Annotated in this window: 59 protein-coding genes and 1 pseudogene (2 of these 60 cut by a window edge); 52 read left to right on the forward strand and 8 right to left on the reverse strand. The window is 62.4% G+C overall.

Annotated elements, in window-relative coordinates:
- From E3O42_RS16770 to E3O42_RS16845, 15 genes are all read left to right on the forward strand, one after another.
- Positions 1–380, forward strand: the 3' portion of a protein-coding gene (locus E3O42_RS16770; RefSeq protein ID WP_134455175.1) for a PilW family protein. 187 nt of this gene lie to the left of the window's left edge; 380 of the gene's 567 nt are visible here — the last part of the coding sequence; its start codon lies beyond the left edge, outside the window; it ends in the stop codon at positions 378–380.
- 65 nt (positions 381–445) lie between these two features.
- Entirely contained in the window at positions 446–1,807 is a 1,362-nt protein-coding gene (locus E3O42_RS16775; RefSeq protein WP_134455177.1) for a hypothetical protein, read from the forward strand.
- A 14-nt stretch (positions 1,808–1,821) separates the two neighbouring features.
- A complete protein-coding gene (locus E3O42_RS16780; RefSeq protein ID WP_134455179.1) occupies positions 1,822–2,622 on the forward strand; it encodes a prepilin peptidase in 801 nt (266 codons plus the stop codon).
- A 25-nt stretch (positions 2,623–2,647) separates the two neighbouring features.
- Positions 2,648–3,694: a type IV pilus assembly protein PilM gene (gene pilM / locus E3O42_RS16785; RefSeq protein ID WP_134455181.1), complete on the forward strand. Its 1,047-nt coding sequence runs from the start codon at positions 2,648–2,650 to the stop codon at positions 3,692–3,694.
- A gap of 20 nt (positions 3,695–3,714) precedes the next feature.
- On the forward strand, positions 3,715–4,356 hold the full coding sequence (locus E3O42_RS16790; protein ID WP_206751231.1) for a hypothetical protein: 642 nt from the start codon (positions 3,715–3,717) through the stop codon (positions 4,354–4,356).
- A gap of 2 nt (positions 4,357–4,358) precedes the next feature.
- A complete protein-coding gene (locus E3O42_RS16795) occupies positions 4,359–5,138 on the forward strand; it encodes a hypothetical protein (protein ID WP_134455185.1) in 780 nt (259 codons plus the stop codon).
- A gap of 742 nt (positions 5,139–5,880) precedes the next feature.
- Positions 5,881–6,873: a ribonuclease E domain-containing protein gene (locus E3O42_RS16805; RefSeq protein WP_134455187.1), complete on the forward strand. Its 993-nt coding sequence runs from the start codon at positions 5,881–5,883 to the stop codon at positions 6,871–6,873.
- 25 nt (positions 6,874–6,898) lie between these two features.
- Positions 6,899–7,387 (forward strand): DUF6121 family protein, encoded by a 489-nt coding sequence (locus tag E3O42_RS16810; RefSeq protein ID WP_134455189.1) that lies wholly within the window; start codon positions 6,899–6,901, stop codon positions 7,385–7,387.
- Between the two features lie 142 nt (positions 7,388–7,529).
- Positions 7,530–8,171, forward strand: coding sequence for a YitT family protein (locus tag E3O42_RS16815; RefSeq protein WP_134455191.1), 642 nt, complete (start codon positions 7,530–7,532; stop codon positions 8,169–8,171).
- A gap of 111 nt (positions 8,172–8,282) precedes the next feature.
- Complete coding sequence (locus E3O42_RS16820; protein WP_134455193.1) at positions 8,283–8,924, forward strand: spermidine/putrescine ABC transporter substrate-binding protein; 642 nt, start codon at positions 8,283–8,285, stop codon at positions 8,922–8,924.
- Positions 8,925–9,313: 389 nt separating this feature from the next.
- Entirely contained in the window at positions 9,314–9,688 is a 375-nt protein-coding gene (gene rpsL / locus E3O42_RS16825; protein WP_055811472.1) for a 30S ribosomal protein S12, read from the forward strand.
- Complete coding sequence (gene rpsG, locus E3O42_RS16830) at positions 9,688–10,158, forward strand: 30S ribosomal protein S7 (RefSeq protein ID WP_066597688.1); 471 nt, start codon at positions 9,688–9,690, stop codon at positions 10,156–10,158. Before rpsL ends, rpsG begins: the two co-directional genes overlap by 1 nt.
- A gap of 120 nt (positions 10,159–10,278) precedes the next feature.
- On the forward strand, positions 10,279–12,393 hold the full coding sequence (gene fusA / locus E3O42_RS16835) for an elongation factor G (protein WP_134455195.1): 2,115 nt from the start codon (positions 10,279–10,281) through the stop codon (positions 12,391–12,393).
- A gap of 126 nt (positions 12,394–12,519) precedes the next feature.
- Positions 12,520–13,713 (forward strand): elongation factor Tu, encoded by a 1,194-nt coding sequence (gene tuf / locus E3O42_RS16840; protein ID WP_134455197.1) that lies wholly within the window; start codon positions 12,520–12,522, stop codon positions 13,711–13,713.
- Positions 13,714–13,850: 137 nt separating this feature from the next.
- Complete coding sequence (locus E3O42_RS16845) at positions 13,851–14,072, forward strand: antitoxin (protein ID WP_134455199.1); 222 nt, start codon at positions 13,851–13,853, stop codon at positions 14,070–14,072.
- 25 nt (positions 14,073–14,097) lie between these two features.
- On the opposite strand, the gene E3O42_RS16850 is transcribed toward E3O42_RS16845, so the two are convergent.
- On the reverse strand, positions 14,098–15,246 hold the full coding sequence (locus tag E3O42_RS16850) for an alginate O-acetyltransferase AlgX-related protein (RefSeq protein ID WP_166788030.1): 1,149 nt from the start codon (positions 15,244–15,246) through the stop codon (positions 14,098–14,100).
- Between the two features lie 8 nt (positions 15,247–15,254).
- Positions 15,255–16,784: pseudogene (locus E3O42_RS18655) on the reverse strand (MBOAT family O-acyltransferase).
- A gap of 859 nt (positions 16,785–17,643) precedes the next feature.
- Between E3O42_RS18655 and E3O42_RS16865 the strand changes: the two are divergent.
- The 5 genes from E3O42_RS16865 (at position 17,644) to E3O42_RS16885 (ending at position 24,898) form a co-directional block, all read left to right on the forward strand.
- A complete protein-coding gene (locus E3O42_RS16865; protein WP_134455206.1) occupies positions 17,644–19,797 on the forward strand; it encodes a hypothetical protein in 2,154 nt (717 codons plus the stop codon).
- A gap of 74 nt (positions 19,798–19,871) precedes the next feature.
- Positions 19,872–21,131, forward strand: a complete 1,260-nt coding sequence (locus tag E3O42_RS16870; RefSeq protein WP_134455208.1) for an acyltransferase family protein — start codon at positions 19,872–19,874, stop codon at positions 21,129–21,131.
- A gap of 167 nt (positions 21,132–21,298) precedes the next feature.
- Positions 21,299–22,519 (forward strand): lipopolysaccharide biosynthesis protein, encoded by a 1,221-nt coding sequence (locus E3O42_RS16875; protein ID WP_134455210.1) that lies wholly within the window; start codon positions 21,299–21,301, stop codon positions 22,517–22,519.
- A complete protein-coding gene (locus E3O42_RS16880) occupies positions 22,516–23,556 on the forward strand; it encodes a polysaccharide pyruvyl transferase family protein (protein WP_134455212.1) in 1,041 nt (346 codons plus the stop codon). The genes E3O42_RS16875 and E3O42_RS16880 overlap by 4 nt, the downstream gene beginning before the upstream one ends.
- A 268-nt stretch (positions 23,557–23,824) precedes the next feature.
- Positions 23,825–24,898, forward strand: coding sequence for a glycosyltransferase (locus E3O42_RS16885; protein WP_134455214.1), 1,074 nt, complete (start codon positions 23,825–23,827; stop codon positions 24,896–24,898).
- Here the strand turns inward: E3O42_RS16885 and E3O42_RS16890 are convergent.
- From E3O42_RS16890 to E3O42_RS16905, 4 genes are all read right to left on the reverse strand, one after another.
- Entirely contained in the window at positions 24,867–26,090 is a 1,224-nt protein-coding gene (locus E3O42_RS16890) for a lipopolysaccharide biosynthesis protein (RefSeq protein WP_134455216.1), read from the reverse strand. The genes E3O42_RS16885 and E3O42_RS16890 overlap by 32 nt on opposite strands.
- Positions 26,077–27,552, reverse strand: a complete 1,476-nt coding sequence (locus E3O42_RS16895) for a hypothetical protein (protein ID WP_134455218.1) — start codon at positions 27,550–27,552, stop codon at positions 26,077–26,079. The genes E3O42_RS16890 and E3O42_RS16895 overlap by 14 nt, the downstream gene beginning before the upstream one ends.
- A 78-nt stretch (positions 27,553–27,630) precedes the next feature.
- Positions 27,631–28,308 carry an acyltransferase gene (locus E3O42_RS16900; protein WP_134455220.1) on the reverse strand — a complete coding sequence of 226 codons (678 nt, stop codon included), beginning with the start codon at positions 28,306–28,308 and terminating at the stop codon, positions 27,631–27,633.
- A 95-nt stretch (positions 28,309–28,403) separates the two neighbouring features.
- Positions 28,404–29,405, reverse strand: coding sequence for a WaaS/CpsH family glycosyltransferase (locus E3O42_RS16905; protein WP_134455222.1), 1,002 nt, complete (start codon positions 29,403–29,405; stop codon positions 28,404–28,406).
- A gap of 249 nt (positions 29,406–29,654) precedes the next feature.
- Here E3O42_RS16905 and E3O42_RS16910 point away from each other — a divergent pair, with 249 nt between their 5' ends.
- Both E3O42_RS16910 and E3O42_RS16915 read left to right on the forward strand, forming a co-directional pair.
- Positions 29,655–30,737, forward strand: coding sequence for an NAD-dependent epimerase/dehydratase family protein (locus E3O42_RS16910; RefSeq protein ID WP_134455223.1), 1,083 nt, complete (start codon positions 29,655–29,657; stop codon positions 30,735–30,737).
- Between the two features lie 191 nt (positions 30,738–30,928).
- Entirely contained in the window at positions 30,929–31,333 is a 405-nt protein-coding gene (locus E3O42_RS16915; protein ID WP_241984899.1) for a VanZ family protein, read from the forward strand.
- Between the two features lie 96 nt (positions 31,334–31,429).
- Here the strand turns inward: E3O42_RS16915 and E3O42_RS16920 are convergent, their stop codons facing one another.
- Positions 31,430–33,271 carry a DUF4012 domain-containing protein gene (locus tag E3O42_RS16920; RefSeq protein ID WP_134455227.1) on the reverse strand — a complete coding sequence of 614 codons (1,842 nt, stop codon included), beginning with the start codon at positions 33,269–33,271 and terminating at the stop codon, positions 31,430–31,432.
- Positions 33,272–33,447: 176 nt separating this feature from the next.
- Here E3O42_RS16920 and E3O42_RS16925 point away from each other — a divergent pair, with 176 nt between their 5' ends.
- From E3O42_RS16925 to map, 25 genes are all read left to right on the forward strand, one after another.
- On the forward strand, positions 33,448–34,914 hold the full coding sequence (locus tag E3O42_RS16925; protein ID WP_134455229.1) for a sugar transferase: 1,467 nt from the start codon (positions 33,448–33,450) through the stop codon (positions 34,912–34,914).
- A gap of 139 nt (positions 34,915–35,053) precedes the next feature.
- Complete coding sequence (locus E3O42_RS16930; RefSeq protein ID WP_134455231.1) at positions 35,054–37,132, forward strand: acyltransferase family protein; 2,079 nt, start codon at positions 35,054–35,056, stop codon at positions 37,130–37,132.
- Between the two features lie 533 nt (positions 37,133–37,665).
- Positions 37,666–37,974, forward strand: a complete 309-nt coding sequence (rpsJ, locus tag E3O42_RS16935; RefSeq protein WP_035834607.1) for a 30S ribosomal protein S10 — start codon at positions 37,666–37,668, stop codon at positions 37,972–37,974.
- Between the two features lie 8 nt (positions 37,975–37,982).
- Positions 37,983–38,642: a 50S ribosomal protein L3 gene (gene rplC / locus E3O42_RS16940; protein ID WP_088457178.1), complete on the forward strand. Its 660-nt coding sequence runs from the start codon at positions 37,983–37,985 to the stop codon at positions 38,640–38,642.
- Between the two features lie 5 nt (positions 38,643–38,647).
- Entirely contained in the window at positions 38,648–39,298 is a 651-nt protein-coding gene (rplD, locus tag E3O42_RS16945) for a 50S ribosomal protein L4 (RefSeq protein ID WP_134455233.1), read from the forward strand.
- Positions 39,298–39,600, forward strand: coding sequence for a 50S ribosomal protein L23 (gene rplW / locus E3O42_RS16950; protein WP_088457176.1), 303 nt, complete (start codon positions 39,298–39,300; stop codon positions 39,598–39,600). Before rplD ends, rplW begins: the two co-directional genes overlap by 1 nt.
- Positions 39,601–39,625: 25 nt before the next feature.
- A complete protein-coding gene (gene rplB, locus E3O42_RS16955; protein WP_110128309.1) occupies positions 39,626–40,465 on the forward strand; it encodes a 50S ribosomal protein L2 in 840 nt (279 codons plus the stop codon).
- Positions 40,466–40,474: 9 nt separating this feature from the next.
- Positions 40,475–40,756, forward strand: coding sequence for a 30S ribosomal protein S19 (gene rpsS, locus E3O42_RS16960; protein ID WP_066597628.1), 282 nt, complete (start codon positions 40,475–40,477; stop codon positions 40,754–40,756).
- A 23-nt stretch (positions 40,757–40,779) separates the two neighbouring features.
- Positions 40,780–41,145, forward strand: coding sequence for a 50S ribosomal protein L22 (gene rplV / locus E3O42_RS16965; RefSeq protein WP_134455235.1), 366 nt, complete (start codon positions 40,780–40,782; stop codon positions 41,143–41,145).
- A complete protein-coding gene (gene rpsC, locus E3O42_RS16970; protein WP_066597624.1) occupies positions 41,145–41,909 on the forward strand; it encodes a 30S ribosomal protein S3 in 765 nt (254 codons plus the stop codon). The genes rplV and rpsC overlap by 1 nt, the downstream gene beginning before the upstream one ends.
- Positions 41,909–42,328: a 50S ribosomal protein L16 gene (rplP, locus tag E3O42_RS16975; protein WP_066597622.1), complete on the forward strand. Its 420-nt coding sequence runs from the start codon at positions 41,909–41,911 to the stop codon at positions 42,326–42,328. Before rpsC ends, rplP begins: the two co-directional genes overlap by 1 nt.
- Positions 42,328–42,666 carry a 50S ribosomal protein L29 gene (gene rpmC, locus E3O42_RS18785; protein WP_066597620.1) on the forward strand — a complete coding sequence of 113 codons (339 nt, stop codon included), beginning with the start codon at positions 42,328–42,330 and terminating at the stop codon, positions 42,664–42,666. Before rplP ends, rpmC begins: the two co-directional genes overlap by 1 nt.
- Positions 42,667–42,668: 2 nt before the next feature.
- Positions 42,669–42,962: a 30S ribosomal protein S17 gene (gene rpsQ, locus E3O42_RS16985; protein ID WP_134455236.1), complete on the forward strand. Its 294-nt coding sequence runs from the start codon at positions 42,669–42,671 to the stop codon at positions 42,960–42,962.
- A 33-nt stretch (positions 42,963–42,995) separates the two neighbouring features.
- Entirely contained in the window at positions 42,996–43,364 is a 369-nt protein-coding gene (rplN, locus tag E3O42_RS16990; RefSeq protein WP_066597616.1) for a 50S ribosomal protein L14, read from the forward strand.
- A 3-nt stretch (positions 43,365–43,367) separates the two neighbouring features.
- The gene (rplX, locus tag E3O42_RS16995; protein ID WP_134455237.1) at positions 43,368–43,727 is read left to right on the forward strand and encodes a 50S ribosomal protein L24; all 360 of its coding nucleotides are present in this window, start codon (positions 43,368–43,370) and stop codon (positions 43,725–43,727) included.
- Complete coding sequence (rplE, locus tag E3O42_RS17000) at positions 43,727–44,317, forward strand: 50S ribosomal protein L5 (protein ID WP_088457173.1); 591 nt, start codon at positions 43,727–43,729, stop codon at positions 44,315–44,317. The genes rplX and rplE overlap by 1 nt, the downstream gene beginning before the upstream one ends.
- A 104-nt stretch (positions 44,318–44,421) precedes the next feature.
- On the forward strand, positions 44,422–44,820 hold the full coding sequence (rpsH, locus tag E3O42_RS17005; RefSeq protein WP_066597609.1) for a 30S ribosomal protein S8: 399 nt from the start codon (positions 44,422–44,424) through the stop codon (positions 44,818–44,820).
- 6 nt (positions 44,821–44,826) lie between these two features.
- Positions 44,827–45,363 (forward strand): 50S ribosomal protein L6, encoded by a 537-nt coding sequence (gene rplF, locus E3O42_RS17010; protein WP_134455238.1) that lies wholly within the window; start codon positions 44,827–44,829, stop codon positions 45,361–45,363.
- 2 nt (positions 45,364–45,365) lie between these two features.
- Complete coding sequence (gene rplR / locus E3O42_RS17015) at positions 45,366–45,737, forward strand: 50S ribosomal protein L18 (RefSeq protein WP_088457171.1); 372 nt, start codon at positions 45,366–45,368, stop codon at positions 45,735–45,737.
- A complete protein-coding gene (gene rpsE / locus E3O42_RS17020) occupies positions 45,734–46,447 on the forward strand; it encodes a 30S ribosomal protein S5 (RefSeq protein ID WP_134455240.1) in 714 nt (237 codons plus the stop codon). The genes rplR and rpsE overlap by 4 nt, the downstream gene beginning before the upstream one ends.
- On the forward strand, positions 46,447–46,629 hold the full coding sequence (gene rpmD / locus E3O42_RS17025; RefSeq protein WP_066597599.1) for a 50S ribosomal protein L30: 183 nt from the start codon (positions 46,447–46,449) through the stop codon (positions 46,627–46,629). The genes rpsE and rpmD overlap by 1 nt, the downstream gene beginning before the upstream one ends.
- The gene (gene rplO, locus E3O42_RS17030; RefSeq protein ID WP_134455242.1) at positions 46,629–47,231 is read left to right on the forward strand and encodes a 50S ribosomal protein L15; all 603 of its coding nucleotides are present in this window, start codon (positions 46,629–46,631) and stop codon (positions 47,229–47,231) included. The genes rpmD and rplO overlap by 1 nt, the downstream gene beginning before the upstream one ends.
- A 102-nt stretch (positions 47,232–47,333) precedes the next feature.
- Entirely contained in the window at positions 47,334–48,656 is a 1,323-nt protein-coding gene (secY, locus tag E3O42_RS17035) for a preprotein translocase subunit SecY (protein ID WP_134455244.1), read from the forward strand.
- Positions 48,653–49,267, forward strand: coding sequence for an adenylate kinase (locus E3O42_RS17040; protein ID WP_134455246.1), 615 nt, complete (start codon positions 48,653–48,655; stop codon positions 49,265–49,267). The genes secY and E3O42_RS17040 overlap by 4 nt, the downstream gene beginning before the upstream one ends.
- Positions 49,268–49,365: 98 nt before the next feature.
- A complete protein-coding gene (gene map / locus E3O42_RS17045; protein WP_241984896.1) occupies positions 49,366–50,202 on the forward strand; it encodes a type I methionyl aminopeptidase in 837 nt (278 codons plus the stop codon).
- 132 nt (positions 50,203–50,334) lie between these two features.
- Here the strand turns inward: map and E3O42_RS17050 are convergent, their stop codons facing one another.
- Positions 50,335–52,266 (reverse strand): BglG family transcription antiterminator, encoded by a 1,932-nt coding sequence (locus E3O42_RS17050; RefSeq protein WP_134455248.1) that lies wholly within the window; start codon positions 52,264–52,266, stop codon positions 50,335–50,337.
- A 165-nt stretch (positions 52,267–52,431) separates the two neighbouring features.
- On the opposite strand from E3O42_RS17050, the gene E3O42_RS17055 reads away from it, so the two are divergent.
- The 5 genes from E3O42_RS17055 to E3O42_RS17075 all read left to right on the forward strand — a co-directional run.
- Entirely contained in the window at positions 52,432–52,749 is a 318-nt protein-coding gene (locus tag E3O42_RS17055; RefSeq protein ID WP_134455250.1) for a PTS sugar transporter subunit IIB, read from the forward strand.
- Between the two features lie 127 nt (positions 52,750–52,876).
- Entirely contained in the window at positions 52,877–53,143 is a 267-nt protein-coding gene (locus E3O42_RS17060; protein WP_134455252.1) for an HPr family phosphocarrier protein, read from the forward strand.
- Between the two features lie 12 nt (positions 53,144–53,155).
- On the forward strand, positions 53,156–54,880 hold the full coding sequence (gene ptsP / locus E3O42_RS17065; protein WP_134455254.1) for a phosphoenolpyruvate--protein phosphotransferase: 1,725 nt from the start codon (positions 53,156–53,158) through the stop codon (positions 54,878–54,880).
- A complete protein-coding gene (locus E3O42_RS17070; RefSeq protein ID WP_134455256.1) occupies positions 54,877–56,334 on the forward strand; it encodes a PTS mannitol transporter subunit IIBC in 1,458 nt (485 codons plus the stop codon). The genes ptsP and E3O42_RS17070 overlap by 4 nt, the downstream gene beginning before the upstream one ends.
- Positions 56,334–56,655, forward strand: partial view of a PTS mannitol transporter subunit IIA gene (locus E3O42_RS17075; protein WP_134455258.1) — the 5' portion only. 119 nt of this gene lie beyond the right edge of the window; 322 of the gene's 441 nt are visible here — the first part of the coding sequence; the start codon lies at positions 56,334–56,336; its stop codon lies off the right edge, out of view. The genes E3O42_RS17070 and E3O42_RS17075 overlap by 1 nt, the downstream gene beginning before the upstream one ends.

Genomic DNA, 56,655 nt, shown 5'->3' on the forward strand with positions numbered 1-56,655 from the left:
AAACGAATATTCGCAACGCCTCGGATTTCCGCCTCACCGTGCCCACGGGTACCGACCAATTTCTGGTAGCGCGAACCGCCCAACGTGGGGCCACTTTGACTTGGAGTTGCATCGCCTGGTACTACTCGGCTGCAGGAGCTGGCCGCATTTTCTTCAAGCAATCTGATCTCGCGATCCTTGCTCCGACAGCGAGCGAGCTTGGCTCTTGGGTGCTGCTGAACGACGGTGTGCGTCCGATAAGCGGTACGACCATCTTCAGCTCGGCGGGGCAGCGATTGACTGTGAACTTCAAGGGACTCGCGGGTGACCACCCGCCTGTTGTAATCACAAGTTCGGCTACCAGCCGAGCGGGAGCATCGGGGAGTCTGGCATGCTACTGAATCGACGTTGCCCACGCCGCTTCACAGACGATCGGGGTTCAGCTCTGGCTGCCGTACTGGGCGTCATGGCCGTCGGCCTCATCCTCATGTCGCTCATCATGACATCCATAGTCGGGGCCTACGGCTCGAGCTCGGGAACCCGGGCTGGTGTGCAGTCTCAGGCATCAGCAGACGCCGGGATCGCCGCAGCTTATACCGGTCTGTTCACGGCGGGCAATTGTGCGGCGCAATCGACGCCAGGCACGTACTCATCTGGCTCGGCACCGGCGTATGCGGCGTTGGTGCAATATGACGCGGGCAGCGGCTGGATAGGCGGATGCCCCACCGCGACCGCCACGCGCGTCAAGATCGTGTCGACCGGTCTAGCTCAAGCGAACGGGGTGAACGGAGCGTCCTCGGGAAACTCAAGCAAAGTCGAGGCAGTCTTCGCATACCTGACCCCCGGGGTCGACGCCAGCGGAGTGGGTATGTACCTGTATGGCGGTGGAACCGTTGAATCCAATTCAACGCTTGACCTGTCAGAGGCCAGCGGCGCGGGATTGATGATCAAGAACGGCTCCCTCGACTGTTCCAAGAACAACACCGTAATCAACGGTAGCGTCCTCATCAATGGAAATCTGACCTTTACGGGCAACTGCACCGTCAATGGGAGCGCGTGGGTAGCCGGAGCGGCAACTCTGGGTTCCGGATCGGTCCGAGACAACCTGACGGCCGCCAGAGTCAGTCCCAATCCTCCAGGGTCCCATGTGGGCGGCACCTACACTCAGAGTGCCGTCGTGCCGGCCGTGCCGGGTTGGGCTGAAATTGGCTATACCCCGGCCAACTGGATTGACGCGGCTGGAATACCCTATGAGGTCCGCACAGTGACCACGGCCGCAGCGTGCAAGCTGCCCGACGGCAGCCTCGGCGGAACCATCGCTGGCAAACCTGTCATCATCAATGCGTTGGGGTGCCCAGGGGGCCCGACTGCCAGCAATAACACCACAGTCAGGCTCACCAGCGACGTTGTGATATTTGCGCAAAGCTTCGACTTCTCGTCCGTCAACCAGCTGAAGTTCGATTCGTCGAGCAGCGCAGCGCATCGGGTCTGGTTCGTCACCCCCGACTATGTCGGAACAGACGGGTTGCCGACCTGTCGGAGATCTCCTGCCATCGAGAATCAAGGAAACTTCGCCGTCAAGAACGGCTTCACCATCGATGATCCCATTTCGGCGATGCTCTACACACCCTGCGCATTCGATGGAAACAACGGTTTTGAGTGGCGGGGGCAGGTTTACTCAGGTCAGTACAGTAGCGTCAAGAACAATCCAGTCTTCACCTTTGTGCAGGTCGGAATTGCGGGTTCGGATCTGGACATCGGCGCCGCCACTCCACCGATCACACGTGCACAACCTGGCGCGGTTGTATCCAGACGGGACCTCGGGTGACGGTGCTGCCAGTCATGTTCGTCGGTATCTTTGGGCTACTCATCGGGTCGTTCCTCAACGTCGTGATTTTTCGAGTTCCCGCTGGCCGATCGATTGTCTTCCCCGCAAGCTCCTGCGGAGCGTGCGGAGCCACCATCCGTCCTTGGGACAATATTCCGGTGCTCTCCTGGCTCTTGCTGCGCGGCCGGTGTCGAATGTGTCGAACTTGGATATCAGCTCGGTATCCGCTCGTCGAGTTCGGCACGGCAGCGTTTTTCGCGATTGTTGCGTGGTGGACGGTCACCGCTTCCCCCTCGAAGGGTGTTTTCGCCGAAACGCTCCTTATCATCACGCCGTTCTTGTTTCTGGCGGCGGTCAGTGTTGCCCTTGCGATGATCGACCTGGACACCCATACACTTCCGAATCGCATCGTTCTACCCGCCTATCTCGTGGCCGCGCTTCTGTTGACTGCCGCCGGGCTCTTCATCGGCGAACCTGGGCGTTTGTTGGCAGCAGCGATCGGCGGCATGAGCCTCTTCACCGCCTACTTGCTGATGGCACTGTGCTATCCATCAGGAATGGGGCTCGGTGACGTCAAGCTGGCCGGCCTGCTTGGACTGTACTTGGGGTGGCTCGGATGGGCACCGCTCATCGTTGGCGCGTTCGCGGCTTTCCTCCTTGGCGGAATATTTGCACTCCTGTTACTTGTGACCGGCAGAGCCGACCGTAAGAGTGGTATACCGTTCGGCCCCTGGATGTTGGTCGGCGCGTGGCTCGGAATCTTCTACGGTGAACAGGTGGCCACTGGCTACTTGTCGCTTTTCGGTTTGGCATGATGGTTCGGCCCCAGGAGGAGAAGCAATGACGGCATCAGTCGTAGGAATCGACATCGGAACGGCCGGTCTGCGAGCCGTAGAGGTGAGCGATGCGGGAAGGAACAATCCGACTCTCGTCCGCTATCACGAGGTGCAGCTTCCCGATGGCGCCGTCATCCGCGGCGAAGTGGTCGAGCCGAACACTGTCGCCGCCGCACTCAAGAGTCTGTGGGCAGGCGGGGGTTTCAAGAGCAAGAAGGTAGTGCTCGGAATGGGCAACCACCGTGTGCTCGCGCGAGATTTGACGGTGCCCAAAATGTCGATTGAGCGGATTCGAGAGTCCCTCCCCTTCCAAGCGCAGGACATGCTTTCTGTACCAGTTGCCGATGCGCTGCTCGACTTTTACCCGATTTCTGAGTCCGATGGTGAAAATGGGCCAGAAATATATGGACTGTTGATCGCAGCAGTCAAGGAGGCGGTGCTGGGGAACATTATGGCGGTTCAAATAGCCGGATTGACACCAGTTGAAGTAGACCTCATCCCCTTCGCTCTGAGTAGGGTCATCAACCGAAGCTCGAAATCGGACGGCGCTGTCGTGCAAATCGATGTCGGCGTCGCAACGACCACGGTCGCAGTCACCTTGGACGGCGTTCCCCAGTTCCTTCGTCTCATCCCAGCTGGTGGCGGTGACCTCACTCAGGCCCTGGCGCTGCGCCTTGACGTCACCCCTGATGTTGCAGAGGCCCTCAAGCGTTCGCTTGGACTCGGAAAAGCAAGTAACCCGCAACAGCAGGGCGCTGCGACTGTCATTTCCGAGGTGACGAACGAATTGTTAAGTAGTCTTCGGAACACGGTCAACTATTTTATTAACACAAGGAACCACATGGCAGTGACCCGGATCGTCCTAACCGGAGGTGGCGCGCAGCTCGGCGGTTTCTCCAATGCACTCAGTGAACTCACTCGGCTCCCAGTCTTTACTGCTGACCTGGCGGCTGCGGTCGTGCTCGGAAACGGCGTCGATGCAGACGCCCTTCAGCAGACCCAAGGGGCGTATTCAGTTGCATTGGGACTCGCGCTGGGGAGTAAGAAATGAGGCAGTCAAACGTATCGGACATGCTGATCCTGGGCGGAGAGCCTCGGGTCGATCTGCTGCCACCAGAGGTCAGGTCTCGGAAAAAGACCGCGGAGAGGAGGCGTCTCCTGCTGGGTGCCTGCATCGGCGCTGTTGTGCTTGTGGCGGGCGGCGTTGCCGCTGCATCCTGGCAAGCAACTCAGAGCCAAACCAAACTTACTGCCGCCCAGGACCGCACGACAGAGCTCCTCCTGGACCAGTCCCAGTATTCAGAGGTCAATCAGGTGCAGGCCGCTGTCGACACAACGATCGCCGCGCGCCAGTTCGGAGCATCAACTGAAGTGGATTGGAAGGCATACCTGACGGCGGTTCGCGAAGTGCTTCCATCCGACGTGAGCATCGACACTGTGACCGTCGACTCTGCCTCTCCGCTCATCGGATTCGATCAGGCAACCGCTCCTCTTCAGTCGGCCAGAGTGGCAACCCTCACACTCGGGCTAACTAGCCCGACTCTCCCAGAGGTGCCGCTCTGGCTCGAAGCAATGGAGGGACTACCCGGTTTCGCAGATGGCAATCCAGGGTCAATTGCTCTGGCCGCGACTGGTGCCTATACCGTTGACGTAACCCTTCACATAAACGACGGCGCGTTTTCAAACCGGTTCGCCGACGCTGAAGGGAAATAGACATGGACAAGAACAGAATCTGGGCGTTTGGGGCTGCACTCGCCATCGCCGCGACGGCGATTCTTGGTTGGACACTCGGCATTTCGCCCAAGCTCAATGAAGCGAAAGCTGCGGAGATTCAGCGAGCCGTCGTCGAAACGCAAAATATCGACTACGAAAGCCAACTAGCTACGCTTCAGAAACAATTCGACAACATTGGGGATCTGAAGAGTGACTTGGCTGCTTTGCAGCTGGCCGTACCGAACGCGGCTGAAATTCCCGCCTTCGTGACCCAACTCGACACCATCGGCCGTCAACGTGACGTGACGCTGACCGGCATCATCGTTAACGATGCGCAGTCCTACGTTCCCGTAGTAGTTGCTCCGCCCGCCGCCGCCGCCGCGCCCGCCGCGGAAGTGGAGAGCACCGAAACGACAGGTGCTGGTGTCAGCGCTACGGAGGCAGTGACCGTACCACCGACGCCAGCGGAATTAGCCGCGTCGCTGGCCCCGAGCCCGAGCCCACTGGTCACCGCCGCGAACTTTGTGTCGGTGCCAATCACTGTCAATGTCGAGGGTAGCTACGGAGACGTGCTCGAATTTATCGACGGGTTGCAGAAGGGCACTCGCCTGGCGCTGGTCACGACGTTCTCCACGAAGGCGGCGGCACCGGTGGCCATTGCACCCAATCCAGAGGTTACGGTCGACGACATCGCTCCCATCGCGCCAGAGAGGGTGGCTGCGCAGATATCCGCCCTCATCTACGTACTTATTGATCCCGCAGACCCAATCGCCGCGGGTTAGCCGCCCTGCGCGTAGTGGATACAAGGTATCCGCACGCCAGATTGCTGCGGAGGCAGCACAGAGCTACGGTCGCGAGGCGCAAGAGGAGTGCAGCCTGACCGACGCCCCCGAGGGACACAAGCAACCGCGATGCGCCCGCCGAGCACTACGTACTCCTCGATTCCACCCCGCTAGAGTGACCCTCGAGTTTTGCTACTAGGGGTCCTCGAGTTCCCTCATTAACTACCCTCGAGTTTCATCAATAATTCGGGCTGTCAGCCATGGACCTCGCCGATACCCCCGCAATCCGGAGGCGCGCTGCTGCTGGCAAGTTCTCGTTTCGGGGAGGAGCCGGCAGTTACCCTCACCGCGCGGAGCAGTTCCAGACCCAAGGTTTACCTGATCGACTGCGGAGTAGCGGCACGATTGCCCCGGCTTACTCCCGAACGGATGGCACCGCGCACTGTCACTGCGCTGACTGAATTCGGTCATCTGCTGGCGGGTTCCCGGCGACGACCTGGCGCCCCTGCGCAAGCTGCGAGATCGCGTCGGCAGCAGCTTCATCGCTGGCGCAGCACTCTATCTGGGCAAGCGTTCCTATACCTACGAGGACCGAATCCACATTGTCCCGGTGGACAAGCTCTGGACAGCGGCCACCGCGGCAGGTTAACCGCCGCGCACCCCGCGCTTCCGCCGACTTGCCCCCCTAATTGCTACAGTGGCAGCACAGAGCTACGGCCGCGAGGCTCACGAGGAGTGCAGCATGACCGACACCACGCCCCCCGAGGGAAACAAGAACCACAACCCGGATGCGCCCACCGAGCACATCCCCGATGACCACAGCCCCGAGCCAACCACCGTGGCCGACCCGAGCAAGAACGTCGACACAACTGTGAGCGAGCCGGCGGCCGAGCCGTCGACGCGCGAGGCCGCCTACGTTCCCGGCGAGCCGATCGACTATGAACCGGCCACCCCGGTGACGGTCAACGCGTCGGAGGCGCCGACCGAGAAGGTCGAACGCCTCACCGCCGAGCCCACCCAGGACGAGGGCTCCCGCGATGAAGCAGTTGCGGAGCAGAAGGACTACACGCCCACCTACGTGCCCACCCCGGCGGCAGCGACGACCCCCGAGGCCGCGCAGCCCACCGTGCAGCAGCCCACGCAGCAGCAGACTCAGCAGTTCGCGCCCAGCCCGGTGTACGTCACCGCGCCCACCCCGCCCAAGACCCGGGGCAACCGGGCCGCCGGCATCCTCATCGGCCTGATCGCCACCGCGGTGTTCGCCCTGGTCTACGCGCTCATCGCGTTCTTCATCTCCGCCTCCGGCGCGGCAACCGTCTCCGACGCCACGGCCCGGTTCACCGAGTTCCTGGTGCTGCCGGTCTACTACGTGCCGGTGATCTTCTTCTTCCTCGCCTTCGCGTTGTTGGTCGCGGTGCTCAACCGCGCCGGCTGGTGGGCGTACGTGCTCGGCGGCTTCCTCGTCGCCGTGGTCGTCTACTTCTCCTACATCGGCGGCGCCCTGCTCGCCGTGCAGGCGTGGAACCTGACGCCCGCCGAAGCCGCCCGCTTCGTGAGCACCCAGTGGCTGAACCCCGGCGCCATCGCCGCGGCCATCGTGGCGCGCGAGGTGCCGATCTGGTTCGGCGCCTGGATCTCCCGCCGCGGCCGCAGCGTCACCGCGAAGAACTTCGCCGCCAAAGCCGAATACGAGCGTCAGCTCGCCGAGGGACCGCAGGTCACTCGAACGGCCTAACCGCCGCCGGTGCGGGGAGCACACCATGCGCGACTATCAGAAATACGCGGCCATCCTCGCAGTGTTCGCGACGGTGCTCTACGCCGCTGTGCTCGTGGCCGCGTTCGGAATGATCAGCCTGGCCACCAACCTCGACGTCATCGCCGACCGGTCGGCTGGCCCGTTGGTGGGCCCCACCATGTCGGCCGCCGCGACGGTGCTGGTGCTGCTCATGCTGATGCTTTTCGGACTTCGAACCCCACCCGACAAACAACGTGTCGCGGTGGGGTTCGCTGTTGCCACCGGCGTTACCGCCTACGCCCTGTTCATCTCCACCGGCGCCATCCTGGTGGCGGCTGGCAACGGCGAACCGCTCGCGGGGCTGCTGTTCAGTGGCAGCATGCTCGGCAGCCCCTTCGCGATCAGCGTGGGGGTGCTGGCGTTCCTCGTGGCTCTCACGTACTCGATCCTGCTCGCCTCCCGCTACGGTGAACACGGCCGGCCGCTCTGGCCCTGGGAACGACGCGGTGAATAGTCGACGGCACCCGAGTCGTTGCCGGCGGATTACCCCTCGCCGGCCGGGCCCGGTGCAGGAGAACCCAGCGGCCTTGGGCTAACCCCCGCGCTGAGTACCATGGCGTAATGACCTGCGCCACCTTCACCCCCGGGCCGCGCGCATGACGCGCGCCGTTCCCGTCCCGATCGTCGACCCGTCCGAGCGTCCGCAGCGGGTGCCGCACAGCCGGGTCGAGAACGTGGTGGCGCTGTTGATCGGCACCTTCGCCGTCTCGTTCGGCCTGTACCTGCTGAAAGAGGTGGGCGTGGCCACCGGCGGCACCGCCGGCATCGCCCTGCTGGCCAGCTACGCCACCAGCTGGTCGTTCGGGGTGTGGTTCGTTCTCGTCAACGTGCCCTTCTTCGCCCTGGCGATGCGCCGCATGGGCTGGCGCTTCACCGCCAAGACCCTCATCGCCGTGGTGCTCGTCTCGGTGTTCTCCGAGGTGCACCCGCTGACGCTGCAGATCCGGCACATCGACCCGATCTACGCCACTCTGCTGGGCAGCCTGCTGGCCGGCATCGGCCTGATTGTGCTGTTCCGGCACCAGGCCAGCCTCGGCGGGGTCAACATCCTCGCGCTGTACCTGCAGAAGAGCCGGGGCTGGCGTGCCGGCTATGTGCAGCTCGTGGTGGACGTGCTCATCGTGCTCGCCGCGTTCGCCACGCTGCCGCTGCCAATGGTGCTGCTCTCGGTGCTCGGCGCGGTCATCCTCAACATGATCATCGCCATGAACCACCGCCCCGACCGCTACTTCGGCTGAGCCGCCCGCCGAGGCTGAGCCCCCCTCCGTTGGTTGAGCTTGTCGATACCAGGTGACGTCCAGAATATTGCCCGGTGACTCCGGGCCTTCCCGTGACTAAACTTGATAGACATGGATGCATCCATCGAGTCGCGGGTCGACCGCGAGGTCGAGGCCTGGTTGCGTTGGGTACCGCGGTGGCGGCCCGGCACGCACCGGGCGCGTTCCAGACTCTGCCAACAGTGCTTCGGCTCCCCGGTGCTGCGCGCCGCCGGCCTGGACACCGATGTGCCGCACGCGGTGCAGCATCCGCTCTCGATGCGCATGAAGACGCTCGTCGAAGACGAGGTGGAGACCTACACCGCGCAGAACCTGCCGATGCTCAACCGTGAACTGGGCCTCATCGAACTGCGCCGGGCCGCGCAGGCCTACCGGCCGCTCGAGGGACTCGAACCGGAGTTCGACGGCATCGACCTTGATCCGCCGGCCGAGCCTGACTCCCCGTACCTGTTCACCTTCGAGGAATTCGTGCAGCCGCTCACCGCGGACGACCCCGAACTCGTGCCACCGCCGCTGAGCATCGAGGAGAAGGCGTGCCTGCGCGTGGAGATGCGGCTGGCGGATGACTATGCGGGCCTGGTGGGCAAGCGGGTCTGCGCCGACCTGCGCGGGCACCGGGTGGAGCTGCAGCAGGCCATCGCCACGTTCGTGGAGCCGCAGGTGCAGGCGCTGCTCGCGGACCTGGGCAGCACGCTCGACCCGCACGGTCGGTAGATTGGCTCGCGAGGTCTCGACAAGCTCGACCAACGGATGCGCTCGACCTGCGGACCGGGGCTCGACCTACGGATGGGGCTCGACCTACGGGTTGGGCTCGCTTGACCCGCAACCCCGGCGGGGCTAGCATTGACCGGTGTGCGCTTTGTCGTGCGCTTCAGTTATGCCGCTTCGTTGTCTGACATCGGGTTGCACTTCAGACGCCCCGACACTTCACGCAAACAGGGTTTGCTCTCCGAGCGGCCCCCACGGCATACCCACCAGATCGACCGGAAGCAATTCCGTGATGTCCGGCGGGTCCAGATGAACTCGATAAGCACTGAGAAGTGCGATTCGAATGCTTTGACATCAGTCAGCTGTCACCGTGCAGCAAAAACAAGGAGTTATTAGTGCCCACCATTCAGCAGTTGGTGCGTAAGGGACGCAGCCCCAAGGTCACCAAGACCAAGGCTCCCGCCCTTAAGTCCAACCCCCAGCAGCGCGGCGTTTGCACGCGCGTGTACACGACCACCCCGAAGAAGCCGAACTCGGCTCTCCGCAAGGTTGCTCGCGTCAAGCTGTCCAACGGTACCGAGGTCACCGCCTACATCCCCGGTGAAGGCCACAACCTGCAGGAGCACTCGATGGTGCTCGTTCGCGGCGGTCGTGTTAAGGACCTCCCCGGTGTTCGTTACAAGATCGTTCGTGGCGCACTGGACACCCAGGCAGTCAAGAACCGCAAGCAGGCTCGTAGCCGCTACGGCGCCAAGATGGAGAAGAAGTAATGCCTCGTAAAGGCCCAGCGCCCAAGCGTCCCGTTATCGCTGACCCGGTATACGGCGCCCCCATTGTTAGTCAGCTCGTCAACAAGATCCTCCTCGACGGCAAAAAGGGCCTCGCCGAGCGCATCGTTTACGATGCCCTCGAAGGCGTCGTTGCCAAGAACGGTGCGGATGCTGTTGTCACGCTGAAGAAGGCACTCGACAACGTGCGCCCGACCCTCGAGGTGCGTTCGCGCCGCGTCGGTGGTTCCACCTACCAGGTGCCCGTCGAAGTCAAGCCGCACCGTGCGAACACTCTCGCGCTGCGTTGGTTGACCAGCTACGCCAAGGCGCGTCGCGAGAAGACCATGACCGAGCGTCTCACCAACGAGATCCTCGACGCGTCCAACGGCCTCGGCGCCGCTGTGAAGCGTCGTGAGGACACTCACAAGATGGCTGAAGCGAACAAGGCTTTCGCTCACTACCGCTGGTAGTCGTCCACGCCGGTCGAGCCTGCCGGGACCTTGGTCTCGACAAGCTCGACCAGCGGTGCAGGCCCGTCCTGCGCAAGGCCTGTTCAACCTCATCTTCATTAACACTTCCGGAGGACACCCGTGGCACTTGACGTGCTCACCGACCTGAGCAAGGTCCGCAACATCGGCATCATGGCCCACATTGATGCCGGCAAGACCACCACGACCGAGCGCATCCTGTTTTACACGGGTGTGAACCACAAGATCGGTGAGACGCACGATGGCGCCTCCACGATGGACTGGATGGCACAGGAGCAGGAACGTGGCATCACCATCACGTCCGCTGCCACGACGTGCTTCTGGGCCGGTAACCAGATCAACATCATCGACACCCCCGGCCACGTGGACTTCACCGTTGAGGTGGAGCGTTCGCTCCGCGTTCTCGATGGCGCTGTCGCCGTGTTCGACGGCAAGGAGGGCGTTGAGCCCCAGTCCGAAACCGTCTGGCGCCAGGCCGACAAGTACGACGTGCCCCGCATTTGCTTCGTCAATAAGATGGACAAGCTCGGCGCCGACTTCTACTACACCGTCGACACCATCATCAAGCGCCTCGGCGCGAAGCCGCTGGTCATCCAGCTGCCGATCGGTGAAGAGTCGAACTTCGAAGGGGTCGTTGACCTCGTCGAGATGCGCGCGCTGACCTGGCGTGGCGACTCCAAGGGTGACGTTGAGATGGGCTCCAAGTACGCCATCGAAGAGATCCCCGCCGACCTCGCCGAGAAGGCTGCGGAATACCGCAAGCTGCTCCTCGAGACCGTCGCCGAGACCGACGACGAGCTCATGGAGAAGTACTTCTCCGGCGAAGAGCTCACCGTGTCCGAGATCAAGCACGCGATCCGCAAGCTCACGGTCGCCAGCGAGATCTACCCGGTCCTCTGCGGTTCCGCGTTCAAGAACCGTGGTGTGCAGCCGATGCTGGATGCCGTTGTTGACTACCTGCCGACGCCGCTCGACGTGCCCGCCATTGAGGCGCACGACGCACGCGACGAAGAAAAGGTCGTCATGTTGCACCCGAACGCCGACGAGCCGTTCGCGGCCCTGGCGTTCAAGGTTGCGGTGCACCCGTTCTTCGGTCGCCTCACCTACGTGCGCGTCTACTCGGGTCGTCTTGACTCCGGAGCTCAGGTCATCAACTCGACCAAGGGCAAGAAGGAGCGCATCGGCAAGATCTTCCAGATGCACGCCAACAAGGAGAACCCGGTCGCTTTCGTTACCGCCGGTCACATCTACGCGGTCATCGGGCTCAAGGACACCACCACCGGCGACACCTTGTGCGACCCGCAGCAGCAGGTCGTCCTCGAGTCGATGACGTTCCCTGACCCGGTTATCGAGGTTGCCATCGAGCCGAAGACCAAGCAGGACCAGGAAAAGCTGGGTCTCGCGATCCAGAAGCTGGCCGAAGAAGACCCTACTTTCCGCACCGAGCAGAACCAGGAAACTGGTCAGACGGTCATCAAGGGAATGGGCGAGCTTCACCTGGACATCCTCGTCGACCGCATGAAGCGTGAATTCAACGTTGAGGCGAACGTCGGCAAGCCCCAGGTTGCGTACCGCGAGACCATCCGCAAGGCGGTCGAGCGTCACGACTACACGCACAAGAAGCAGACCGGTGGATCCGGCCAGTTCGCGAAGATTCAGATTGCGATCGAGCCGCTTGAAATCACTGCTGACAAGTCGTACGAGTTCGTGAACAAGGTCACCGGCGGACGCATCCCGCGTGAATACATCCCTTCGGTTGACGCCGGAATCCAGGATGCACTCAACGTGGGCGTGCTCGCCGGCTACCCGATGGTCGGCGTCAAGGCGAGCCTGCTTGACGGTGCTGCTCACGACGTCGACTCCTCGGAGATGGCGTTCAAGATTGCCGGATCGATGGGCTTCAAGGAAGCCGTTCGTAAGGCACAGCCCGTGCTGCTCGAGCCGTTGATGGCCGTCGAGGTGCGCACCCCTGAGGAATACATGGGTGACGTTATCGGCGACCTCAACTCCCGTCGTGGTCAGATTCAGACCATGGAGGACGCACAGGGCGTGAAGGTCATTCGCGCCAACGTTCCGCTGTCGGAGATGTTCGGATACATCGGCGACCTGAGGTCCAAGACCTCCGGCCGTGCGGTCTACTCGATGACCTTCGAAAGCTACGCTGAGGTCCCGAAGGCTGTTGCCGACGAGATCATTCAGAAGAACAAGGGCGAATAACCCGCCGGCCTTCGGGCCGAATCGCTTAGGCCTCCTGGCCCGAGTAACATAAACACACAAATCCAGCAGTTCCACCGGGCGTAAACCAACGTCCGGTGGAGCCGAGAGTCCTGAGGAGGACCCACAGTGGCCAAGGCCAAGTTCGAGCGGACCAAGCCGCACGTAAACATCGGAACGATCGGTCACGTTGACCACGGAAAGACCACGCTGACGGCAGCTATCTCGAAGGTCCTTGCCGACACGTTCCCTTCCAAGACCAACGTTCAGCGCGACTTCGCGTCGATCGACTCCGCTCCCGAAGAGCGCCAGCGCGGCATCACGATCAACATCTCGCATGTTGAGTACGAGACCGAGAAGCGTCACTACGCACACGTTGACGCTCCGGGCCACGCTGACTACATCAAGAACATGATCACCGGTGCTGCTCAGATGGACGGCGCGATCCTCGTGGTTGCCGCTACTGACGGCCCGATGGCTCAGACCCGTGAGCACGTTCTTCTCGCCAAGCAGGTCGGCGTGCCGTCCCTGCTCGTCGCGCTGAACAAGTCCGATGCGGTCGACGACGAAGAGATCCTTGAGCTCGTTGAGCTCGAGGTTCGCGAACTGCTCTCCAGCCAGGGCTTCGATGGCGACAACGCCCCCGTCGTTCAGGTTTCCGCCCTCAAGGCGCTCGAGGGTGACCCCAAGTGGGTTGCAAAGATCCTCGAGCTCATGCAGGCAGTGGATGACTACTTCCCGGAGCCCGTCCGCGACAAGGACAAGCCCTTCCTGATGCCGATCGAGGACGTCTTCACGATCACCGGTCGTGGAACTGTCGTCACCGGCCGCGCCGAGCGTGGAACCCTCAAGCTGAACTCCGAGGTCGAGGTTGTCGGCATCCGCCCGACCATCAAGACCACGGTCACCGGTATCGAGATGTTCCACAAGCAGCTCGACGAGGCATGGGCCGGCGAGAACTGTGGTCTTCTTCTTCGTGGCACCAAGCGCGAAGACGTTGAGCGCGGCCAGGTTGTCGTCAAGCCGGGTTCGGTTACGCCGCACACCGACTTCGAGGGCACCGCGTACATCCTGTCAAAGGATGAGGGTGGGCGTCACAACCCGTTCTACGCGAACTACCGCCCGCAGTTCTACTTCCGCACCACCGACGTCACCGGCGTCATCACGCTGCCCGAGGGCACCGAGATGGTCATGCCTGGCGACACCGTGGAAATGACTGTCGCGCTGATCCAGCCGATCGCCATGGAAGAGGGCCTCGGCTTCGCTATCCGTGAAGGTGGCCGCACCGTCGGCGCCGGAACCGTCATCAAGGTTCTCAAGTAACACCAGCTCCACTCCAACAGGGTCGGTCCTTCGGGACCGACCCTGTTGTCGTTAACGCGAGTCCCGTTGGTCGAGCTTGTCGAGACCCCGCAACCCGAACTACCCTCGTAACCACACCCCCTCAGATCGGAGACCCCATGAACCTCAACGACATCACCCGCAAGGCCCAGGAGTTCCTCAAGAGCGACAAGGGCGAGGAGATCTCCGACAAGGTGCTCGATGGCACCGCCGGCGTAGCCAACAAGGTCACCGGCGGCAGGCACGCCGACAAGATCCAGGGCGCCCGCGACACCGCCGACAAGCACCTCGGCAAGGATGACGGCACCCCCGGTCGCGACTCCACCCCGGACGCCAAGTAGAACCGCGGTTCGCCGCGGGAGGCGGCTACTTCAGCGTGGCCGTCAGCGATGGCCACTCGCCGGTGGCGCTGTAGCGCTCCACCCGCACCACGATCACCGTGTCGTACTCGCCGGCTTGAGCCCATTCCTCGAGGTCTGTCATCGTGACATCTTCGAAGAAGTTCGACAGCTGCGTGGGAATCTGGTGCAGCAGGAACGAGTCACCGATCAGCAGGGTCTTGCCGGGCACCAGCGGGCTTGACGTGGATGTCGACCTGTAGTGGTACTCCGGTGTTCCTGCGGCCCCCACGGTGGTCCTGGCCTTGGTCACCACGTCCGGCCGGTCGAACGAGATCGTGGTCTTGTGATCGATGTCTTCCACCCCCATCATGTGGTTGAGGTCACCCACATAGGGGATCGGGTCACTACTGACCGGGTTTGTCAGGTCGTCAAGAATGCCTGCCGGAACCTGCCTGTCGTCCACCAGCCGTTGCATCAGCGCCTCGCTGAGGGCCATGGAGCCATGCGCACTCCAGTGCGTGTCGTTGCGCAGGTAGGCCGGTGCGGCCGCGGTGTCGCGGGCGGCCACGTCGTCCCACAGCGTCACCAGCGGCAGGTTCCCTTCGGATTCCCACCCTTCAACGTGCCCGCGCACGAAGTCGCTGCAGCGCAACAGGTCGGGTGAGACGTCGGTGACCGGCGCCCGGCGAATGGAAGTCTTGTCTGGCGCCACCATGAACAGCACGTACTTGCCCGCAGCAGCCATGGCCGCCTGGTCTTGAACCAGGCCGGCCTTTACTGCCGCCAGAGAGTCCTCGGTCTCGCGGCACGGCCGCGCCAGGTCCTCCACGAAAAACGGTTCCCGGTTGCTGCCGATCAGCACGGTCGACGTCGGGCTGCGACCCAGTCCGTGCACCGACAAGTCGCCGAGCGCCTCCGATACCGTGGCCTGGGCGCCGAGGCGGTCCCGCAAGGCGGCATCGATGCCGCGGTAGGTGGCCGCATCACCGGCGGATGCGGCGGTGACGGTCGGCCATGGCAGCCGGGTGCGGTTCTCGGCCCCGGCGGTATCGCCCGGCACCAGCCAGATCGCCAGTAGCCCCACGCTGAACGCCCCGATCAGGGCGGTTGACGCCCACCGGTGCCAGTCGCGGCTGTCGTCGGTGTCGGTTGCGGTTTCGTCTGCGTTGCTCACGGGGTGCCTTAGAACTGGAAGTACAGGAAGGGACTGAAGTTGGAGTGCAGCACCATCGACAGGGTGACGACGAGGGTGGCGGGAACGAGCACCCACGCGGTTTTCCACCTGAACGCGGTGAGGGTGTCTGGTTCGGAATGCCCGAAGACGGTCTGGAACCCTGTTCGTGTGGACGGCATCACGAAGCTCAGCGCTCCCACGACCAGTGCCGCGAGGGTGAGCGGGGTGAGGGTCACGAACAACGCCGGCGAGATGAAGTCCCACGGTCCGCCGAGCATCGCCTGCCAGATGTCAATGGTGGGTTGAACCTGCAGAGCTCGAAATGGAACCCATGTGACGATCACGAACAACAGAGTCGCTGCCCGCCGCGGCACGACGAATGACCGCACGTTTCGCCAACCGGTGACACGTTCCATCAGCAACGCCAGGGAATGCAGCCCTCCCCAAATGAGGAAGCCGGCCAGAGCGCCATGCCAGAGGGAGGTGAGCAAGAAAACGAGCAACAGAGCCCCGTACTCCACCCAGACGCCGCGCCGGTTGCCGCCCATGGGGATGTAAACGTAGTCGCGGAACCACTTGGTGAGTGTGATGTGCCACCGACGTCAGAAGTCGGTGATGTTGCCAGCGGTGTAGGGCGAGCGGAAGTTCTCGGGAAACCGGAACCCGAACATCTGCGCCAGGCCGATGGCCATGTCGGAGTATCCGCTGAAGTCGAAGTAGATCTGTAACGCGTAGGCCACGGCACCCAGCCAGGCGCCCGTGCCCGACATGAGGTTCGGGTTCGCGGCGTTGTCGAACATCGCGTTGGCGACCACGCCGCAGTTGTCGGCGATGAGCACCTTCTTCGCCAGACCCCAGGTGAACCGGGTGATGCCGTAGCCCATCTGCTTGCCCGTGATCCGGCGCACCGCCTGAATCTGCGCGCCGATCTCGGAGTAACGCACGATGGGGCCGGCGATCTGGTGCGGGAAGACGAACAGGTACAACAGGTAGGACGGGAACGATGTTGTCAGCGGGCGCCCGGCCCGGGCGGAATCAATGACGAACGATAGGGCGTGAAACGTGAAGAACGAGATGCCCAGCGGCAGCGCCCAGGTATTGGCGCCCAGGCCGGTCAAGGCCGACGAAATCCGGGGAATCTCTAGCGTCGCAATCTGAGGAACGTACTTGAACGCCACCAGGGGAGCCACGACGATCAGGAGAGTCACGAAGGACGGGATTGAGATCTTCCGCGGTTCCCCGTCAACGTGGTTGGGCCGTTGACGACGCACGAGTAGCCAGGCGATGTAGGCGCCACCGAAGCTCGACAAACTGACGAAGAGGATTGCCAGGATTGCGCTGCCGGCACCCCACAGGAAGAAGAGGACGCTCGCCGCCAACAGCCAGGCATTCCTGCCCCGAGATCGCACGGGAATTGCGTGGTAAACGAGCAGGGTGACCGGCAGAAAGATGAAGAGACAGGTCGGACTGGAAAAGACCACGATTGTAAACCTGCCATCGGGTATCACGGCACCAAGTGCTGACACCCAAAAAGGCACGCTCGGTATGAAGGGCTAAGGTCTCGGCCCAACTCAGCCTATGGTCAGCGCCCACGCCACGGCGCATAGACACGGCTCAGGACAACCCGCTTCACGACGGCACTGCGCACCTGCGCCGCGAATATGGCGCTAGGCAGAGACGTTTCGTGCAGCCAGGATGTCGTCAGGCCGGGTTCGGCTAGGCTGCTCACCGACTCCGAGAGCACGGGGGACCGGCCCGTTTGTCGTCCCGAAGTCCGACGCGACACTAGATCCACGCTAGATGTCGCCCGATCCTCTAGTCTCTGAGATGTCCCGAGGGGTTCTCGAAAACTCGGGGTCTCAGTGACTGCGGTATCGGTTGGCACGACCGGACGATCTCGGCTTGGCGCTGGCACAGTAAAGGTTGCGCTCGCGACGACGATCCTGGTCGGCCTTTTGCTAGCGGACGCCTTCGGCAGCCAGGCGGCTCTTGCTCACCAGACGGCGGCAGCCACTGTACCGGGTCCAGCCTTCACAGCCGATGACCCACCGCCCACTGCCGATCTCGTTAGCCCTCACTCATATGTGTTCACGGTCGCCGGTCACCCAAGTGTTCTCCTCAGTCTCGCCAGCGGTGCACTTCCGCAAGGGTTGGTAGGTTCGCACATCGCCCACAGCCTGGCGGCCCACCAGCCGGAATGCACGCCGGGCCGCCTTGCAGGGCGGCCCGGCGTTTGCGTCCAAGAAAGACGGATCCCCTTCGTCGTACCAACCGCCCATAGCCGCGAAGAGTGTGGCCTAGGCTAGAACAGCAGAGGCTCACATGGGGGAGCGATCAGCTGGTGCCTGGGATTGCGGGCATCACCGCCACAATGCCTCTGACGGGGAGCACCAGCCAATGACCAATCTTCCGCCGAGCGATCGTCGTCGCCCGAAAGTGCCCGCACTGAAACGCCGCACCTGGTGGATCGGCGGCATCGCAGTGGTCCTGGGTGCCTTGCTCTGCTCACTTATCGTCGTTCAGCCGTGGGCCAGGACCAACGCGCAGCCGGCAGCGCCAACGACGGCTAACCCCACGCCGACACTCGCGAGCGTTCCCGCACTCGATATTGCAACGCCCCCTTCGGACACTTTTGACTGGTGGAACGCGGAGGTCACCTCGTCGCACGTGCAGTTCCTCGGATCCGACAGTCTGCACGATGGAACATCCTCACTAGCGATCACCAGCGATCTCGTCGCAGGGTCGGGGGAAACTGCGCGGCTGCAGCAGGGCATCGGTGCCGCTGTCGGTTCGACCTACACGATCGGCTTATGGGCCAAGAGCACTGACGCTGGCGAAGGCGCGATCAAGATTAGCCCGAGTGAATTTGGGGGAGTCCCTGAGGTACTCCCGGCTGGCACTTACGACTGGACCTACATCGAGTTCGACTATACAGCGGTCACTCCGAACGTGAACCTTCGCGTTTCTGCCGATGGTCCCACGGCGGGCACGCTCATCGATTCTCTGTCGGTCACTGGACCCGATGGGGCAGTGATGCCGCTCATGAACTCCGGCTTCGAGTCGAGCTCCTATGACCTGACCGTCATCAATCCAACCTTGTTGTTCGCCGAAGGTGACACCAACCTGCAGGTCGAGACTCGCCGAGGTGCGACGGGCACGCTGAACTGGTCCGTGACCGACAGCATTGGAACCGTCGTGGACGACGGAACAACCAACTTCTCGGACTCTCGTGCCATCGCCGACCTGCGCGATCTCCCCACCGGTATGTACACCGCAGCTCTGAGCGCCGAGGTGGGCGAACGCACGGTCGACCGGTCCACGGCCCTTGCCGTAATGAACCCGGAACCGATTAAGGCTACTAGCGCCACCTCGCCGTTCGCTGTGTTCTTGCACTATCTCGGCGGCGAACCGCGGCTCACCAACATGGTCGACACCCTCGCGATCGCTGGCATTCGCAATGCCCGTGTAGAAATGACCTGGCCGGCTATCGAAGTGGAAAAGGGTACCTACCAGTACACCGACCCCATCGACAGCACCCTTCAGCGGTTCAGGGACAACGGAATCAGCCCCTTGATGGTTCCGGTCTACGGAAACTCCAACTACGACGGCGGTTTGACGCCCTCCACGGACGAAGGTCTTGCGGCGTACGCAAGATTCAGTGCTGCGGTTGCCGAGCACTACAAGGATGTTGGCGGGGACTTCGAGGTCTACAACGAGTACGACCACATCTTCAACTCCGGTCTCTGCGGCAAGACGCCAGAGTGCTACATGGAGATGCTCTCCGTGACCGCTGATGCAGTCAAGGCGGCCAACCCCGACGCAGTGATCGCCGCGCCCGGAAACGCCGGAATGGGCTTGAAGCTCGACGCCCTCCAGGACTTCTTCGACGTGGGCGGCCTCGAGTACACCGATGTCGTGAGCGCTCACCCCTACGTGCAGCCCGCAGCCCCCGAAGCGCTCGTGCCAGAAATCGATCGCCTCGTCCAGATGATCAAGGATTCCAACGGTGGCGAGTCTAAGCCGATTTGGTTCACCGAAATGGGCTGGTCAGGTGTTGATGGTTGGGTCTCAGAGCAGCAGCAGGCTGACTACCTCGTGCGCACCATGGCGTTATCGCTTGGTCATGGCGTCAGCCGGGTCTATTGGTTCGAGGCGGCAAGCCTCAGCCTCGATTCAGCAAGCATCGAGCACAACTTCGGCCTCTTCAAAGCACCGTCTTCCTTCCTGCCGAACACCAACGAGCCGCGCCCTGCAGCGATCGCCCAAGCGGTCATGGCGAAGCAGATCGACGGACAGACCTTCTCGATCGTTGACGCGGCTCCGGAAGGTGTCCAGTCCTATGTCTTCACCGGCGGTAAAGCTGACACCAGGGTCATGTGGTCGGTGGGCGCGGCACAAAGTGTCGACATCAGCACGACAGAGTCTGTCACCGTCACGAACCAACTTGGAGTCGCGACCGTCCTCAAGCCCACTGCCGGAATCGTGACAGTGGAGCTGTCTGAGTCACCCGTCTACGTTAAGGGTGTGGTGAGCGCGGTTGCGGCCGGCTAGGTGGGTGGTCAGGCCGACTGGTCGGACCACACGTAAGTGTCGCGTGTGTGCGCCGCGGCGCGATACTGTCAATCATGACTAGCCCCGTCGCTCCCACCATTGGCGACGAAGCCACGGCCTCAGCCGGGAGATCGAGTTCCTTCGGGGGGCGGTTGGCCTCCCTGGACGGCCTGCGCGGGGTGGCTGCACTGGTCGTGCTGGGCTTTCACGTATCCCTACTGAGCCCGCTTGTCGCGACGTACATGATCGACAAAGGCCCCGCCCCGGCACCTTTCACGGCACTGTGGTGGGCGGTTGCAAGCCCCCTGAGGCTCCTCACGGCCGGCGACGAAGCAGTTTTCGTCTTCTTCGTCTTGAGCGGTGTCGTGCTCACTCTTCCGGTGATCCGTCAGCGGCGCTTCGACTGGCTGGGATTCATGTCAGCGCGAGTGCTGCGCCTCTTCCTGCCCGTTGCTGCATCGTTGTTGCTGGCCACCGCGATAACACGGATCTGGACAAGGGCGCCGGACCCCAGCCTGTCAAGCTGGCTGGCTCCGCCCTATAACCCCCTGTCGATCGCTCCTGGTCAGCTGCTGGCTAATTTGGACCTCGTGTTCAGCGACATGACTGTTAATGGTCCGACATGGACCATTCGCTGGGAGATGTTGTTTTCCCTGCTCTTGCCGATCATTCTGGGCCTCTTTATCGCGTTCCGTCGGCGATGGCAGCTCGGCTTAGTCGCCATAGTAGGACTCATAGTTGTCGGACTGAATTTCGGCGTGTCTTCTCTAGTCTTTCTCCCAATTTTTGCGATTGGCATCATCATCGCGCTGCGACTTGACGAGTTGTCGGATGGCTACGCATACGGCATTGCCGCGCGCCCGCGACGAACGCGACTGTTGGTCGCCCTGCTGGTTCTGGTGGCACTCTTGTTGCTCGGCTCGACGGTCGTGATCCGCCCGTACGTCGATCCATCAGGTTTCATAGCGGTAGCTTCTCGAGTGGCGACCATCTTTGGCGCTGGACTACTCGTGGCGGTGATCGCGGTGGTCTGGCCCGCCCGTGGGTGGCTGACCCGCGCACTGGCTCAGTGGTTGGGCAAGATCTCCTTCAGCCTGTATCTCGTGCACCAGCCGATCCTCGCCACTTTCGGTTTTGCCTTCGGAGGAACCAACTGGGGAATGGCGGCATTGCTGGGTACCATCAGCGCATTTGCCGTGGCATATGTGTTCTGGCGGTTCATTGAAAGCCCGTGCCACCGGTTGGCCCGGGTGTTTGGGCAATGGGTGACTGACAGTGTTTCGAAACTCGCCACGGACGGCCAAGGGCATTCAGAGTTGGTACCGAAACAATGAGTTGACTATGGAAAACGGCTGAGGGGCGTTTCTACTTCAAGTAAGCGCGGGACGAATTTTGCGCCTCGCAGTGAGCTCAATCCAACCAACAGCGCGGTGCAAGCTCGATCTTCTTGAACGCTGTGCCGTCCTTACCCTTACGCCCGACCGTTTGTGAACCCTGACTGATGAAACAACTATTTAGACTCTCACTCCCCACCCTGGGCGGGGGATTTGCGCGGATCGCGCAATTGCTCGTCCTTGTCGTGCTGTCGTCGGTGGCCCCCGGTGAGGAGCGCAGCGTATTGGTCGCGGGGTTCGGCCTGCTGGCCTCGTTCTCGATTCTGGCGGACGCTGGGGGGAGCAACTATATTCTTGCGACAGCGGATTCTCGATTTGGTCGCAAAACATTCGACCGCGTGATTAGTTTGCAGTTGGCTTCTGGCTTATTGGGCGTATTCGCGGCGTGGTGCTTCTTGTCTTACGCCTCCCAAACCCCACTGACGGTGGGGGCAACTATGGCGTTGGCCGGCATCGCAATTTCGCAGGTGATAGACGGTTCCTTTCGGGCGATTCGGGCTCCACTCCTGGTCCAGCGCAAAGATCACGTGTATGGAAATGCGGATCTATGCTTATTTGCCGCCAAGATACCAATCGTCCTGTCAGCCTTGTTCCTCGGACAGGTCAGCATCCTTTGGCTTCTTCCCCTCGCTTCATTGGGGGTGGCTGTTCCGGTTTTCTTGACGGTAAGGAAAACCCTGCGACGTCCCGCACCGATACCGAGCAAGCTGGTGCGTGGCGTCCTGGAATATGGAGTTACTGGGGGATTGAGTGCGTTCTATTCCCAGTCTCCGATGGTCGTCGGCAGCTTGTACCTGGCGCCCGCGCAGCTAGCGGTCCTCGCCATCGTCTATAGGGTGATCCAGCCGCTCGAGTTGGTGCCGGGAATCATGTCGCAACAGTTGTTGCCCAGGATTCGCATACGACCGGGAAGTCCCTGGCGATACTGGGCAGCATTCGCGTCGGGCGGCGTAGTCACGTGCGTTATTGTCGTTCTCCTTCGGGCACCCATAGAGGCCATTTTCGGAGCACCATTTGTTCCCGTAGCGGTCTTCTTCATAGTCGCACTTTCGATCATTCCAAAATTCGGTAACTACGCGTTGGTTGCGTACCTCATGGGCACCGGCAGGATACGAATTCGATTGTCTGTGACGATTGCAGTTGGAGCGAGCGCAGTGATCGGGTCTCTCGCCGTTGGACCCATGGGAACCATTGCGTTGGCCTCGGTGACACTGGCAAGCGAGATCTTACTCGCGACACTAATTGGAGTGGTGATACGTAAGTCACGTAGGTCGAGCGCTGAATCCGCCATCATCCCGAAAGTTTCAAGGGGCACCCAAATCAAATGAAGAACATACTGTTGATCTCTGCAGATCGCTCAACCTCGGCAGGGACCGCGAACAACCTTGGGGACGCGTTTCTTACGGATGCGCTGGCGATGTCGCTAATGGACTCGGGGTTCGAGGTGCAAGTGGCAGATTTTGGTGGTGCGAGGCTAGTCGGCTCGCTTCCTCGCTCTCCAATACTTGGGACGTTGTCCCTAGTGAAAGCCTTATGGTCTACAGATTCGGTGGTGATCGGCGGTGGGACGCTACTGCAGGATGACGCTCCGCAGAAGTTAGTAGGAGGTCTGCCGCGGCTCCTTTTCGTGTCTGCCGTGACGGCGAGGTTGCTCGGTCGGAAAGTTGCATTCTTCGGCGTCGGGTGTGACTCAGTTGAGCGATTCATGCCACGATTCCTACTTGGCGTGGCTCTGAGGATGGGAAGAGTATGGGTGCGGGACGAGGCATCCCAAGGCCGATGCCACTCCCAATTCGGCAAGCGTGTGGAACTGGCCGGTGATACGAGCCTGCTCTACCATCCCGACCTCGGTGGGGGTGAATCGAGGTCCCTTGCCAGAGCTAGTCCTGATCGCGGTGGCAGAGGCGCAGTGGTTGCCCTAAATCGCAGCCACAGCAGTGCACTAACGCTCCCGATTGTCGAGGGCCTACTTGCACAGTATGAAAGAGTTGATTTTCTTTCCATGTATCAGGGCCATCCGGTCAGTGATGCTAGCGATCTTCCCGCCGACGCGGCGTCTGCCCTCTCAAGCGTCTCCACTGACCTCTCCTGGGAGCAGGCTGTAAGCGCAATTTCTGGAGCATCTGTTGTGATCGCGTCCCGCATGCACGCGATGTACATTGCAGCCATGGTCGAGGTGCCTCTTCTCGCCATATCCGGTTCGGCGAAAATTGATGCCTTCATAGACGAATTCAAAGTGTCGTCGGTCGATTCCCTGACGGGCGCAGGAAACCCTGGAGTCGTGCCTGACGCGGCCGCGGTGCGCTCCGCAGGATTAAGGGTTTCCTTGGGCATGAGAGAGCTCTCCGACTACCTGCGCTCATAGCGCCGGGTAGCCCTATGAGCCCGTCTTCAGTTCGACTGATGACAGGTCGACCTCCATCGTCAAGTGAGCGGGGTGGACGCTGTACGGATCGTCTCCGCTGAGAGGTCCGGTCGGTGCGGCTTCGGCCATGGCTAGGGTGTCTCGTCGATAAGGTTATGCATGTGCCCTAGATGGCGACCCGCGCCGCCATGGGTTCGCGGTCTCGCCTCATCTCGCTCCTCCGTTCCCGTGGCGCTCGTTCGGCCCGGGCGGACAAGGAAGGTTCCCCATGAAGATCCTCATTGACGCCCTCGGCGCTCCCGCCTCATCTGGTGGAATGCGGTTGTACGTCGATGCTGTCGTCCGAGGGTGGGAAGAAGCATTCCCCGACGACCAACTGACACTGCTCGGGGGTAGATGGGTTGATGACATCTTCGGTGACCATCCTCGGCTAAAGGTCGTTGTGTGGCCAAACGACTTCGTTGGAGCGCGAATGATTGGCCAGATCGCCGTTTCGGCGTTGGTAATGTTCGCCACACGCTCAGAGGCCGTGATCTCCTTGAGCTCCCTGGTGACGCCGTTCGTATCGAAACGACGACGAGTGTGCGTGGTCCACGACTGGAGACATGTCAAGAACCCTTTAGAGTTCGGCGCCGCCCAGCTGGCGTATCGGCGTCTCTGGAACCTGTCGGTCCGTCACGCCGGCACCGTCGTTGGGATCTCGGCCAAGACCCACGCAGAGACACAAGAGATCGTTCCCGGCTCGCACGGCGTTGTCGTTGAGAACGGCAGAGACTACGTGCGGTTCTGGGAAAAGGTCGAAGGCAGCACTGCGCCAGAAGAGAAAAGGATCATTACAACCTTCGGTCACTTCGCTAACAAGCGCCCGGAGCTGGTGCTGGACGCCCTGGCCCTTCTCGCCGACGAGGTGGGTTCGCTGCAACTCGTAGTTTTCGGGGCGACTGGGGAATACCGGGAGAGTCTTCGCCAACGCGCGACTGACTTAGGAATTCTGGACAGCTGTCTCTTTCCTGGTTTCGTGGAACAGGCCGAGTATGAGCGCTTTATTCAGCGGTCCAGTGTGATTGTGCTGGCGTCCAGCGATGAAGGCTTCGGACTCCCCGTTGCGGAAGCCAACTTCCTCGGCATCCCTGCTGTCGTGACAACTGACAGTGGATTGGCTGAGATCCACCACCAGGGCTTGGTCGAGGCCACACCTGATGCGGCGAGCCTGGCAGAGGCCCTCACGTACGCTCTGAGCGGGCACGTGCCGCGTGCAGACGTCTCCGCAGTCCAGACGTGGGCAGACACCGCATCCGGTTTGAGGGACGCTACAGCACGTTCTCTGGCTGCGCGTCGCTGATAGGAATACGCGCAGGCTTGAGAGCCAGCCTCTTCAGAGCGAAAAAGCCGCCGAGCGCGAAAAGCAGTTCGACAGTGAGCGTGACTGCAGCGAGGCCGGTTGCACCAGCGATGAGCGCGAATGTAACGGACAGGCCGAGAGATACGGCGGCTGCGGCTACGGTGAGCACGAGGCGGGTTCGAATCTGGCCGCTTCCCATCAGGTAAGCCACCAGCGCATAGTTCCCAGACTTGGGCGCGAACGATAGTGCAACCAGGACGAACACCCACACGTCCGAGAATTGATGTCCGAACATCAGCTCAATGATGGGGAGAGAGGCCACCACGACGCCGGCGATGACTAGCCCGCCGAGGAAGAACCCGGTCCAATAGGTCCACGGTCCAGTGGCCCGGCCCCGAATCCTCGGGATGAGCTGCAGAGACAGCGTTCCAGGCACCAAATCGAGCGCTTGGATGATTCGATAGACAATCGTGAGCGTCGCCAGCTGGTCAAGCGGCAACAGGGTCGATGCGATGAGAAGCGGAGACTGTGAGTAGAAAGCGCTGAGCGCGCCAGTGGCCCCGAACTCCAGGATGCGTCGATAGATGCGGTGCTCATCGACGCCGATTGCGACCAGGGCTCTGTCTGTCGAAACAAACGTGACCACCGCGACAACTAGAGACGGGATCGGGAGCAGCAACAGAATGGTCAGATCGGACTGGAGAAAAGCAGCAGCGAGGATCGGTAGCTTGAGCACCAAAAGCACGACATCGGGTGCTGCGTAGACAGCATCCCGCTTGGCGACCATGAGCGGGGCTCGGATAATGCGACCCGTGCTATCAAGGCTCTGAGTGACGGCAAAGCAGACGAGAAGGACAAGCACCGTTGGCGGGATGTACCCTCCGGCGGGGACGGCGATGAAAAGGATGGCGAGGACTGAGCCCAAAGCCGCCAAACCCAAGTGGAAGGCAACTGCTTTCCGGTAGACCGACCGGCTGATCTCGCCGAGCGGAGTAGAAAGCAGGAAGTTCCCTGCACCCGAATCGGTCATCATGGCAAAGGAGCTCAGGAGGCCGAAGCCGGCGACGAGTAGATTCCGGTCGGCGCCAGTGCCCACGTTAGACAGGATCAACAGGATTGCGAGTTGAAGCAACCTGACTAAGCCTGTACTGATAGTTGGCAGCAGGAACAGAACGCGCTTAAGGATGCGCATCGGCTTCTTTCACCGTTGCTACGAACGGCCGCCGGCGACGCAGCGTGAGATTGTGACCGAGGTAGACGATGGCAACCAGCAAAGACGTTTGAATGACCGAAACATAGCTCAAGGCATAGAACTGTGTGAGACAGTCCACCACTGCCGCGTAGGCAATGAAAGTCAACACTGTGGCTTCTCTGCTGTACTTTGCATTCCTAGAGGTTGATGCGGTTTGCTGCGAGATGATGGCCGAAACAGTGCCTGCCAAATATCCCGTTACGAGACCGAAAACCAAGCCAACGCCAGCGGCTCCCACCCATCCCAGGTTGACGTATCCCCAGAGCGGACCAGGGAGGCGATAGCCTCCAGAGTTGATTGTCGTGACGTCTGCTCCGGGGTTCGTGACAGCCAGGCTCCAGACGGACGGGTTCCATTCAAAATTCCCGGGCACCAGACCGCCAATGAAGGTCAGGCCGTGGGCAAAGATGGGGTTCTTCAGCCACGCCTGCAGAAAGATGAATTGATCGGCGACGTCGGGTGCCCCGGCGGCGACGCTGGCCAGCAGTCCAACGGGATTCACTCCCGCCGAGAAGTTGCCGATGCCGAGTGCTGCAAAGACAAAGTAGGACGCACTACCCGCGAAGTACACGGCCACGATTCCGATGAAGTAAAGCAGCATGCCGCGGGTGCGGAGTGCGACGAGAACGCCGACAAAGAGGAGGATTCCACTCACCGCGGGTTCCCGCTGCAACGTGAGTAGCAGAAGCACGACAGACGTCAGGAACACCGCAATCATGAGCGGCTTGCGCCGCCAAACCGCGTACATGGTCAGCAGTGGGAGCAGAACGGCGAGCGCGGAGGTTGTGGCCCGGTAGAGCGGCGCGACGGGGGCGTAGCTTTCGGCGTAAGCGCCACGAAAGAACTTGGCAGCGAAAGGATCCGCGGCTAGTGCCGGTACAAAACCCATGACAAGGAAGGCGAGCAGGAGGCCCGCGATGGAAAGCAGGGCACCCCAAACTACGCGGTGCGGGATCGAATGCCGGATGCGCGTTAGCGGGATCATTACCGCGTCCGTTACCCGCGAGTTGCCTGGTCGCCCTGCGAGTTGCGAACCCACGATGGTTCCAATGACGGAGCAGCTGAACCCGACGACCATGATTGTCGTGTACAGGTCCAGAGACTCGTCCGTGACCGAGCGGCCGCCACCGAGCAGGAGCAAGGGAATGATGTACGCAACGATGCCGAAGGCAAGCTGAGAGTGGGCAACGATGTTCCACCGGCTGGGCCAGGCCACGTAAGACACGATTGAGAAGCCCAGGAGGCAGAGGCATAGCAATGCGGGGCGCACATCAGCGGGGGCCCCGCCGGCGGACAGCGTCTCCGCGAGGAAGAAGACTGCAAGGAGCGCAACGCAGATGAGGAATGTTGCAAGGAGACGAAACCAGGGAGAACTCGAGCGCAGAGCGAGCTGGGACTTCATCTCATTCAGCGGAGAAGGCCGAGGCGGCTTAGTCATTGGAGGATAAGTTGTGCACCGGCATGGTGACGGTCGAAATCATCAGATTCTCCCCCGGTTGCGCGGAGGCACCGCGCCGGTCATCCGCTTGGCGTAGGCGCCTGCGGGCAGAGCCTTCTTCAGCTTGGCGGGAGCGCCGGCGTACAAAGTGTGCGGTTCTTTGAGGCCCTTGATCACCACGGAGCCCATAGCAACAAGTGAGTAGTCAGGAACCGTCGCGCCCATTACCAGGTTGCAGCCTCCGCCCACCATGGCGTATTTGCCGATGGTGATAGGGAATGAATCCAGGACATTGTCCTCGACATCGATTCCATGAGTCATGAAAGCCGAGCGCACGCCGGCCACGGTCGCATATTCGCCAATGAGAACTCCACCAGAAGCGTCGACGTAGTGCCTACTTGTGAATGAAGCATGGGCGCCAAGAATAAACTGACCCGCAATCGGCGAGACCGATTCCTCGACAAGGAAAGGCGCGGCTGAAATCCAATTGAATTGGCCGATTTCAGCCATGTCGCCAACCTCGGCGCGAGACACGTGACGAAAGACATTGAATGGTCCGATCCGCGCGCCGTCCCCGACGACGAGGGCGGTACGCCCCAGAAGAAGGATCGGACCGATCGACGCTGACTTGGCAATCGTGTGACCGAGCCTGTTGAGCAGAAAATTCTTCCCACGGGCACTCGGCAGGATCCCCACCACGGCCGACATTAGCTGCTTCATGCGGCCCCCTCCGTTATGAATACCAACACTCGACCGAGCTTAGTGCAGGCTCTGGACGGACGGACCCTTGTGATATTGCATACCTTGTCGTCACATTATTTGCTGAATTCCCGCACCCAGTTCTCAATCGAGTGCCTCTCGAAGCCGTTGGGCGCGCCCACAAGTGGGGGCAATGCGTCAAGAACCTCGCGGAGTCGAGTGCTTGCGTCGGCCGCGTCGTAGTCATCCACGACGACTATCCGGCTGGGATCGAACAATTCTGACTGCCGGATCGCAGTATTGCCGGTAACGAGAACGGCGCCCGATGCGAGGACCTCGAATGTACGCATAGTCAGGCCGGACTGGGCGCTGCGCTGAAGGTCTAGTACCGCCCGCGAATCCCGGAAGATAGCCGCCACTGCGGACTTATCGAGTTTGGCGAAAGACACGGTGGAGGTGGGGACTCCGGCGAAGTTGCGACTGATGTACTTGTTGAAGTAGAAGTACCACCGCGCCGGAACGTAAAAGAAGCCATAGGTGTTGGTGAACGATTTAAAGAGACTGGTGACGAAACGGTACCGATCGGAATGCATGGTGCCGACGAAGGTGAGGTCGTGAGACCGGGGGCTTTCCGGCGATGAGGAACTGAACTGACTGGAATAGAAGAGTGGTTTCAGAGTGAAGCGCGCGTCAGCGGCCACGTCTGCCGGGTCGAAGCTGTACAAGGCATCGAACTCGTCGAAGAGTCGGGTGCAATTCGATCCAGCTGGGATGGCGTCGAATGAGTAATACACGAAGTGTGCATCAGGGTTTCGTCGGCGGAATTCCTGCAAGAACGACAGGGGCACTACTTCACCCTTGATGACCAGAACCAGGTCGTAGCTGTTGGTTACGGTGGCCGCAAGAATGCGGCGATAGTAGGCCTGAACCAGCAACTGGACCGGCCGACCACCGATCCGGAAGATTGCCTTGGCCGCTGACGAATTGGTGGGGCGTTCATCGAAGAAATCGACCGCATACCCGTCGTCGATCAACGCCCGCTCGATATCGGATTCGTAGCCGAAGAAGGAGGGAGAGAGGAAGAGCGCCCGGGGCGAGGGGGCGGGTGATTCTGACACTGTCGTGAGTCCCTTTCAGAAACGCCCGGCCGCAGAAGGTTGGCGTCCATATCTTGAGGCAGTGCCAGGCCGGTCGAGAACAACCGTAGCGGGCGGATTCCACCTTCGGCGGCGCGGGCCGATAGTGTCTGGAGAAGGACATGGGGGGCGGGAGTGTCGAATCGACACCGATTGAGGCCCCTCCCGGAGCCGGGATGTCAAGCGTTCACGGCTCTTGGGCGAGCGAAGCGAACAGCAGAAGGCAACCTTATGACACGCGTCAAGACCGTACTGATTTCAGGTGGAGCGGGCTTCATCGGCACCCGGCTCGCGAAACGACTCGTGGGCGACTTCAAAGTTGTTCTGCTGGACAACCTCCACCCGCAGGTGCACGCGACCAACTCGTGGCCGAGCGACAGCCCGGTAGAAGCCGAAAAGCGTCTCGGCGACGTCACCGACGCGGCAGCATGGGACGCGGCCATTGCCGAGCACACGCCCGACATCATTGTGCACCTCGCCGCAGAGACCGGAACCGGTCAGTCGCTGACCGAATCCACTCGGCACGCATCGGTCAACGTCACCGGAACCGCACGCATGCTCGATGCCCTGTCCAACAGCGGCCACCGTCCCGAGGCTATTGTTCTGGCCTCCTCGCGCGCCGTCTACGGGGAGGGACAGTGGAAGACAACCCAAGGTGAGCGATACTACGCAGCCCCCCGAGGTGAGCAACAGCTCGTCGCGAGCAAGTGGGAACCGATCGGACCTGACGGCGAAGAGGGCGAGGCCGTCGCCCACAACGCCGCATCCGTGGAGCCCCGACCGACCAACGTCTATGCGGCCACCAAGCTGGCGCAGGAACACCTGCTCTCGTCCTGGTGTGCCTCAATGAACGTTCCACTTCGCATTCTGCGGCTGCAGAACGTTTACGGTGCTGGACAGGCCCTCGAGAACAGCTACACGGGCGTCTTGACATACTTCGCTCGGCAGGCGATCGCCGGCGAGCCGATCAACGTTTACGAAGGCGGCGGCATCGTCCGCGACTTCGTGCACGTAGACGATGTCGTCAGCGCGCTCTCGGCTGCGCTGGCACTTCCCGCTGAGACCGCCTTCGGACTCGTCGACATCGGATCTGGATCCGCGGGCACGCTGCTCGACTACGCGTCCACGCTCGCCGATACCGCTGGCAGCCCGGCGCCGGAAACCAGCGACAGGTTCCGGTTGGGAGATGTCAGAGCCGCGTACGCGGACATCGCACCTGCCCAGAAGCTGCTCGGATATGAGCCTCAGGTCTCATTCCGCGATGGCGTGATCGGGTTGCTCGAGTGGGCGCGTCAGGGTTCGGTCGCTGAGTAGCATCCTCCGATCTGACACCCGTACAGTGGGCGTCAGCGATAGTGATGTGATGACGGGTCAGGGCGACGGCGGCCTGACCCGTTGCCACACTGGTCAAGGGAGCGTTCGTCATTTCCAATCAACCGCCTAAGAGCAGAGCCCGCGAGTGGCTCGGCGCCTGGACTTTGGCGGCATACGCCTCGGTCGTGCTGATGGCAACACTGTGGCCGACGCCGCTTGACCAAGGATTTGAATCTTCCATCAACAAGCTCTTCGTCGTTTTGTACCGAAACGGGGTTCCGCTGTGGTTCGGCTACAACAAGCTTGAATTCACCGCCAACGTCCTGATGTTCATTCCGCTGGGTTTCCTGGTGGCGCTTTTGCTGCCCGCCAGGATTTGGTGGCTGGCTCTGGTCATCTGCCCGGCCATGTCAATCGCCATTGAAATGACTCAGGCACTTGCATTGAGCGCCAGGTTCGCCACAGTTATCGACGTGTTTTCGAACTCGTTGGGCGCCGTTATCGGCATTTTGATTGCTGTCATGTTGCGCGCAATCGTCTACGAACGGGACCAGAAAGTCATCGCGAGGGCTGTCTGGGCCCAAGGCCTGCGCTAGGGCGTGGTTCCTTTGGACCTACTAGCGCTGCTCTGCACGGGTGCCCGATAGTCCTTGTCGTGTAGGCACACGAATTGGGGAACGCGCCCCCGGCCGCTACCCGCAGTTCGCGGGGATCAGCGTTTGGTTCGTGGCGTTGATCATTGGGGTTCCCCGGGCTTCAAGCTGCCCATAGGTGCCGGGCTCGCCGGTGAACGTTGCACTCACGACGCTGGTTTCACCAGGTCGCAGGTAGGCAGTGAACTTCGCCACCGGTCGGCCGAGGTCATTGGCACCACTATCGACGTTCGTTTCTTCGCCCTCTTCGACGACCTCGGAGCCAGCCAGGGTGGCGCCGACCGGCCCGTAGATAAAGACTTGGGTCGCAAAGAACTCAGAGCCGAAGTTCTGGGTGCTGATGTAGTCGGGCAGGTCGTCGGCTTGTTCCTGGGTGAGGTTTGAGTGCAGGGTCACCTTCGTCGTGAACGTGGGGTTAGCCGGTGCCTCGCAAACATCGGAGGTCGTTTCCGTCGAGGTCTGCAGATAGAAGTCGATTTTCGACGCGGAGACGTCGCGGTAGAACGTTCCGACGACTGTGGCATCCGCGTTGTCCTTGGGCAGGGCGCCCTGGATTCGCGTGCCATCGAGAAGGCTCTGCTCAGCGGGATCTGCGCTCCAGGCCAGAATGCTTCCTTGATTGATTCCGTCCGTGATCGACGTGATCATGGTCTTGATATCGAAATCGCCTGCCGTCACTGCGGCCAGGATGCTCGCCGCTGCGTTCTGGAAGAAAGCGTCCACGATGAGGTAGTCGTCGTAGCTGCCGTAGCGAAAGTAGATCTCGTTCACGAGGAGTGACACGGCGTTCTCGCTCGAAAGGACGTCGCCAGAGCTGAGTGTGATCGGGCCCGTGGCCTTCAGGATGTGTGCAAGTGCGAGTGGGTCGATGGAGATGACGCCATCGACCACGGTGCCCTTGTCGCGTGCCCAGAACGATTGCATGATGCTTGCTGCCGTGGGGAAGTCCGGGCGACTGGTGGAAGTGTTGGGGAACCTGACCAGGTAGTCGCTGTAAAGGTCCAGTGCGCTTTGGTCGACTTGAACATCCACAGCAGTGCCGTCCTTGAGGTCGTTGCTACCACCGGCCTGCGCAGCGATCGAGACCTTTCCCTTGTCCACATTGATCAAGGTGTAGGACGCTGCGCTGCCGCCTAGCGCGGTCGACTCGGCGTTGTTCTGGAACGCCATGAGGTAGTTACGCGGGGTGTCCTGGCCGAGAACGGCGCCGGCCGCGGAAACCATCGGAGCGATGTCGGTGACAGTCGTCGTGGCCGAGGCGACCAAACCGGTGAGTTTGACAACGGCGTCTGTGACAGGCCCGATGGTCAAGGAGGTGTCGATTGTGGCCAGGCGTGTACCTGACCGAGCGAGGGCTCCGTCGGCTGATTCAACGACGGATTCCGCTTTCGTTATTGGTGTGAGGAGATCAATCCCATCGGTGCTCTGGGAATCAGGTGCGATGGTGCCGACCAAGTCGACGGCCGGCACAGCGACATCGGTGACGATGTCATCGATGCTCTCTGCGACGGCGCGCACGCCCTTGAGGTTCTCGCCAACCACGGGCACAAATTCCGCGATGCGCCACGTGAGGTCCCGCGTCCCTGCCACTGCGCTGGCGGAATGCTCTTCAAGGTCGGAGCTGGTCGTAGACATAGCGGCTAGGTCGAACGACGTAGCTTCTGATTGGAGTTTTTCGACGAGCATTTGTGATGCTTCAAGGTCAGTTTTCACTACAAGAAGTCGAGTTGCGAGCCAGGTTACGCCGCCGAGGACCACAACCAGGCCCACCACCATGCTGATTTTCAGCCATTGTTTCGCTGGCTTGCGACTGCGACCGCGGTGGCGCGCGCCCGATTGGCTGGACAGCGAGGGAGTGCGCCTGGATGATCGAGAATTCACAGGTCAACTCTAGGGGAGCGCCTGCTGGATCGGCTGCACGCGTAAAGGGGCACGGCTCGTACTTATCTTAATACGTCTGGCAATGGCCTGTGCAGCGGTTCGTATATGGAACTATGAGAGATAGCGCTGGGGATCCCGACTGTGTTTCTCAGCTTTACGTTGTTGTGGGGGAGAAAATGGCAGTTGGTGAGGCCCGGGCGATTGGGGTGCTTCGGAGAAAATCCTGGCAACGAGCTTTTGCGGTTCGGCTGTTTACCAGTGACGTGATTGTGGTGGTAATTACCGTATTCGCCTCCCAGTTCATTTGGTTTGGTTTCAATACCGTGCCCGTGGCCACTGAGACGCCCGTGGACCTCAGCGCTGGTTACACGCTCGTTTCACTGGTGCTAATCGTCAGCTGGATGCTGATGTTAGATGCCTTTGCCACCCGTGATCACAAGGTGATCGGAAGTGGAACACTGGAGTATAAGAGAGTGGCCGACGCCACTATTCGACTCTTTGGGTTGTTCGCGATCGTCGCGTTCCTCTTTAAAATCGAGTTGGCCCGCGGCTACTTCCTAACCGCCTTGCCTTTCGGCATGTTGCTTCTCATCGCAACCCGTTGGCGCTGGCGCCAGTGGCTCCGTGCGCGCCAAGCGCGTGGACTGTACGTGTCCCGGGCGCTTCTCCTCGGAGAACGCCTCAAGACGGCACACGTGGCAGCAACTATTACGCGCACTCCGGGAAGCGGCCTGAAGCTGGTCGGGGCGCTGACTCGCGAGGGGACGATCCGCAAGGGGCCGGTGCACGGTGTGCCGATTGTGGGGGACTACAGCGACCTACTCACTGCCCTTGACGACACCAACGCCGACACGGTCATCCTCACCGGCGCTGACGAGATCAGCCCCGAAGACATGCGGCGGGTGGGGTGGGAGCTCGAGGCCCGCGACGTGGAGCTGATCGTCGCACCGGCGCTCACCGACGTGGCCGGTCCGCGCATCCACTCCCGGCCCGTGGCCGGGCTGCCGCTCATCCACGTGAGCTATCCGCAGTTCGAGGGGGTTAAGCGCGTAACGAAGCGCACCTTCGACATCGTCGGTTCTGCGCTGCTCATTCTGCTCAGCTCGCCCGGCCTCATCTGGGTGGCGATCGCGGTGAAGCGCTCCAGCCCCGGCAACATCGTGTACCGGCAGGAGCGCATCGGCCGGCACGGTGTCACGTTCGGCATGTACAAGTTCCGCTCCATGGTGCAAGACGCCGACGACCAGCTCGAGAGCCTGCTCGACGCGCAGGGCACGTCGGACACCCCGCTGTTCAAGGTCACCAACGACCCGCGCATCACCCCGATCGGCAAGATCCTGCGCAAGTACTCCATTGATGAGCTGCCGCAGCTGTTCAACGTGCTGTTCGGCGAGATGAGCCTGGTGGGCCCGCGCCCGCAGCGGGCCGCCGAAGTGGCCCTTTACGACGACGCGGCCCACCGCCGGCTGATCATGAAGCCGGGCATGAGTGGACTCTGGCAGGTAAGTGGCCGCTCTAATCTCAGCTGGGAAGACAGCATCCGTCTGGACCTGTACTACGTGGAGAACTGGTCACTTACGGCCGACATCCTCATACTTTGGCGAACTGTTCGAGCGGTAGTCGCGCCCGAAGGGGCCGTCTGACTCGCTGAACCAGTGCCGAGCGCCTGCGACGATGCGGTCAGATCACGGGTTCCTAGGGGCGGCATGTCGACGTCGGCGGCCTCTAAGCACAAACCCATACGCACTGCGGGAGGACTTCTCCCACTGAACGGGAGCAACAATGCAACAGGCGACGACTGACCGAGTCGAAAAGACTCAGCTCCAAGCCGTTTCCAGTCATCGACGTGGCGACATTCAGGGGCTCAGAGCCGTTGCGGTGCTCATGGTGCTGGTATTCCATGCGGGTCTTCCACTGCCCGGCGGATTCGTCGGTGTGGATGTCTTCTTCGTCATATCGGGCTTCGTCATCACTGCAATGCTCGCTCGCGAGTGGGCCGCGACTCGCCGAATCCGATTCGGTGAGTTCTATCTCAAACGCTTTCTCAGGCTGACACCAGCGTTGGCGGCGATGGTGGCGACAACCGTGGTCGTCTCAGCATTCGTTCTTTCGCCACTCGGGCCACAACAGACGACAGCGGCCACAGCCGCCGGCTCTCTTTTACTCGCCGCGAACTGGGTCATTTCCGCAACGACAGGTGGGTACTTTGACACCTCGGCCGGTGCGAATCCACTGCTGAACACGTGGTCCCTGTCAGTTGAAGAGCAGTTCTACGTTGTGTTTCCGGCCATCCTTGCGCTGGGTTGGATCCTTGGAAGACGGCATCGGCGGCTGCGCTACGTGGCGGTCATAGTTGTTTCGGCTGTGGCATTCGTTTCCTTCTTCCTGGCGATGTACGGGCCCAATCCGGAGTTCTTTGGTGCGGATGAGTGGCTGGTGGGGTTTTACAGTCCGCTCAGTAGGGCCTGGGAGTTTGCGGTCGGTGCGCTACTCGCGTTGGCGCTGACCCGTTTTCGTGTGTCCTCTCCTGCCGCCGCCACAGCGGTGGGGTTCGGGGGAGTGGCGATGTTGTTGGCGTCACTGTGGTTCATCAACGAAAGTACGACCTTTCCGGGGAAGTGGACCCTGGTTCCCGTGGTTGGCGCGATGTGCCTCCTCCTCGCAGGCAGCTATCAGTCGAACCCTGTGACTCGCGCGCTGTCCACCCGGCCCATGGTGAAGCTGGGGGACTGGTCCTACTCCATTTATCTGTGGCACTGGCCGTTCATCGTCTTCGCGACAATTCTCTTTCCGGGCAGCACAACGGCCATGGTGATCGCGTGCCTGCTCTCACTCATCCCGGCGATTGCTTCTTACTATTGGATCGAAGCACCCTTCCGGAGAGCACGCCTGCTTCCCGTTCGGCATCTGGTTCCTCTGGTGGCCGCCACTTTGATCATCCCGCTCGGGCTCACCGCGTGTTTCGGAATTGCCGTCAGCAATGGCTACTGGAACCAACAGATCGTTAGCCTTCAGACGAATATCGACCCCATCGTTGGTACACCTGGGTGCTTCACCGACAATCGCGCTAACTTGATGAACCCTCGTGACTGCCTGCTAAATGCCACCGGCGCGGGTGAGCCTGTGTATCTGGCAGGAGATTCCAATGCACTGATGTTCACAGCGGGCCTTCTCGCTGCGAGCGAAGAAGCCAAAAGGCCATTCACCTCGTATACCTTCAGCTCATGCCCATTGGTCGGAGTGGTGGCGACCTGGAGAAAGACTGGTGCGGTCTACCGGCCCGGTTGCGACGAGTATCAGAAAGAGACGCTCGCCTGGCTGGAGGACGCTGAGGCAGGAACGGTCGTTCTCGGCAGCGCGGACTACTATCTCCGAGACCCAGTACTCGGCATCAAGGTCAATGGCACGCAGGCGAAGGGCTATGCCGCCAAGACGCAGGCATACACGGCAGGACTGCGTCAGACCATACAGACGCTCCAAACGGCAGGGCACGAAGTCGTGGTGGTTTTGCCTATTCCGAACTTCCGATTGGAATCAGACGAGGCGAGTGCGGAGGCCTGGCGGGGACCCCAGTCCTGCATGAACCTCGCCTTCTTCATCGACTCGTGTGCGAAGGACATGCAGACGTCCCTCTCCGTAGTCAGCGACAGGCAGGCTGCCATCTGGGCGGAGATTACTCGGGTGGCCGAAGAGACCGGTAGCCGCGTGCTCGACCTGAGCGCGGACATCTGCCCTGATGGCCAGTGCGCTGTGACACGCGATGAAGTCCAGATCTATGCCGATTACAATCACATTTCCACTCAAGAATCCAGGATTCTCGCCCCAGAGTTTGCGGCGGTTTTGGGGGCGGCCGGCCGCTAGCCGGTGCGGGTAGGCCACGCTCCGAGTTCTGGGGTCTCGACGAGCTCGACAAGCTCGACCAACGGCTCGGGAGAGCTCGACCAACGGGTCCCGGCAGGCCCGATCGGCCGGTGGGGGAGACGCCCGAGTTCCGCGGAACGACGCGGGTCTCGACAAGCTCGACCAGCGGGGGCGCAACGCGACACGCCCGGGTTGCACAATGACCTATTCCTGTGGCAGACTCTTCTAGTTCAACACTTTCGGATCGCGCTGCACGCGAGACCGGAATCACTGCCAGGCAGTGCATAGTTCGCCCCTTGCGGGTTGGGACTAGGCCGCGGGTAGCAGAACGAAGCTTAAATCAACTTCTCGGATGCGTGGGTAAAACCATGTCATCCGTCAGGCCCCGGCCTGGGGGAGTTGGCTCGAGAAGGTCGGATCCCCGGCCGGATCGAAATTGACAGATGAACAGTGGTGCGATAGCAGCAGTGCTACTACGGCGTCCAATGCAGCCCTCGGGATGTAAGAAGCCTTGACAAGAAAGAGAGTTCGACATGGCGGGACAGAAAATCCGCATTCGACTTAAGTCGTATGACCACGAGGTCATCGACATCTCGGCGCGCAAGATCGTCGACACCGTCACCCGTGCGGGTGCAACCGTTGTCGGCCCCGTGCCGCTTCCGACCGAGAAGAACGTGGTGTGTGTCATCCGTTCCCCTCACAAGTACAAGGACAGCCGGGAGCACTTTGAAATGCGCACCCACAAGCGTCTGATCGACATCATTGACCCGACGCCGAAGGCCGTCGACTCGCTTATGCGTCTCGACCTCCCGGCCGACGTCAACATCGAGATCAAGCTCTAGGGCCCGCGATGTCGTACGCAGATACCAAGACCACCAAGGGCCTCCTCGGCAAGAAGCTCGGCATGACTCAGGTGTGGGACGAGAACAACAAGCTTGTTCCCGTTACCGTCATCGAGATCTCGCCGAACGTCGTCACCCAGATCCGCACGAAGGACATCGACGGCTACGCCGGCGTCCAGATTGCCTCTGGCGCCATCGACCCCCGCAAGGTGAACAAGCCGTCCGCAGGACACTTCGAGAAGGCCGGCGTCACGCCGCGCCGTCACGTTACCGAGCTCCGCACCGCGGATGCCGCTGACTACACCCTGGGCCAGGAGCTCACCGTTGACGGTGTGTTCGTTGCCGGCACCAAGGTTGACGTCATGGGCACCTCCAAGGGCAAGGGCTTCGCCGGTGTTATGAAGCGTCACAACTTCAAGGGTGTTTCCGCTTCGCACGGTTCGCACCGCAACCACCGCAAGCCCGGTTCCATCGGTGCCTCCTCGACCCCCAGCCGTGTCTTCAAGGGCATGCGCATGGCCGGTCGTATGGGTGGCGAGCGCGTGACCGTGCTGAACCTCAAGGTTCACGCGATCGACGCTGACAAGGGCCTCATTCTGGTCAAGGGTGCCGTTCCCGGCGCCAAGGGCCGCCTCGTATTCGTCCGCACCGCAGTGAAGGGAGCGTAGTTCTTATGGCTACCGCACTCGACCTCATCGACGCCAACGGCAAGAAGGCCGGCTCCGTTGAGCTGCCCGCCGAAATCTTCGACGTCCAGACCAACATCCCGCTGATTCACCAGGTCGTTGTCGCGCAGCTCGCTGCCGCACGCCAGGGAACGCACAAGGTAAAGAGCCGCGGAGAAGTTTCCGGTGCCGGCCGCAAGCCGTTCAAGCAGAAGGGAACCGGTCGCGCTCGTCAGGGCTCGATCCGCGCCCCTCAGATGACCGGTGGTGGCATCGTCCACGGACCGACCCCGCGCAGCTACGACCAGCGCACCCCGAAGAAGATGATTGCCGCCGCGCTCAAGGGTTCACTCTCTGACCGCGCCCGTGGCGACCGTCTGCACGTGGTGACCGCGCTGTTCTCGGCCGAGACGCCCAGCACCAAGGGCGCCATCACGCTGCTCACCCAGATCGCCAGCAGCAAGCACGTGCTGGTCGTTCTCGAGCGCACCGACGAGCTGACCCTCCGCAGCATCCGCAACCTCCCGACGGTGCACGTGCTGTCCTGGGACCAGCTGAATGCCTATGACGTTCTCGTCTCTGACGACATCGTCTTCACCAAGGGCGCGTTTGACGCGTTCGTGGCGCACAAGACCAAGAAGGAAGAGGTGTCCGCATAATGGCTACCCCGATTCAAAAGGACCCCCGCGACGTCATCATCGCTCCGGTCGTCTCTGAAAAGAGCTACGGCCTGATCGACGAGGGCAAGTACACCTTCATCGTGGACCCGCGCTCGAACAAGACCGAAATCAAGCTGGCGATCGAGAAGATCTTCAAGGTTGAGGTTGCGTCGATCAACACCATGAACCGCATCGGCAAGACTCGCCGTACGAAGTTCGGCATGGGTAAGCGCAAGGACACCAAGCGTGCCATCGTCACGCTCAAGTCCGGTTCCATCGACATCTTCACGGCCGTCGGCTAAGCGGCCAGGACTAGAGGAATAAGAAATGGCTATTCGTAAGTACAAGCCCACGACCCCCGGTCGTCGCGGTTCATCTGTTGCGGACTTCGCAGAGATCACCCGTTCGACGCCCGAGAAGTCGCTGCTTCGTCCGCTGTCCAAGACCGGTGGTCGTAACAACCAGGGTCGCATCACGACGCGTCACATCGGTGGTGGCCACAAGCGCCAGTACCGCGTGATCGACTTCCGTCGTAACGACAAAGACGGTGTCAACGCCAAGGTCGCTCACATTGAATACGACCCCAACCGCACGGCGCGCATCGCGCTGCTGCACTTCCTGGACGGCTCCAAGCGCTACATCATTGCGCCGAACAAGCTGAACCAGGGCGACATCGTCGAGTCGGGTGCCGGTGCTGACATCAAGCCCGGCAACAACCTGCCGCTGAAGAACATCCCCACCGGTACCATCATTCACGCCATCGAGATCCGTCCGGGTGGTGGCGCCAAGCTGGCCCGCTCCGCCGGAGTGTCGGTTCGGCTGGTCGCGAAGGATGGCATCTACGCCCAGCTGCGCCTGCCGTCCGGAGAAATCCGTAACGTCGACGCCCGCTGCCGCGCCACGATCGGCGAGGTCGGCAACGCCGAGCAGTCGAACATCAACTGGGGCAAGGCCGGCCGGATGCGCTGGAAAGGCGTTCGCCCGACCGTTCGTGGTGTTGCCATGAACCCGGTCGACCACCCGCACGGTGGTGGTGAGGGTAAGACGTCCGGTGGACGTCACCCCGTCAGCCCCTGGGGCCAGAAGGAAGGGCGCACCCGCCACCCGAACAAGGAAAGCGACAAGCTCATTGTTCGTCGCCGTACCGTCGGCAAGAAGCGTAAGTAGGAGTAGACGATGCCAAGAAGTCTTAAGAAGGGCCCCTTCGTTGACGACCACCTGCTTCGCAAGGTTGTCAAGGCGAATGAAGCCTCAAGCAAGAACGTAATCAAGACCTGGTCGCGCCGTTCGATGATCATCCCCGACATGCTCGGGCACACCATCGCGGTTCACGACGGTCGCAAGCACATCCCGGTGTTCGTCACCGAGAGCATGGTTGGGCACAAACTCGGTGAGTTTGCTCCCACCCGCACCTTCCGTGGTCACGTGAAGGATGACAAGAAGGGTCGTCGCCGCTAACGCGGTGACGTGAAGGAGGAGAAATGGTGGAGTCGATCGCACGCGTGCGTCACATCCGCGTTACCGCCCAGAAGGCCCGTCGCGTTGTCAACCTGATTCGTGGCAAGCAGGCGCATGAAGCGCTGGGAATTCTGAAGTTCGCGCCCCAGGGCGCGTCCGACCCCGTGTACAAGCTGGTGGCCTCGGCCATCGCCAACGCCCGGGTCAAGGCCGATGCAGCAAACGAGTTCCTGGACGAACAGGATCTGTTCATCTCCCAGGCATTCGTCGATGAGGGTACAACCCTCAAGCGTTTCCAGGCCCGCGCACAGGGTCGCGCATTCCAGATCAAGAAGCGTACGAGCCACATCACTGTTGTGCTCGCCACTCCTGAGGAGGGTACGAAGTAATGGGTCAGAAAGTAAACCCGTATGGCTTCCGTCTGGGAATCACGACCGACCACGTGTCGCGTTGGTTCTCTGACAGCACGAAGCCGGGCCAGCGTTACAGCGACTTCGTCGCTGAAGACGTCAAGATCCGCCGCCTGTTGAGCACCAGCCTCGACCGCGCCGGCGTTTCCCGCATCGAGATCGAGCGCACCCGCGATCGTGTCCGTGTCGACATTCACACCGCCCGTCCGGGCATCGTGATCGGTCGTCGCGGCGCGGAAGCAGAGCGCATCCGGTCCGACCTTGAAAAGCTCACCGCCAAGCAGATCCAGCTGAACATCCTCGAGGTCAAGAACCCCGAGCAGGATGCACAGCTCGTCGCGCAGGGCATCGCAGAGCAGCTCTCCGCTCGTGTGGCTTTCCGCCGCGCGATGCGTAAGGGCCTGCAGGGCGCCCAGCGTGCCGGCGCCAAGGGTGTTCGCATCCAGGTGTCCGGTCGTCTCGGTGGCGCTGAGATGAGCCGTTCGGAGTTCTACCGCGAAGGCCGTGTGCCGCTGCACACCCTGCGCGCGAACATCGACTACGGCTTCTACGAAGCCAAGACCACCTTCGGCCGCATCGGCGTGAAGGTCTGGATCTACAAGGGCGACATCACCAACAAGGAACTCGCTCGTGAGCAGGCCAACGCTAAGTCGTCCCGCCCCGAGCGTCGTGACGACCGTCCCCGCCGTGCGCCTCGCGCAGAGGGCGCGGCTCCGGTTGCAGCAGGAGTTGAGGCTAAATAATGTTGATTCCCCGCAGAGTTAAGCACCGCAAGCAGCACCACCCCGGCCGTACCGGCCACGCAACCGGTGGTACCACTGTTTCGTTCGGCGAGTATGGCATTCAGGCCCTTACCCCCGCGTACGTGACCAACCGTCAGATCGAGTCCGCTCGTATCGCCATGACGCGTCACATCAAGCGTGGCGGCAAGGTCTGGATCAACATTTACCCGGACCGCCCGTTGACCAAGAAGCCTGCCGAAACCCGCATGGGTTCCGGTAAGGGTTCGGTCGAGTGGTGGGTCGCGAACGTCAAGCCGGGCCGCGTGCTCTTCGAGCTTTCCGGTGTCTCTGACACCGTTGCTCGCGAAGCGCTCACCCGTGCAATTCACAAGCTGCCCCTCAAGGCACGCATCATCAAGCGCGAGGAGGGCGACGCATAATGGCGATCGGATCCAAGGAGCTCGCCTCAGTCGAGCTCGACACCTTTGAAAATGAACGACTGTTCGACGAGCTGAAGAAGGCCAAGGAAGAGCTGTTCAACCTTCGCTTCCAGTCGGCCACCGGCCAGCTCGAAAGCCACGGCCGCCTTCGCGCGGTCAAGCGGGACATTGCACGCATCTACACGGTTCTCCGTGAGCGCGAGCTGGGCATTCGTGCCACTCCCGTCGCAGTCGAGGCTCCGGCCAAGGCTGAGAAGAAGACGACCAAGAAGGCCAAGGCCAAGGACGCATCCACGGATGCTCCCGAGGCTGACGCCGTCGAGACGAAGGAGGCCTAATCATGGCGAAGACTGACGAAACGGTCGTCCCCGCCGAGGCTCTCGTGCGCGGCTACCGCAAGACGATGCGTGGTTACGTGACCAGCGACAAGATGGATAAGACCATCGTTGTCGAGGTCGAAGACCGCGTGAAGCACCCCCTGTACGGCAAGGTCATCCGCCGTACGTCCAAGCTGAAGGTTCACGACGAGGCGAACTCCGCCGGCGTCGGCGACCTGGTCCTGATCAGCGAAACTCGCCCGCTGAGCGCTACCAAGCGCTTTCGCCTGGTCGAGATTCTCGAGAAGGCCAAGTAAGCCTCGCGCTTACTTGATAGAAGGAGTTAGAAAGTGCTTCAGCAAGAATCACGACTCAAAGTTGCCGACAACACCGGTGCCAAGGTCCTGTTGACGATCCGTGTTCTCGGTGGCTCCGGCCGTCGTTACGCCGGACTGGGTGACGTTATCGTCGCCACCGTCAAGGACGCCATCCCGGGCGGCAACGTCAAGAAGGGTGACGTCGTCAAAGCCGTCATCGTTCGCGTCAAAAAGCAGACCCGTCGTCCAGACGGCTCGTACATCAAGTTCGATGAGAACGCCGCAGTGATCTTGAAGGCTGACGGAGACCCTCGTGGTACCCGTATCTTCGGACCGGTCGGTCGCGAACTCCGCGACAAGAAGTTCATGAAGATCATTTCGTTGGCACCGGAGGTTATCTAAATCATGGCCAGAATCAAGAAGGGTGACCTCGTAGAGGTCATCACCGGCCGCACCCAGGCGCGCGGCGGAGACCGTGGCAAGCAGGGTCGTGTGCTCGAGGTGCAGGTTGAGAAGAACCGCGTCCTCATCGAGGGCGTCAACTTCGTCAAGAAGCACGTTCGCGTCGGACAGACCCAGCGCGGCTCCAAGACCGGCGGCATCGAGACCCAGGAAGCATCGATCCACGCTTCCAACGTCGCGCTCGTCGACCCGGAGACCAAGAAGCCGACCAAGGTCGGGTTCCGTCTCGAAGAGGTAACGAAGGACGGCGTCACCAAGACGGTCCGCGTTCGTTACGCCAAGAAGTCAGGTAAGGACCTCTAATGACTGACATCGCAACCGAGGGCGCAAAGCCCGTCGTTCTGCCGCGTCTCAAGCAGAAGTATCGCGAAGAGATCTCCCTGCAGCTCGCCAAGGACCTGGGTTTCACCAACGTCCACCAGGTGCCCAACCTGACGAAGATCATCGTCAACATGGGTGTCGGCGAGGCAGCACGCGACGGCAAGATCATGGATGGCGCCGTCGCCGACCTCACCAAGATCACCGGCCAGAAGCCGCAGGTCACCAAGGCACGCAAGTCCATCGCGCAGTTCAAACTGCGTGAAGGACAGCCCATTGGCACGCACGTCACACTTCGTGGCGACCGCATGTGGGAGTTCCTCGACCGGCTGCTCAGCCTCGCGCTGCCCCGTATCCGCGACTTCCGCGGCCTCTCGGACAAGCAGTTCGACGGTGCCGGCAACTACACGTTCGGTCTCACGGAGCAGGTTATGTTCCACGAGATCGACCAGGACCGGATCGACCGTGTTCGCGGTATGGACATCACTGTTGTGACGACCGCCAAGAACAACGACGAGGGTCGCGCGCTGCTCAAGGCGCTCGGCTTCCCGTTCAAGACGGCCGAGAACTCCTAAACTAGCTTTACCCCGGGGGCCGGACAACCGTTCGGCCCCCTCCACCACCACAGGTCGTCATCCGTGTAACGGGTGCACGAAACCAGGCGAGAAAGGCACCACAAATGACAATGACAGATCCGGTCGCAGATATGCTGACCAGACTGCGCAACGCTAACTCGGCGTACCACGACACAGTGTCGATGCCGCACAGCAAGCTCAAGGCGCACATCGCAGACATCCTCAAGGCACAGGGTTACATCTCTGCCTGGGATGTCAAGGATGCAGAGGTCGGAAAGACCCTCACGCTGAACCTCAAGTTCGGCCCCAACCGCGAGCGTTCCATCGTCGGCATCAAGCGGGTTTCCAAGCCCGGCCTGCGCGTGTACGCAAAGTCGACTGAGATCCCCACGGTTCTCGGCGGCCTCGGCGTTGCCATCCTGTCCACCTCCAGCGGTCTGCTCACCGACCGCCAGGCTGAGAAGAAGGGCGTAGGCGGAGAAGTTCTCGCCTACGTGTGGTAGCCGACAATGTCACGTATTGGAAGACTTCCGATCCAGATCCCCGCGGGTGTCACGGTCGAAGCTCAGGGCCAGGCCGTTAGCGTCAAGGGTCCGAAGGGTGAGCTCGCGCTCACCGTCGCCAACCCGATCGAGGTTCAGATCGTCGATGGCCAGGTTCTGGTCACGCGTCCCGACGACGAGCGCAACTCGCGTTCGCTGCACGGACTGACCCGCACCCTGATCGCCAACCAGATCATCGGGGTGACCGTGGGATACACCAAGGGCCTCGAGATCGTTGGTACCGGTTACCGCGTCGCACAGAAGGGCACCTCTGTTGAGTTCGCCCTCGGCTTCTCGCACCCGGTCCTCATCGAGCCGCCCGTAGGTATCTCCCTGACCGTCGAGGGCGTTAACAAGCTCACGGTCAGTGGTATCGACAAGCAGGCCGTCGGTGAGGTCGCCGCAAACATCCGTAAGATTCGCAAGCCAGAGCCCTACAAGGGCAAGGGTGTGCGTTACGCCGGCGAGATTGTTCGCCGCAAGGCCGGAAAGAGTGGTAAGTAACCATGGGTCTCGGAACTAGAGGAAAAAGCAAGTCGGCTGCCCGCGGACGCAGGCACGCACGTCTTCGCAAGAAGATCGAGGGGACCGCGCTTCGTCCGCGTCTCGTCGTCACCCGCTCGGCTCGCCACGTATTCGTGCAGGTCGTTGACGACAGCAAGGGTTTCACCCTCGCGTCGGCGTCGACTCTCGAAACCGGTCTGCGCACCTTCGATGGTGACAAGACCGCCAAGGCGCACAAGGTCGGCGAACTCGTCGCCGAGCGCGCGAAGGCCGCCGGCATTGAAGCCGTCGTATTTGACCGTGGTGGCAGCAAGTACGCAGGACGCGTCGCAGCCATCGCCGAAGGAGCTCGAAAGGGAGGGTTGGACCTGTGAGCACTGAATCCAGTAGCACCGCAGCAGCGAAAGAGCAGGACGTCGTTACTGAAGTTCCGGTGGAAACCGCAGCTTCGACTACCCCGCCGCAGAACGAGCCTCGTGAGGCTCGCCGCGGTGGCCGTGAGCGCAGCCCGAACCGTGAGCGCGGAAGCCGTGACGCCGAGAAGAGCCAGTTCCTCGAGCGCGTCGTCACGATCAACCGTGTTTCCAAGGTGGTCAAGGGTGGTCGTCGCTTCAGCTTCACCGCTCTGGTCGTCGTCGGAGACGGTAACGGCCTGGTAGGCGTTGGTTACGGTAAGGCCCGCGAGGTCCCGACCGCAATCAGCAAGGGCGTCGAGGAAGCGAAGAAGAACTTCTTCCGCGTTCCCCGCGTCGGCCTGACCATCCCGCACCCCGTTCAGGGTGAAGCCGCCGCCGGAGTCGTTCTTCTCCGTCCGGCCGCAGCAGGTACCGGCGTTATCGCCGGTGGCCCGGTGCGCGCCGTACTCGAATGCGCCGGCATCCACGACGTGCTGAGCAAGTCGCTCGGTTCGTCGAACACCATCAACATCGTGCACGCCACGGTGGAGGCCCTGCACCAGCTCGAAGAGCCTCGTGCAGTCGCGGCTCGCCGTGGCCTCGCCTACGAAGACGTGGCTCCGGCCCGTTTTCTGCGTGCCGACGCGGCTGCAGCAGCAGCCGCCGCAAGCGCGAAGGCAGGTGCCTAATGGCTCAGCTGAAGATTACGCAGATCAAGTCCAAAATTAGTGAGAAGCAGAACCAGCGCGACACACTTCGCAGCCTGGGCCTGCGTCGCATTGGCGCCGTCACGATCCGCGAGGACAACTCGCAGAACCGTGGCTACGTCAACACCGTTGCTCACCTTGTGAAGGTCGAGGAGATTGACTAATGGCTGACGAGAAGGAAGCTACCGAGAAGGTAGCAACCAAGCCCGCCGCTAAGAAGGCCGCCGCCCCCAAGGCGACGACCACGAAGGCTGCTGCAGCCAAGGCTCCGGCCAAGACTGCTGCCGCCAAGAAGGCCGCCGCGCCGACCGTCCCCACCGAGGCCCGTCCGCAGGTTCTGAAGGTTCACCACCTTCGTCCCGCGCCCGGATCGAAGAAGGACAAGCAGCGCGTTGGCCGTGGTGAAGGATCCAAGGGTAAGACCGCGGGTCGTGGAACCAAGGGCACCAAGGCGCGCTACACCGTGCGTATCGGCTTCGAGGGTGGGCAGATGCCGCTGCACATGCGCACCCCGAAGCTGCGCGGGTTCAAGAACCCGTTCCGCGTCGAGTACCAGGTTGTAAACCTGGAGCGCCTCGCCGAGCTGTACCCGACCGGCGGCGATGTAACCATCGCTTCACTGGTCGCCAAGGGTGCCGTTCGCGACAACGAGAAGGTCAAGGTTCTCGGCAATGGTGACATTGCGGTTAAGCTGACTGTTGCAGTCGATAAGGTCTCCCGCTCAGCAGAGCAGAAGATCGTCGCAGCAGGTGGCTCGATCAAGTAGTAAGACCCGTAGACGAGATCGAGCTTGTCGAGCCTGCTCAGCGATTAATGCGCTGGTGCTGACTCGGCAAGCTCGTTCTTTGTTACTAACTGGAGGCCTTTTTTGTTTAGCGCCATTGCGCGGATATTCCGCACGCCGGACCTTCGTAAGAAGATCGGGTTCACCCTGGGCATCGTCGCCCTGTTCCGTCTGGGCTCGTTCATCCCCGCCCCGTTCGTGGACTTCGGTAACGTGCAAGCCTGTCTTGCAGCGAACCAGGGAACGAGCGGCCTCTACGAGCTCGTGAACCTGTTCAGCGGCGGCGCCTTGCTGCAGCTGTCAGTCTTCGCGCTGGGGATCATGCCGTACATCACGGCCTCCATCATCGTGCAGCTGCTGCGCGTTGTGATCCCACACTTTGAGACCCTCTACAAGGAGGGTGCGGCGGGCCAGTCCAAGCTCACGCAGTACACGCGCTACCTCACCATCGCCCTGGGCATCCTGCAGTCGACCACGCTGATCACCGTTGCCCGCAGCGGCGCCCTGTTCGGCACCTCGGCCTCCTCCGAGTGCTCGCAGCTGCTCACCAATGACTCCTGGTACGCCATCATGCTGATGGTCATCACCATGACCGCCGGTACCGGCGTCATCATGTGGATGGGTGAGATGATCACCGAGCGCGGCATCGGCAACGGCATGTCGCTGCTGATCTTCACCTCCATCGCCGCGCAGTTCCCGAACTCGCTCATCTCGATCGCCCAGCAGAAGGGCATCGACGTCTTCCTGATCGTGCTCGCGATCGGCCTGGTCGTTGTGGCCGGTGTGGTGTTCGTTGAACAGTCGCAACGCCGCATCCCGGTGCAGTACGCCAAGCGCATGGTGGGTCGCCGTACCTACGGCGGCAACAACACCTACATTCCGATCAAGGTGAACATGGCCGGCGTTGTGCCCGTCATCTTCGCGTCGTCGCTGCTGTACCTGCCGGCCCTGATCGCCCAGTTCAACCAGCCCGCCGCCGGCGAGACGCCGCAGGCCTGGGTCACTTGGGTCACCAACAACCTCACCCAGGGCAGCCACCCGCTGTACATGGCGTTCTACTTCCTGCTCATCGTGGGCTTCACCTACTTCTACGTCGCGATCACCTTCAACCCCGAAGAGGTCGCCGACAACATGAAGAAGTACGGCGGCTTCATCCCCGGCATCCGTGCCGGCCGGCCCACCGCCGAGTACCTGGACTACGTGCTGACCCGGGTGACCCTGCCCGGTGCGCTGTACCTGGGCCTGATCGCGCTGATCCCGCTGCTCGCGTTCTCGCTGATCGGTGCCGACCAGAACTTCCCGTTCGGTGGCGCCAGCCTCCTGATCATCGTGGGTGTCGGCCTGGAGACGGTCAAGCAGATCGACTCGCAGCTGCAACAGCGCCACTACGAGGGGCTCCTGCGATGACCCGCCTTCTCGTGATCGGACCCCCCGGGGCCGGCAAGGGCACCCAGGCCGTGCGCCTGGCCGAGGCCTTCGGCATTCCCGCCGTGTCAACCGGCGACATCTTCCGCCACAACGTGAAGACCGAAACCGAGCTGGGCGTGCAGGTCAAGGCGTACATCGAGGCCGGCAAATACGTGCCCGACTCGCTGACCAACGCGATCGTCGCCGACCGCCTCAAGGAGCCGGACGCCACCAACGGCTTCCTGCTCGACGGCTACCCGCGCACCACCGACCAGGTGCTCGAGCTCGACCGCCTGCTCGACGCCGAGGGCACCTCGCTCGACGCCGTGGTGCAGATCGTCGCCGACACCGACGAGGTCGTCGCCCGGCTGCTCAAGCGGGCCGCCGAGCAGGGCCGCGCGGACGACACCGCTGAGGTCATCCGGCACCGTATGGACGTGTACGCGGAGCAGACCGCACCGCTGATCGACCTGTACGACAAGCGCGGCGTCGTGGTCACCATCGACGGCCTCGGCGCCGTCGACCAGGTCACCGACCGCATCGTTGCGGCGCTGGCCGAACGCGGCCTGCACGCCGTCGGGCCCACCGACGCCGTGACCGCGTCCGCGTAGTTCGTTTCACCCGGGCACCGGACTTCGCCGGTGCCCGTTTCATGTGCGGCACCGGAATCAGCCGATGCCTTCCCCGCTCGATGAATTAGTTTGCAGGTATGTCCGTGGCCCTTCGCCGCTCCATCTACAAGTCCCCGGCGCAGATGCGCCTGATGCTGGCCCCCGGCCTGGCGACCGCTGCGTCGCTCGTGGCGGCCCGCGAAGCGATGGGGGTAGGCGTCACCACCCTCGACGTGGATGCCGCCGCTGAGGCCGCCATTGTGGCCCTGGGCGGTATGCCCAACTTCAAGCTCGAGCAGGGCTACTTCCACACCGTGTGCGCCTCGGTGAACGACGACGTGGTGCACGGCATCCCGGGTTCTCGCGTTTTGGGCGCCGGCGACATCGTGTCGATCGACAGCGGCGCGATCATCGACGGCTGGAACGGCGACGCGGCGTTCACGTTCGTGCTGCCCGACCCGAGCCGCCCGGAGGTCGTCGCCGAGCGCGAGGAGCTCTCGCGGGTGACCGAGCAGTCGCTCTGGCACGGTATCGCCCGGCTGGCCGAGGCCCGGCACCTCAACGAGGTCGGCGAGGCCATCGAGGACTACATCGAATCGCAGGGCACCTACGGGATCCTCACCGACTACGTGGGACACGGCATCGGCAAGGCGATGCACGAGGCACCGCCGGTGTTCAACTACCGGGTGCGCCAGAAGGGCCCGGACGTGAAGCCCGGCCTGGTCGTGGCGATCGAGCCGATGGTGGTGCTCGGCGACATCGAGACCTACACCCGCGACGACGACTGGACCGTCGCCACCAGCGACGGCAAGGCCGCCGCGCACTGGGAGCACAGCGTCGCCGTGCACAAGGACGGCATCTGGGTGCTCACCGCCGAAGACGGCGGCGCGGCGGGCCTGGCCCAGTTCGGCATCACCCCCGTCCCCCTGGCCTAACCGCCCCGCCGGAGCCGCGTGCCGCGGCCATCCGTGCCTAACTGTTGCCCGTGCGGACAATTGCGCCCGGTGTGCCGGACGCAATTGCCCGTTGCGGTAACAGTTGGCCCATGGATGGGGCTGGCGAGCGAGCTAGGCGTCCATCACGTGGACCAGCTCGTCGATGAAGGACGCGAAGTCGACGGAGCGCTTGATCAGGCGCTGCACCTCGACGCGGTCGGAGAACACCTCGACGAACTGGTCGAAAACCGCCTGGAAGGTGCTGCGGCCGGCGGCGCTGAACGCGATCAGCGCGACCACGTTCACCCGGTTGTCGCCCCAGACCATCGGGGCGTCGTTGATCACGATGGCGATGGAGGTTTGCTTGGCGCTCATCGCCATCGCGTGCGGCACGGCGAGGTTGTCGGTGAACGCGGTGGATGACATGAGCTCCCGCTCGATGGCGCCGTCAACGTAGCTCTGGTCGATGATGCCTCGCGCCATCATGCGCTCGCCCAGCGCGGTGATCATCGCGGTCTCGTCGGGGGCGTAGAAGTTGCGGGAGAACATCGACTCGTCGAAGAACTGCAGCAGGTCGTCCTTCAGGCGCGCGCGGCGGCGCATCCGTCGCACCCGGCTGGCGTGCTGGCGGATGCGGTCGACGTCGTTCTGGGTGAGGAACGGCTGGATCACGATGACCCCGTCGGCGTGCAGCTGCGGGTCGATGGTGGTGAGCACCAGATCGGCGTCGAGCGAGTCCCAGTCCACGTCGGAGCGGGTGATCACCGCGACGACCTCGAGGTCGTCGCCGAGCACCCGTTCGATACGTTCGCGCAGCAGCACGTGCATGTCGTAGTAGTTGGGGCAGACGATCGCGCAGGAGACCAGCTCCACCCGGCGCACCTGCTGCTCGAGATGCGCGCCCACGTGCATGGCGATGTAGGCGATCTCGTCGTCGTTGATCACGATCTGCTCGGCGCGCTGCAGTTCGCTGGCGATGTACACCGCCAGCTCGTAGATCAGCGGGTACGAGGTCTTGATCGACCGGGTGAGCGGGTTGCGGGAGTACGACTTGTCGTGCGCCCGGTTGATCAGGTTTCGCACGTGCAGGGTCAGCCGCACGATGAAGTCGTCGTCGTCGAGGTCGACGAGGTACTCCTGGCTGGCCCGGTCCACGATGGCGCGCATCATCGCGAGCTCCTCCGGTCGCACGTAACTCTCGATGAGGGTCTCGGCCGGCTGGTCGTGGCCGGGGGTGATCACCCGGGTGGTGAGCAGGAAGGCCAGGTAGGCGAGGTCGCCGCCGCCCAGGCGCACGTCGAAGTGCTTCGTGATGAGGCCGGACAACGACGTCGCCAGCTCGGACGGCGGTTCGGCCACAGCCGGCGCGGGGGAAAGGTGCTTGGTGACCCGGTCGATGGCGATGGCCACGTGCAGCAGAACGTTGTTAATGCCGTACTCGTTGACGAAGTAACCCTGGCCGTCGAGCAGTTCGATGAGGTCGGTCTTGAACGCGCCGAGGCTGTCGGCGCCGGCCTGCCCGGAGGTGAATTCGCGCTGGATCGTCTCCAGGTCGATCATGCCGCGGGCGCTTTCTTCGCGGAACATGCGGCTGAGCAGCCGGCGCCGGTCGGTTTCCGTGCCGGTGAGGGTGACGACGCTGCCGTGGCGCACCAGGGCCAGGCCGCTGTCGGGCAGCATCAGCCGCACCCGGCCCAGGTCGGCCTCCACGGTGGAGTCGCTGACGAAGTTCTCCGCGGCCACCTCGTAGACGTCGAGACCGTCGGGCGATTCGGTGAGCCGCCGCACCAGGCTGGAGAGCCGTTGCTGCGGGGTGTCGGCATCCGTCTCGCGTACCTTGGACCGGTGCTGGGCGGTGAAGCTGGCGAATTCGTCACGGTTGAGCCGATAGCCGGCGGTGCCGGATTCGATGACGGTGAGCGGATGCGCGGCCGCCTTCACCGCGGTGACATAGCTGCGCACACTGCGCGGGGTAACCCCCAGGCGGTCAGCAAGTTCGCCTGCCGTGATCCAGCTGGAAGTCTGGGACAGGAGGTCCAGCAACCGCGTCTGTCTATCACTCATCGTGCGCAACTCCATTGTCTCAAGACTAGTCAAGCAGAGTGCGGCCTTGGCACGGTAGGGCTCCAGCGTGTTTCCGCACCCTGCGGAAAAGGGTCTGGTGGCGCCGGAAGTGCGAAGAGAGGACAGTAGGTGTTGCATTCAAAGATCGATGAAAGGAAAGAATCAATGAAGATTCTTATCGTGTGTGGTGCCGGAGCGTCCAGCGCGTTCGTGGCGCACAGGCTGCGGGTCACCGGCAAGGAACGCGGGCTCACCCTCGCGGTCGTCGCCGGCAGTGAATCGGATCTGCCGTCCTCCCTCGACACCATCGACGTACTCCTGGTCGGTCCCCACCTCGCCCCCCGCTTCGAGCGCATCAGCGCCCAGGCGAAAGAGCGGGGCGTTGGCGTGGTCCTGCTGCCCGACTCGGTGTTCTCGGCGCGTGACGGCGCCGTGGCACTCGACCTGGCCGTGGATGCCGAACACGAACGGTCCTGGGTCTGACTTACAGGTCAGCCGGATCGCTCCACCCCTGATTGTTGTGCCGGCAGCCGCCGGCTGCCCGCACGAAGCCGGACCTCGACTGAGGCCCCGGTGACAATCCCACACGTTGGAAAGGCAGGCGCGACACATGGTCGAACGCACCGTACAGATCGGATCGGCGCACGGGCTGCACGCGCGCCCCGCGAAACTCTTCACAAAGGCCGCCGCCGCCGCCGGTTCACCGGTCACCCTGCAGAAGGGCGACGGCAAGCCGGTCAACGCCGCCAGCATCCTCGGCGTCATCTCGCTGGGAATCAACCACGGTGACAGCGTCACCCTCGCCACCGACGGCGACAACGCCGACACCGTGCTCGACGGCCTCGTCGAGCTCCTCCTCACCGACCACGACGCCTAAGCGGACGCGCACATGATTGAGCTTCAGGGCATCGGGATCGGCCAGGGCGTCGCCATCGGCCGTGTCCTGCGCATGCCCGAACCGTTGCCGGAGCCGGTCACCACCCGAAGCACCCTCGATCCGGATGCCGAACTGGCCCGGGCGACCGCGTCGATGCACGTCGTCGCCGAAGACCTCGAGGCACGGGGCGAGCGCGCCGGCGGCACCGCCCAGGAGGTGCTCGAGGCCCAGGCCATGATGGCCGAGGACCCCACCCTCATCGAGGAAGTCACCTCCCGGCTGCACAAGCACCAGACCGCCGAACGCGCCGTGTTCGAGGCCTTCGCCACCTTCCGCGACCAGATGCTGGCCCTCGGCGGCTACCTCGGTGAGCGTGCTGCCGACCTCGACGACGTGGCCCAGAGGGTCATCGCGAACCTCGGCGGCCTGCCCGCGCCGGGCGTGCCGGATCCCGCCGAGGCCTTTGTCCTCGTCGCCCATGACCTCGCCCCCGCCGACACGGCCCTGCTCAACCTCGACAAGGTTCTTGGCCTGATCACCATCGACGGCGGACCCACCTCGCACACCGCCATCCTGGCCCGGGAGAAGTCGATCACCGCGATCGTGGGCACCCACGCGGCCGCGCAGCTCGCCGACGGCGACGAGGTCATCATCGACGCCGCCAACGGCATCGTGCTCGTGGCCCCCAGCGCCAAACAGCTCGCCGAGGCCCGCGCCCGCATCCTGGCCCGCGAGGCCCGCGCCCTGGCGCCCATCGGCCCGGGCAGGCTCAAGGACGGCATTCCCGTGCCGCTGCTGGCCAACCTCGGTTCCGCGGATGGCGCCGCGAAGGCCGTCGCCCTCGGCGCCGAAGGCGTGGGCCTGTTCCGCACCGAATTCCTCTTCCTCGACTCCACCTCCGCCCCCACCGTCACGCAGCAGCGTGAGCAGTACGAGCGGATGCTGCGCGAATTCCCCGGCCAAAAGGTCGTCGTGCGGGCGCTCGACGCCGGCGCCGACAAGCCGCTGGCATTCCTCAACGACGCCGCCGAGGAGAACCCCGCACTGGGTCTCCGGGGCCTCCGCGCCCTGCGCGCCAGCGAGGACATCCTGCGCGAGCAGCTCACCGCCCTCGCCGAGGCCGACGCGGCCACCGACGCCGACCTGTGGGTGATGGCGCCGATGGTGTCCACCGTGGAGGAGGCGGCGTACTTCACGGCCCTCGCCCACGAGTTGGGCCTGAAAACGGCCGGGGTCATGGTCGAGGTGCCGTCAGCGGCGCTGCTGGCCGACCGCATCCTGGCGCAGACCGACTTCGCGTCGATCGGCACCAACGACCTCACCCAGTACACCCTCGCGGCCGACCGGATGCTTGGCAGCGTCGCCGCGTTCCAGGACCCGTGGCACCCCGCGGTGCTGCGCCTGGTGGGCGAGGTCGGCGCTGCCGGCGCAAGCCTGGGCAAGCCCGTCGGCGTCTGCGGCGAGGCCGCGGCCGACCCGCTGCTGGCCGTGGTGCTCGTGGGCCTCGGCGCCACCACCCTGTCGATGTCGGCGTCAGCCCTCGCCGACGTTCGGGCCTCCCTGGCCGACTTCACACTTGAGCAGGCGCGGCACCTCGCCGCGGCCGCTCTGACCGCCGACGGCGCAGCATCCGCTCGCGCCGCGGCAACTGCAATCGCACACAGCTACACCAGCACCGCCCCCACCGGCACGGGCCCTACCGTGCTGACCACCCCCGAGAGAGGTACACAGAAATGACAACGACGTCTGTCACAGAGAAGAAGGGCGCGAGGGTCCACGTACAGGCCTTCGGCACCTTCCTGAGCGGCATGATCATGCCCAACATCGCGGCGTTCATCGCGTGGGGCATCATCACCGCCTTCTTCATCCCCACCGGTTGGACCCCGAACGAGACCCTGGTCGCGCTCGTTGACCCGATGATCTTGTACCTACTCCCGTTGCTGATCGCCAACACCGGTGGCCGGATGGTCTACGGCACCCGCGGTGGAGTGATCGCCTCGATCGCCACCATGGGTGTCATCGTCGGCAGCTCGATCCCGATGTTCATCGGTGCGATGATCGTCGGGCCGCTGTCCGCGTGGATCCTGATGAAGGTCGACAAGATCTGGGCCGGCAAGATCAAGCCCGGCTTCGAGATGCTGGTGGACAACTTCTCGGCCGGTATCCTCGGCTTCGCCCTGGCCCTGGGTGCGTTCTTCGGAATCGCCCCGCTGGTCACCGGCCTGAGCGCCTTCCTCGAGACGATCGTGGACTGGCTCATCGTCAACGGTCTGCTGCCGATCGCGTCGATCTTCATCGAACCGGGCAAGATCCTCTTCCTCAACAACGCCATCAACCACGGGGTGCTCACCCCCATCGGTGTGCAGCAGGTCCAGGAGAGCGGCAAGTCCATCCTGTTCCTGCTTGAAGCGAACCCCGGCCCCGGCCTGGGCATCCTGCTCGCGTTCACGTTCTTCGGCACGGGCCTGGCCCGCGCGAGTGCACCCGGCGCGATCATCATCCAGTTCCTCGGTGGCATCCACGAGATCTACTTCCCGTACGTGCTGATGAAGCCGATGCTGATCCTCGCCGCCATCGGTGGCGGTATGACCGGTGTCGCCGTGAACGTCGCCTTCCAGACCGGCCTGCGCGCCCCCGCCTCGCCCGGCAGCATCATCGCCGTGCTGGCCCAGACGCCGGCAACCGACTATGTCGGAGTGATCCTCTCGGTCATCGCCTCCGCCGGTGTCTCGTTCGCGATCGGTGGTGTCATCCTCCGCGCCAGCCGCAAAAAGGACCTCGCCGCGGCGAACGACACCGCACTGGCCGAAGCCATCGCCAAGACCGAAGCCAACAAGGGCAAGTCCAGCTCGATCCTGGGCAACCTGGGCGCCACGGCCACCACCGCAACCGCTGTGAAGAGCATCGTCTTCGCCTGCGACGCCGGCATGGGCTCCAGCGCCATGGGCGCCTCGGTGCTGCGCAACAAGATCAAGAAGGCCGGCATCGAAGGGGTCACGGTGACCAACCAGGCCATCGCCAACCTCGACGGCACCGCCGACCTCGTGATCACCCACCAGGACCTGACGGACCGGGCCCGCGGAAAGAGCCCCAAGTCGGTTCACGTGTCGGTGGAGAACTTCATGAACAGCCCGAAGTATGACGAGGTCGTGCAGTCCCTGCAGGGCACGAACGAAGGAGTGACACAGTAATGACCCAGAGCATTCTGGAACCGCAGAACGTGGTGGCCGCGGGCGCGGCCACCACGCGGGACGAAGCCATCCGAGAGGCTGGTGCCCTGTTGGTCACCGCCGGAGCGGTCAAGCAGGAGTACGTCGACTCGATGTTCGTGCGCGAAAACTCCGTCTCGACCTACATGGGCAACTTCCTGGCGATCCCGCACGGCACCAACGACGCGAAGGAGTCGATCGTGCGATCGGCTCTCTCGCTGGTGCGGTACGCGGAGCCGATCGACTGGGACGGCCAGCCCGTCAAGTTCGCGGTCGGCATCGCCGGCCTGAACAACGAACACC

Source organism: Cryobacterium adonitolivorans, assembly GCF_004402695.1.
In the GTDB taxonomy this organism is placed as follows: Bacteria; Actinomycetota; Actinomycetes; order Actinomycetales; family Microbacteriaceae; genus Cryobacterium; species Cryobacterium adonitolivorans.

Bases quoted from the DNA above. Each gene is read 5' to 3' on its own strand.
- rplX (WP_134455237.1), top strand. From the start codon at position 43,368: ATGGCCAGAATCAAGAAGGGTGACCTCGTAGAGGTCATCACCGGCCGC.
- rpsH (WP_066597609.1), top strand. From the start codon at position 44,422: ATGACAATGACAGATCCGGTCGCAGATATGCTGACCAGACTGCGCAAC.
- E3O42_RS16890 (WP_134455216.1), bottom strand. From the start codon at position 26,090: ATGCGCATCCTTAAGCGCGTTCTGTTCCTGCTGCCAACTATCAGTACA.
- rpsC (WP_066597624.1), top strand. From the start codon at position 41,145: ATGGGTCAGAAAGTAAACCCGTATGGCTTCCGTCTGGGAATCACGACC.
- E3O42_RS16815 (WP_134455191.1), top strand. From the start codon at position 7,530: ATGACGCGCGCCGTTCCCGTCCCGATCGTCGACCCGTCCGAGCGTCCG.
- E3O42_RS17055 (WP_134455250.1), top strand. From the start codon at position 52,432: ATGAAGATTCTTATCGTGTGTGGTGCCGGAGCGTCCAGCGCGTTCGTG.
- rplP (WP_066597622.1), top strand. From the start codon at position 41,909: ATGTTGATTCCCCGCAGAGTTAAGCACCGCAAGCAGCACCACCCCGGC.
- rplE (WP_088457173.1), top strand. From the start codon at position 43,727: ATGACTGACATCGCAACCGAGGGCGCAAAGCCCGTCGTTCTGCCGCGT.
- rpsJ (WP_035834607.1), top strand. From the start codon at position 37,666: ATGGCGGGACAGAAAATCCGCATTCGACTTAAGTCGTATGACCACGAG.
- E3O42_RS16875 (WP_134455210.1), top strand. From the start codon at position 21,299: ATGAAACAACTATTTAGACTCTCACTCCCCACCCTGGGCGGGGGATTT.
- E3O42_RS16845 (WP_134455199.1), top strand. From the start codon at position 13,851: ATGAACCTCAACGACATCACCCGCAAGGCCCAGGAGTTCCTCAAGAGC.
- rplD (WP_134455233.1), top strand. From the start codon at position 38,648: ATGGCTACCGCACTCGACCTCATCGACGCCAACGGCAAGAAGGCCGGC.
- rplC (WP_088457178.1), top strand. From the start codon at position 37,983: ATGTCGTACGCAGATACCAAGACCACCAAGGGCCTCCTCGGCAAGAAG.
- E3O42_RS16820 (WP_134455193.1), top strand. From the start codon at position 8,283: ATGGATGCATCCATCGAGTCGCGGGTCGACCGCGAGGTCGAGGCCTGG.
- E3O42_RS16870 (WP_134455208.1), top strand. From the start codon at position 19,872: ATGACTAGCCCCGTCGCTCCCACCATTGGCGACGAAGCCACGGCCTCA.
- rplF (WP_134455238.1), top strand. From the start codon at position 44,827: ATGTCACGTATTGGAAGACTTCCGATCCAGATCCCCGCGGGTGTCACG.
- rpsS (WP_066597628.1), top strand. From the start codon at position 40,475: ATGCCAAGAAGTCTTAAGAAGGGCCCCTTCGTTGACGACCACCTGCTT.
- rpmC (WP_066597620.1), top strand. From the start codon at position 42,328: ATGGCGATCGGATCCAAGGAGCTCGCCTCAGTCGAGCTCGACACCTTT.
- E3O42_RS16775 (WP_134455177.1), top strand. From the start codon at position 446: ATGGCCGTCGGCCTCATCCTCATGTCGCTCATCATGACATCCATAGTC.
- E3O42_RS16790 (WP_206751231.1), top strand. From the start codon at position 3,715: ATGCTGATCCTGGGCGGAGAGCCTCGGGTCGATCTGCTGCCACCAGAG.
- E3O42_RS16865 (WP_134455206.1), top strand. From the start codon at position 17,644: ATGACCAATCTTCCGCCGAGCGATCGTCGTCGCCCGAAAGTGCCCGCA.
- E3O42_RS16910 (WP_134455223.1), top strand. From the start codon at position 29,655: ATGACACGCGTCAAGACCGTACTGATTTCAGGTGGAGCGGGCTTCATC.
- rpsQ (WP_134455236.1), top strand. From the start codon at position 42,669: ATGGCGAAGACTGACGAAACGGTCGTCCCCGCCGAGGCTCTCGTGCGC.
- map (WP_241984896.1), top strand. From the start codon at position 49,366: ATGTCCGTGGCCCTTCGCCGCTCCATCTACAAGTCCCCGGCGCAGATG.
- E3O42_RS16795 (WP_134455185.1), top strand. From the start codon at position 4,359: ATGGACAAGAACAGAATCTGGGCGTTTGGGGCTGCACTCGCCATCGCC.
- rpsG (WP_066597688.1), top strand. From the start codon at position 9,688: ATGCCTCGTAAAGGCCCAGCGCCCAAGCGTCCCGTTATCGCTGACCCG.
- E3O42_RS16930 (WP_134455231.1), top strand. From the start codon at position 35,054: ATGCAACAGGCGACGACTGACCGAGTCGAAAAGACTCAGCTCCAAGCC.
- rpmD (WP_066597599.1), top strand. From the start codon at position 46,447: ATGGCTCAGCTGAAGATTACGCAGATCAAGTCCAAAATTAGTGAGAAG.
- E3O42_RS16900 (WP_134455220.1), bottom strand. From the start codon at position 28,308: ATGAAGCAGCTAATGTCGGCCGTGGTGGGGATCCTGCCGAGTGCCCGT.
- E3O42_RS16880 (WP_134455212.1), top strand. From the start codon at position 22,516: ATGAAGAACATACTGTTGATCTCTGCAGATCGCTCAACCTCGGCAGGG.
- E3O42_RS16925 (WP_134455229.1), top strand. From the start codon at position 33,448: ATGGCAGTTGGTGAGGCCCGGGCGATTGGGGTGCTTCGGAGAAAATCC.
- rplR (WP_088457171.1), top strand. From the start codon at position 45,366: ATGGGTCTCGGAACTAGAGGAAAAAGCAAGTCGGCTGCCCGCGGACGC.
- E3O42_RS16810 (WP_134455189.1), top strand. From the start codon at position 6,899: ATGCGCGACTATCAGAAATACGCGGCCATCCTCGCAGTGTTCGCGACG.
- E3O42_RS17070 (WP_134455256.1), top strand. From the start codon at position 54,877: ATGACAACGACGTCTGTCACAGAGAAGAAGGGCGCGAGGGTCCACGTA.
- rplW (WP_088457176.1), top strand. From the start codon at position 39,298: ATGGCTACCCCGATTCAAAAGGACCCCCGCGACGTCATCATCGCTCCG.
- E3O42_RS17060 (WP_134455252.1), top strand. From the start codon at position 52,877: ATGGTCGAACGCACCGTACAGATCGGATCGGCGCACGGGCTGCACGCG.
- rplB (WP_110128309.1), top strand. From the start codon at position 39,626: ATGGCTATTCGTAAGTACAAGCCCACGACCCCCGGTCGTCGCGGTTCA.
- rplV (WP_134455235.1), top strand. From the start codon at position 40,780: ATGGTGGAGTCGATCGCACGCGTGCGTCACATCCGCGTTACCGCCCAG.
- E3O42_RS17050 (WP_134455248.1), bottom strand. From the start codon at position 52,266: ATGAGTGATAGACAGACGCGGTTGCTGGACCTCCTGTCCCAGACTTCC.
- E3O42_RS16895 (WP_134455218.1), bottom strand. From the start codon at position 27,552: ATGAAGTCCCAGCTCGCTCTGCGCTCGAGTTCTCCCTGGTTTCGTCTC.
- ptsP (WP_134455254.1), top strand. From the start codon at position 53,156: ATGATTGAGCTTCAGGGCATCGGGATCGGCCAGGGCGTCGCCATCGGC.
- E3O42_RS16885 (WP_134455214.1), top strand. From the start codon at position 23,825: ATGAAGATCCTCATTGACGCCCTCGGCGCTCCCGCCTCATCTGGTGGA.
- pilM (WP_134455181.1), top strand. From the start codon at position 2,648: ATGACGGCATCAGTCGTAGGAATCGACATCGGAACGGCCGGTCTGCGA.
- E3O42_RS16780 (WP_134455179.1), top strand. From the start codon at position 1,822: ATGTTCGTCGGTATCTTTGGGCTACTCATCGGGTCGTTCCTCAACGTC.
- rplO (WP_134455242.1), top strand. From the start codon at position 46,629: ATGGCTGACGAGAAGGAAGCTACCGAGAAGGTAGCAACCAAGCCCGCC.
- E3O42_RS17040 (WP_134455246.1), top strand. From the start codon at position 48,653: ATGACCCGCCTTCTCGTGATCGGACCCCCCGGGGCCGGCAAGGGCACC.
- E3O42_RS16805 (WP_134455187.1), top strand. From the start codon at position 5,881: ATGACCGACACCACGCCCCCCGAGGGAAACAAGAACCACAACCCGGAT.
- E3O42_RS16915 (WP_241984899.1), top strand. From the start codon at position 30,929: ATGGCAACACTGTGGCCGACGCCGCTTGACCAAGGATTTGAATCTTCC.